The sequence below is a fragment of the Kitasatospora xanthocidica genome, assembly GCF_014656195.1.
GTDB lineage: Bacteria > Actinomycetota > Actinomycetes > Streptomycetales > Streptomycetaceae > Kitasatospora > Kitasatospora xanthocidica.
In genome coordinates, this window is the sequence record NZ_BNBY01000017.1 from 111,534 (window position 1) to 168,051 (window position 56,518).

Here is a 56,518-nt window from a genome sequence, read left to right on the forward strand (position 1 = left end):
TCTCAGGAGCCATCTGAGAGCGTAACCCGCCCCTACCTCCCCGCAGCAGCCCCCGTACCGGGAACGGCTTCGCCGTGCTACGGCGGCCGGCGCTACGCCCGGCCCGGCATCGCGTCCGCGAGGTCCTCCGCGGCCGAGGCCAGCGCCCGCGCCGCCGTGTCCACGCCCTTGGCCAGCGCCCGCACGTCCAGCCAGAGCCGGATCGCGAGGACCCCCAGGACCAGCAGGCCCGCGGTGGCGAGCAGGACGGCGGCGACGAGCATCCAGGACATGCGCCCCACCCTATACGGGCTCGGCGCCCGTCCCTCGGATCAGCCGAGGCCCGCCCCGCCCCACAGGACGAGGCGCTACCCCTCGGCCGGGACGAGCCGCATGGTGCGCACCCCCGCCCCGGTGAGCGCCTCGACGATCTTCTCCCCGGCCTGCTTGCGCACCGCCGCCCCGCACAGCGGGCAGCCGAAGCTGTAGTGCGCCTGGGCCGGGGTGCGACCGAGGGTCAGCCGGAACTCCTCGGCCGGGAGCTCCACCTTCTCCCGGCACTCCGAGCAGTACACCTTGAATCTGGTCCCGGGTTCCACCGCTCAGACCTGCCCCTCCCCGTAGGCGGCCAGCGCCTCCCGCGCGGCCGAGCGCGCCTGCTCGGCCAGTTCGGGCGGCGAGACGATCCGGCCGTCCCGGCCCAGCCGCAGCGCCAGCGGGCGCAGCTGGGAGGGGTCGGCGCTGCGCAGGGTGATCCGCAGCCCGCCGTCGGGCAGTTCCTCGGCCCGGTCGTGGGTGTAGTACTCGGCCACCCAGCGCCCGCCGGAGGAGACCTCGACGACCACCTCGGGGTCGTCCGCCGCCGGGTTGACCAGCCCGCCGCTGAGGTCGCGGGGCTCGCGCCGGGGCGGGTCGGCGGGGACGTCCAGCACGCGGATCTCGGCGACCCGGTCCAGCCGGAACATCCGGTGGTCCTCGGAGGTGCGGCACCAGGCCTCGAGGTAGGTGTGGCCCTCGGTGAGCAGCCGGATCGGGTCGACCTCGCGCTCGGTCATCCCGCCGCGCCCGTGCGAGTAGTAGCGCAGCCAGAGCCGGCGGCCCTCGCTGAGCGCGCGGTCGATGTCGGCGAACACGTGGCTCTCCGCCTCGAAGGTGACGCCGACCCGGGCGCTGCCCTCGGCGCTCTCCCCCGCGGCGTTCTCGATCTTGGCGACGGCCCGGGTGAGGGCCTCCCGGTCCCCGGCCCGCAGTCCGGGCAGCCCGGCCACCGCGCGGGCGGCCACCAGCAGCGCGGTCGCCTCGTCGGAGGCCAGCCGCAGCGGCTGGGCCACGTCGTCGACGTTGTGCCACCAGATCCGCTCGCCGTCGGTGTCGATGTCGAGCAGGTCACCGCCGCGGAAGCTGGTGCCGCACATCGGCAGCACGTTGAGGTCGCCGATCAGCTCGCGCTCGCTGATCCCGAAGGCCCTGGCCACCTCGGCGACCTCGGCCCCGGGCCGCTCGCGCAGGTAGGTGACCAGCGACAGCATCCGCCTGGTCTGGTCGATCGCATTACTCACGCCCGCACACCTTCCACGTCCAGCCCAGCGACCGCCCGCAGCCGGTCGACCACATCCGCCCGCAGCTCCTCCGGCCCGAGCACCAGCACGTCCGGCCCGAACTCCGCCAGGTCGGCGCCCAGCCCGTTGCCGTACGGGATCTCCAGCTCGTCCCAGACCTCGTCCACCCGGGTGGTGTTCAGCGCCTTGGTGCGCAGCGGGAAGCCGGCGCCCCGGCGGACCCGCACGGTCGCGGTGGCGGTGGCGCCCTCCCCCGCGAACTTCGCCACGGTGGCCCGGACGTCCACGTGCTCGGGGACGGTGCCGAGGAAGGCCCCGTTCTTGGCGCGCACCTTGCCGGTGATCCGGCTGAGCCGGAACACCCGGGCGTCGCCGCGGTCGCGGTCGTACCCGGCCAGGTACCAGTGCCCGCGCCAGCACTCCAGCGCCCACGGCTCGACGCTGCGCTGCTCGACGGCGGCGGCGCCGGCCTTGCGGTACTCGAAGGTGACCGGCCGGCGGTCCCGGGCGGCGGTGAGCAGCGGCTCGAACGCGGCCTCCCGGGCGGGGATGCGCGGCTCCAGGGCGGTGCGGCCCTCGGTCTCGGCGAACGGCACCCCGGCCGCGCGCAGCTTCTGCAGCGCGCCGCTGGCCGCGCCGGACATCTTGGCCTGCTGCCAGACCCGGGCGGCCAGGGTCAGCGCGGCCGCCTCCTCGGCGTCCAGCGCGATCTCGGGCAGCCGGTTGCGGTCGGCCCGGGCCAGGTAGCCGAGCTCGCCGTCCAGGGCGCTCTCGTCGACGTCGATCACCAGGCCGAGCTCGCGCAGGTCGTCCTTGTCCCGCTCGAACATCCGGTTGAAGGCGTCCTCGCTGGCGCCCTGCCAGGCCTCGCGGTACGCCTCGATGGATTCCCGCAGCTCCTTCTTGGAGAGCGGACGTCTGGTGTTCATCAGGCACAGGGCGAGATTCATCAGCCGCTCTGCCTTGGCGATCGCCATCGCTGACCCTTCCGGTGTGCCGCGCCGTGCGCGGGGTGCGCCAACCGGGCGATCACCACCCGGCGGGACCGACCGTACCGGTAGCGGTACGCACTGCAAAAGCGGCCTCCCGCACCCCGTCCCCGCGCGGTGCCGTCCCGGCCCGGGCAAGCCCGTGGACCGGGCCCGGACAAGCCCGTGGGCCGGGCCCCCGGAGGGGTCCGGCCCACGGTGCGAGCAGGCTCAGACGGCCAGCAGGTCGACCACGAAGATCAGGGTCGAGCCGGCCGGGATGGCCGGGGTCGGCGACTGGTTGCCGTACGCCAGGTGCGCCGGGATGGTCAGCTCGCGGCGGCCACCGACCTTCATGCCGACGACGCCCTGGTCCCAGCCCTTGATGACCCGGCCGCCGCCCAGCGGGAAGCGGAACTCGTTCGGGCTCCGGTTCCAGCTGGCGTCGAACTCCTCGCCGGTCTCGAAGGTCACGCCGACGTAGCGGACGCTGACGTTCTGGCCCTTCTTGGCCTCCGCGCCGTCGCCGACGACGATGTCGCGGATCTGCAGCTCCGCCGGGGCGTCCCCGATCGGGAAGTCGATCTCGGGCTTCTCGTTGAGGTTGACGCTCACAGTCCCTCTTCTCACGTTTCGCGTTGCATTCACGACCAAGCGGCGGGCGCCCGCACCCGGCCCACCCGCACGACGGTGCGGGCGGACCACGGTACCGGCGCCCGCCGCCCGTCCGGGTCCGGCCACGCGGCCGGACCCGGAGGTCACACGCACACCATTGTCACCCGAAAGTGGATCAGCCCTGACCGGCGTCCAGGATGTCCACCACGAAGACCAGCGTCGCGCCGGGCGGGATGTCGCCCTGGCCCTTGTCGCCGTAGCCCAGCGCGGCCGGGATCACCAGCTCGACCCGGCTGCCCACGGTCTGGCCCTCCAGCCCCTGGTCCCAGCCCGGGATGACCTGGCCGCCGCCGACCGGGAAGGTGAACGCCTGGCCCTTGCTGAGCGAGGAGTCGAAGACCTTGCCGTCCTTGAACAGCGCGCCGGTGTACTGGACGACGACCTTCTCGCCCTTCTCCACCTTCGGCCCGGTGCCCTTGATCAGGACGTGGGACTTCAGCTCGGTCGGGTCCTTGGCGCCGGCCACCGGGGTGATCTCGGCCGGCTTCTTGCCGTTGTCCTTGACCTGGGGGAAGTCGGCCGGCGGCGGGGTGACCGTGCCGCTGAGCACCGCGTCGGGCGCGTTGGCGTTGCGGATGTCGATCACGAAGATCAGGTTGTCCTTCGCCCCGATCGACATGTCGGCCTTGCCCTGGGGGCCGAAGGCGGCGGCCGGCGGGGCCACCACCAGCAGCCGGCTGCCGGCCTTCTTCCCGACCACGGCCTGGTCCAGGGCCGGGATCAGCGCGTCGGTGCCCGCCTGGAAGATCTGCGGCTTGCCGTTGGCGTCGTACGAGCTCGGGATGTCCTTGCCGGTGTTCCAGTCCTTGGCGGTGTAGTCCACCGAGGTCCAGGAGTTCTTCTCGACCTTGGCGCCGGAGCCCTCGGAGAGCACCTTGACCACGAAGGAGCCGTCGGAGGCCTCGCCCGGCACCTGGATCTCGGCCTTCTTGCCGAAGTCACCGGTGACGGTCGGCAGCACCTTGGCGCTGTCCTTGATCGGCGGCACCGGCTCGGCGCTCGGCGTGGGCGGCGCGGTCTTGGCCGCGTCCGGCTTGGCCGCGGTGGCGTCCTTGTCCCCGCCGTCCTTGTTGACCAGGTACAGCGTCACGGCGCTGCCGGCCAGCAGCACGGCCAGCACGGTGCCGAGGATCACACCGAGCCTGCCGACTCCCGGCGGGTTCTCGTCGTACCCGGCCTCGGAGGTGTCGGCCCGGCGCACCGTGGACGCGAAGATCTGCGGGGCCTCGTCCGTCTTCGTCCCGCCCTGGGCGCGCGGGGCCTCGCCGGGCTGCGCCCAGCCGGCCTGCTGCTTCAGGATCGACGGCGGGACGACGATCGACTCGCCGTCCCCCGGGAGCGGGCCGCCGGGACGAGAGGCCGCCGGGTCACCCGCAGCGCTGTCGTTGGCCGCGGTGCCGGCCCCGCCCGGGCTCGGCGTCTTCTCAGTCATGACTCCCCATCCATCTCGCCACAGGTCTTCCAGGTCTGCGTCCGGCGTGCTGAGCGCCGGCCTGCCGTCGCACCGCCCGCCCCGGACCTTGGCGCCGGGCGGCGCCTGCCACAGCGCGAGGGCAGTATGACAGCTAAGGATGAGGACGGACGCTTCGTTGTACGAGCGTCCGCCCAAGCGTACGGAATCCCCCCGGTGACTTCCTAGTGTTCCTAGTGTGTGCCTGACAATTCGCGCACCCGGCGGGAATCGTCAGGCACGCCCTACACCGCTTCCAGGATGTCGATCACGAAGACCAGCGTGGAGTTCGCGGGGACGGCGCCCTGCGCCTTGTCCTGGTAGCCGAGCGCGGGCGGCACCACGAGCAGCACCCGGCTGCCGACGTTCTGCCCGACCAGCCCCTTGTCCCAGCCCTCGATCACGCTGCCGGTTCCGATCTGCACGGCCTGCGCGCCGCCGTGCGTCCAGGAGGCGTCGAACTGCTGGCCGTTGCTCCACAGCACCCCGGTGTACTGCACCACCAGGGTCTGCCCGCTCTTGACCTGCTTGCCCTCGCCCTTGATCAGCACCGCCTGCTGCAGGTCGGTGGGCGCGGCCTGCCCGGCCGGGACGGTGATCGTCGCCGGCGCCTTGCCGTTGTCCTTGACCTGCGGCAGCGTCGCGGCGGGCTCGGTCATGTTCCCGGTCAGCGCGGAGTCCTGCGGCAGGCTCTCCACGATGTCCAGCACGAACACCACGGTGTCGTTCTTGTTGACCCCGAGCTGGCCGGAGCCCTGCTCGCCGAAGGCCGCCGCCGGCGGCGCCACCACCAGCAGCCGGCTGCCCACCTTCTTGCCGATCACGCTCTGGTCCAGCGCCGGCACCAGCTGCCCGCTGCCGGCCTGGTAGAGCTGCGGCTTGCCGTTGTCGTCGTACGAGCTGGGCAGGTCCTTGCCGGTGGTCCAGTCCTTCGCGGTGTAGTTGACCGTGACCCAGTCGCCCTTGTTGACGGTGGAACGCTCGCCCTCGGTGACCGTGTTCACCACGAACTGGCCGGTGGGCTGCCGGCCCTCCGGGATGGTGATGGTCGCCTTGCTGCCGAATCCGCCACCCGAAAGGGTGGGCATCGGCGAGGCCTCGCCGACCGGCGCCGGCACCGTCGGGGCGGCGCTCGCCGGGGACGGGGTCGCCGGGCCGGCCGCCTTGGGGGAACTGCTGCAGGCGACCGCCAGCAGTAGCGGCAGGGTGAGAAGCAAACCGGCGGTGCGGCGCACGGTGGTCCTAACTGTCGGTCGAAGTCGGCTCTCCTGACTCGACGGACAGCGTATGCCCGGCACGCGTCCGGCCCCGGTAGACACCACCGGGGCCGGTCACGACCTTGATCACGACGGCGGCGCGGGCTACATCCCCGCGATGAGCTTCTCCACCCTCTCGTCCACCGAACGGAACGGGTCCTTGCACAGCACCGTGCGCTGCGCCTGGTCGTTCAGCTTCAGGTGCACCCAGTCCACCGTGAAGTCCCGGCGCTGCTCCTGCGCCCGGCGGATGAAGTCCCCGCGCAGCCGGGCCCGGGTGGTCTGCGGCGGGATCGACTTGGCCTCGAAGGTCTTGAGGTCGGTGGTCACCCGCTGCGCCTGGTTCTTGGCCTGGAGCAGGTAGAACAGGCCGCGCCGGCGGTGGATGTCGTGGTACGCGAGGTCGATCTGCGCCACCCGCGGGTTGGACATGCTCATCTGGTGCTTCTCGCGGTAGCGCTCGATGAGCTTGTACTTCATGATCCAGTCGATCTCGGTGGCCACCCCGTCCAGCCGCTCGCTGCGGACGGCCTCCAGGGTGCGGCCCCACAGGTCGAGGATCCGGGCGACGGTGCCGGTGTTGATGCCCTTGCGGTCGGCGAACTCCAGGGCCTTGGTGTAGTACTCCTCCTGGATGTCCAGCGCGCTGGCCTCGCGGCCGTTGGCGAGCCGCACCTGGTGGGTCCCGGTGAGGTCGTGGCTGACCTCGCGGATCGCCCGGATCGGGTTCTCCAGGGTGAGGTCGCGCATCACCACGCCGGCCTCGATCAGCCGCAGCACCAGGTCGGTGGCGCCGACCTTGAGCAGCGTCGTGGTCTCGGACATGTTGGAGTCGCCGACGATCACGTGCAGCCGGCGGTAGCGCTCGGCGTCCGCGTGCGGCTCGTCCCTGGTGTTGATGATCGGCCGCGAGCGGGTGGTGGCGGAGCTGACGCCCTCCCAGATGTGCTCGGCCCGCTGGCTGACGCAGAAGACCGCGCCGCGCGGGGTCTGCAGCACCTTGCCGGCGCCGCAGATCAGCTGCCGGGTGACCAGGAAGGGGATCAGCACGTCGGCCAGCCGGGAGAACTCGCCGTGCCGGGCCACGCAGTAGTTCTCGTGGCAGCCGTACGAGTTCCCGGCCGAGTCGGTGTTGTTCTTGAAGAGGTAGACGTCGCCGGCGATGCCCTCCTCGTGCAGCCGCCGCTCGGCGTCCACCAGGAGGCCTTCGAGGATGCGCTCCCCGGCCTTGTCGTGGGTCACCAGCTCGACCACGTCGTCGCACTCGGGGGTGGCGTACTCGGGGTGAGAGCCGACGTCGAGGTAGAGCCGGGCGCCGTTGCGCAGGAAGACGTTGCTGCTGCGGCCCCAGGAGACGACCCGGCGGAACAGGTACCGCGCGACCTCGTCCGGCGACAGCCGCCGCTGCCCGCGGAACGTGCAGGTCACGCCGTACTCGTTCTCCAGCCCGAAAATCCGGCGGTCCATGAGCACTCCATTCTGGTCGGAGCTGTCCGAAACCGCCTCCACGACGACTGGGCCGCCGCAGGGGCATCGGAGTCCCGCACGGCGGGCTGCGCCGTCGTACGGGACTCCGCCGTACTACTCGTCCGACGGCGTGGCCGCCGCCGGCTTCTCGTCGTCGTCCGCCTCGGCGGACTGGTCCCCGTCGAGCAGCCGGCCGAGCTGGTTGCCGAGGATCCGCTTGAACTTGCGCTGCTGGAAGCGCTGGCGGTCGAGGACCGCCACCTCCAGCTGCTCCGGGGTGAGGCTGCGCGGGCTGCCGCCGTTGGGGTCCCGGGCGAGCGAGTCGACCGCGACCTTCACCGCCTCGGTGAGGCTCATGCCCACGCGGTGGCGCTGGCCCAGGTAGTTGCCGATCGAGTCGGCGTTGCCGCCGACCACCACGTAGTTCTTCTCGTCGACGACCGAGCCGTCCGGCGTGAGCCGGTAGATCTGGTCGTTGTCGGCGGTCTTGCCGACCTCGGCGACGATCAGCTCGACCTCGTACGGCTTCTCGCCGACCGAGGAGAAGATGGTGCCCAGGGTCTGGGCGTACACGTTGGCCAGGCCCCGGGCCGTGACGTCGGCCCGGTCGTAGGAGTAGCCGCGCAGGTCGGCGTAGCGGACGCCGCCGATGCGCAGGTTCTCGAACTCGTTGTAGCGCCCGACCGCCGCGAAGGCGATCTTGTCGTAGATCTCGGAGACCTTGTGGAGCGCCCTGGAGGTGTTCTCCGCGACGAAGACGATGCCCTCGGCGTAGGTGAGCACGACCACGCTGCGGCCGCGCGCGATGCCCTTGCGGGCGTACTCCGCGCGGTCCGCCATGGCCTGCTGGGGCGAGACGTAGAACGGTGTCGACACCGGCGGTCGTCCCTTTCCTGTGAGGTGATGGCTAGATCAGCGGGGCCTGCGGGCCGTTGGGGTGGGTCAGGCGCTCGTCGGTGATGGCGACGACGACTTCGGTGACCTCCGCCTCGGTGAGCCGGCGGAAGCCGTCCTCGGTGATCAGCGAGACGATCGGGAAGATCTTGCGGGCGAGGTCCGGGCCGCCGGTGGCGGAGTCGTCGTCCGCCGCGTCGTAGAGGGCCTGGACGACCAGGGTGACGGCCTGGTCCGCGGTCAGGCCGTCGCGGTAGAGCTTCTTCATCGAGCCGCGGGCGAAGACCGAGCCCGAACCGGTGGCGGCGAAGCCGCGCTCCTCGGAACGCCCGCCGGTGACGTCGTAGTTGAAGATCCGGCCGCGGCCGCGGTCCAGGTCGTAGCCCGCGAAGATCGGCACGACCGCGAGGCCCTGCATCGCCATGCCCAGGTTGCCCCGGATCATGGTGGTGAGGCGGTTGGCCTTGCCCTCCAGGGAGAGCGTGGCGCCCTCGATCTTCTCGTAGTGCTCCAGCTCCAGCTGGAACAGCCGGACCATCTCGACCGCGAGCCCGGCGGTGCCGGCGATGCCGACCGCGCTGTACTCGTCGGCCGGGAAGACCTTCTCGATGTCGCGCTGGGCGATCACGTTGCCCATCGTCGCGCGGCGGTCACCGGCGATCACGACACCGCCGTCGAAGACCGCGGCCACGATCGTGGTCCCGTGCGGCGCCTCGACCACCGAGCCCTCGGGCAGCCCCCGGCCGCCCGGGAGCAGCTCGGGCTTGTGCTCGGCGAGGAAGTCGAGGAACGAGGACGACCCCGGGGTCAGGAAGGCAGCCGGTAGACGCCCGGTGCCACGAGTGTTGGCTTCCACACGATTCCTTCCAGGTAGCTTGAAGCTCGCGTTGCCCGCACCCTACCCGCCCGACGATCACTGTCCACGGGTGGTGGGGAGGTGCCGGGCGGCCGGGCGGCGAGCGCCGCCCGACCGCCCTCGACGGTCGCGACCGTGAATTCCCGATGACCGGTACGGGCTATTGCCCGCCCTTCTGCACGAATCCACGCACGAAATCTTCCGCATTCGACTCGAGGACCTCGTCGATTTCGTCCAGCACCGCGTCGACGTCGTCGCTCAGCTTTTCCTGGCGCTCCTTGAGGTCGTCGGAATTCTGCGTTTCGGCAGCCTGCTCCTCGACCTCCTCGGAGGAACGGTTTGCCCGCTGCTGGCCGCCGCCGGTGTCCTTGCTCGCCATTTCCCTCACCCCGCTCGATTCGTCTGGCACGGTTTGGTCGGTTGGGTCGTTGCCGGTTGCACCGACCCTATACACAAGGTGCGACTGCCGCTCCCGGTTTGCCGGTGGCGCTTCCTGTCCAACACCCGCTGCCACCCCGGATGATTCCCATTCGGCGGACGTTCACCCGTGGTGATCGAAAAGTTACCCGCCGGAGAGCACCCGGAGCAGGTCCTCCGCCGTGCGGCAGCGGTCCAGCAGCTCCTTGACGTGGTTGCGCGTCCCGCGCAGCGGCTCCAGCGTGGGCACCCGCTGCAACGAGTCCCGGCCCGGCAGGTCGAAGATCACCGAGTCCCAGGAGGCCGCCGCGACGTGGTCCGCGTACTGCTCCAGGCAGCGCCCGCGGAAGTAGGCCCTGGTGTCCTCCGGGGGCTTGGAGACGGCCCGCTCGACCTCGTCCTCGGTCAGCAGCCGCTCGAAGCGTCCACGGGCCACCAGGCGGTTGTAGAGGCCCTTCTCAGGCCGCACGTCGCTGTACTGGAGGTCGACCAGCTGCAGCCGGGAGTTGGACCACTCCAGGGCGTCCCGGCTGCGGTAGCCCTCCAGGATCTCCCGCTTGGCGATCCAGTCCAGCTCCTTGGAGAGCGACATCGGGTCGCGCTCCAGCCGGCCCAGGACGTCCTCCCAGCGCGTCAGCACGTCCACCGTCTGCTCGTCCGCGTCGTTGCCGAAGCGGTCCTCGACGTACTTGCGGGCCAGCTCGAAGTACTCGAGCTGGAGCTGGACGGCGGTGAGCCTGCGCCCGTTCCGCAGGGTGATCAGGTGTTTGAGGGTCGGGTCGTGGGAGACCCGGTGCAGGGTCCGCACCGGCTGGTCGACGGCGAGGTCGGCGGCGATGAAGGAGTCCTCGATCATCGACAGGACCAGCGCGGTGGTGCCCAGCTTGAGGTAGGTGGAGATCTCGGAGAGGTTGGCGTCCCCGATGATCACGTGCAGCCGGCGGTACTTCTCCGCGTCGGCGTGCGGTTCGTCCCGGGTGTTGATGATCGGCCGCTTGAGCGTGGTCTCCAGGCCGACCTCGACCTCGAAGTAGTCCGCCCGCTGGCTGATCTGGAAGCCGTGCGCCGAGCCGTCCTGGCCGATGCCGACCCGGCCGGCGCCGGTCACCACCTGGCGGGAGACGAAGAACGGGGTCAGGTGGCGCACGATGTCGGCGAACGGCGTCGCCCGCTTCATCAGGTAGTTCTCGTGGGTGCCGTAGGAGGCGCCCTTGTTGTCGGTGTTGTTCTTGTACAGGTGGATGTTCTGCCCGTTGGGCAGCTCCAGCGCGCGCTGCGCCGCGGCCGCCATGATCCGCTCGCCCGCCTTGTCCCAGAGCACGGCGTCGCGCGGGTTGGTCACCTCGGGCGAGCTGTACTCGGGGTGCGCGTGGTCCACGTAGAACCGGGCCCCGTTGGTGAGGATGACGTTGGCCAGGCCGATGTCCTCGTCGGTCAGCTGGCTGGCGTCCGCCACCTCGCGCGCCAGGTCGAAGCCCCGCGCGTCGCGCAGCGGATTCTCCTCCTCGAAGTCCCAGCGGGCCCGCCGTGCCCGGTGCATCGCCGCCGCGTACGCGTTGACGATCTGGGACGAGGTGAGCATGGCGTTGGCGTTGGGGTGGCCGGGCACGGAGATTCCGTACTCGGTCTCGATGCCCATCACTCGCCGTACGGTCATGCGGCCCTCCTTGCCCGGTGCGCCGCCCCCGGCGGGCGGAGCACGCTGACGTACCGCTGAACAACACCGGCGCCGGCCATCTGACCGCGGACGGTGGGTCGAGCCTAGGTCCAGGCGCGGGACGGCGGCCCCCGAGACGCGCCGTCCGGCTGCGGGGCCGCGAGGCGCCACAGCCGGACGGTGTGCGTACAGCTCCGGGGACCGCTGCCGGCCCGGGTAACCGCGTGCTTACAGGTACTGCCCCGTGTTGGCGACGGTGTCGATCGAGCGGCCGGACTCGGCGCCCTGCTTGCCGGTGACCAGCGTGCGGATGAAGACGATCCGCTCGCCCTTCTTGCCGGAGATGCGGGCCCAGTCGTCCGGGTTGGTGGTGTTCGGGAGGTCCTCGTTCTCCTTGAACTCGTCCACGCAGGCGGCGAGCAGGTGGGAGACGCGCAGACCGCGCTGACCGTGGTCGAGGAAGTCCTTGATGGCCATCTTCTTCGCGCGGTCGACGATGTTCTGGATCATCGCGCCGGAGTTGAAGTCCTTGAAGTACAGGACCTCCTTGTCACCGTTGGCGTAGGTGACCTCCAGGAAGCGGTTCTCCTCCGTCTCGGAGTACATCCGCTCCACCACCGACTGGATCATCGCGGCCACCGTGGCCGCGACGGAGCTGTCGTGCTCCTTGAGGTCGTCCGGGTGGAACGGCAGCGAGTCCTTGAGGTACTTGGAGAAGATGTCCTTCGCGGCCTCGGCGTCCGGGCGCTCGATCTTGATCTTGACGTCCAGGCGGCCGGGCCGCAGGATCGCCGGGTCGATCATGTCCTCGCGGTTCGAGGCGCCGATGACGATGACGTTCTCCAGGCCCTCCACACCGTCGATCTCGGCGAGCAGCTGCGGGACGATGGTGTTCTCCACGTCCGAGCTGACACCGGAACCGCGGGTGCGGAACAGCGACTCCATCTCGTCGAAGAAGACGATGACGGGCGTGCCCTCGCTGGCCTTCTCCCGGGCCCGCTGGAAGACCAGGCGGATCTGCCGCTCGGTCTCGCCGACGTACTTGTTGAGCAGCTCCGGGCCCTTGATGTTGAGGAAGTAGCTCTTCCCCTGGGGCCGGCCGGTCACCTCGGCGACCTTCTTGGCCAGCGAGTTGGCGACCGCCTTGGCGATCAGCGTCTTGCCGCAGCCGGGCGGGCCGTAGAGCAGGACGCCCTTCGGCGGGCGCAGCTCGTACTCCTTGAAGAGGTCGGCGTGCAGGTACGGCAGCTCGACCGCGTCGCGGATCAGCTCGATCTGGTTGCTGAGGCCGCCGATCTGGCGGTAGTCGATGTCCGGGACCTCCTCGAGGACCAGCTCCTCGACCTCGGACTTCGGCACGACCTCGTACACGTAGCCGGAGCGGGGCTCCAGCAACAGGGCGTCCCCCGCCCGGATGGTGAGCTCGCGCAGCGGCTCCGCGAGGCGCACCACGCGCTCCTCGTCGGTGTGGCCGAGAACCAGGGCTCGCTCGCCGTCCTCCAGGACCTCCTTGAGGGTGACGATCTCGCCGATGCGCTCGAAGGCCATCGCGTCCACGATGTTGAGGGCCTCGTTGAGCATCACCTCCTGGCCGCGCCGCAGCTCGTCGAGGGCGACGTTGGGGCTGACGTTCACACGGAGCTTCCGCCCGCCGGTGAAGATGTCGGCGGTCCCGTCCTCGTTCGCGTCGAGGAAGGTGCCGAAGCCCGCCGGGGGCTGTGCCAGCCGGTCCACTTCCTCCTTGAGGGCCACGATCTGGTCGCGGGCCTCACGCAGGGTGGAGGCGAGCCGTTCGTTCTGGGCGGACACGCCGGCCAGGTTGGTCTGGAGCTCGACGATCCGCTCTTCGAGGATTCTCGAATTGCGCGGCGAGTCGGCGAGCTTGCGGCGCAGCACGGCGATTTCCTGCTCAAGGTACGAGACCTGAGCGGCCTCGTCGGAACCACGAGCGGGCCTGCCGGTGCTGCGGTTGTAGTCGTCATCGTGGGCTGCCACGGTCCTCACCTCCTCCGGGGAGCTGGACGCTTCCAGACCCTACCTGGGACCAGGGGTCCGTAAACCCCTAGATCAAGAAAGATGGAACGGGCGTGTCCGATCTTCGCCCCAGCGTGCTTCCCCTCTGCTAAGGGGATACCCACCGCGCACCGCCCAAAGCGGGCCAGATGTATCGTCGAGCGAAGTGATATCCGATCGCGACCACGACGCGAGGTCCGATCGTTGTACGAATGGCGGGATTGCTCCCAGAAATGGGCGACCCGGGACAGAAACGGCAGGGAACCATGTCGGTGACCGAGCAGACTGCGGCGACGACCGAGGCGCTGGAGGTGTGGATCGACCAGGATCTGTGCACCGGCGACGGCATCTGCGTCCAGTACGCACCGGAGGTCTTCGAGCTGGACATCGACGGCCTGGCGTACGTGAAGGGCGAGGACGACGAGCTGCGCCAGCAGCCCGGGGAGACCGCCCCGGTGCCGCTGACGCTCCTTCAGGACGTGGTGGACTCGGCGAAGGAGTGCCCCGGCGACTGCATCCACGTGCGCCGGGTCGCCGACCGGGTCGAGGTGTACGGCCCGGACGCGGAGTGAGGGTAGTGAGGGTGTAGGGCCGGGCCGCTCAGGCCTGGCCCGCCGGGGCGGCGGCCTGGGAGCGTTCCCAGCCGCCGCCCTTGCGCGTCCAGGTGAGGTCGAGTGAGATGTCGGGGCGGAAGCGCGGCACGTCCTCGCTCGAATACCCCTGCGCGTGGCCGGTGATGGCGCCGTCCGAACGCACCGCGAGCCGGCTCACGGTGAGGTTCTCGCGCTCGGTGAGCAGGGTGGCCAGGACCGTCGGGCGGTCGCCGGGGCCGAAGCCGAGCAGGAAGACGGAGTCCGGCGGGGTGCCGGTCTCGGCGCCGCAGTGCGCGGCGACCACCGTGCCGGGGCGTCCGTCGCCCAGCCGGGCGGGCACGCTGATCGCCGTCCTGACCGGGAACGGTCCGCAGTCGAGCGGGAGTTGGGCCAGGGCCGGATCGGGGGCCGCGGTCGCGGCGAGGGCCGCGGGGGCGCCGTGGGCGGGCACCGGGGTGCCGGTCGCCGGGGAGGCCGCGAGGGCCGCGCCCACCACCGCCCCGCAGCCGGCCAGGGCCACGGCCCAGTGCCAGGGCGCGGTCCGGGCGTGCCCGGACCGGGGGCCGCCCCGCGGTGTCTGCTGTCCAACCGTCGCCGTCGTCCCGACCGCGGTCTCCACCAGGCGTCCCCTCCAGAGTTCCAGGAGCTGGTCCGTTCGAGCGAGCATCGTCCCACACCGTGCCGGTGAACTCACGGCCGGGGAGCGCGTCATGGGGCAGGCCCACCCACGGCCCGCCGGGGAGCCCGTCATGGAACGGGCCTCCACCGAAGCCCGGCCGGCGAGCCGAAGGGGCGCGCCGGTGCCGAAAGGGAGAAGCGAGGAGGCCCGAGGGACGAGGGCCTTGGAGCGCCGACCGTCGGCACCGGGTCCGAGCGCCCCGGAGGCGAGCCGGCCACAAAAAAGGGGGCAGGGGCGGCACGAGATCGCTCGTGCCGCCCCTTGAGTCGGTACCGCGGAGGCTCAGCCCAGGTCGGGCTGGTCGTCCTCGCCGGCGCGGGCCGCCTTGCGGGCGGCGGCGCGCTCCTTGAGGGACGCCTCGGGCGACCCGTTGTCGTAGTCCTCGCCGTACGCGCCCTTGGCCGGGCGGCGGCGGCGCAGCGGCGGCTCCACGCCGTCCGCCAGGCGGCGGGCGGTGAGCAGGAAGCCGGTGTGGCCGATCATCCGGTGGTCCGGGCGGACCGCCAGGCCTTCCAGGTGCCAGGTGCGGACCATGGTCTCCCAGGCCTGCGGCTCGGTGTAGGTGCCGTGCTCGCGCAGCGCCTCGACGGTCTTCGACATCTGCGTGGTGGTGGCCACGTAGCAGCAGATGAGGCCGCCGGGGACGAGCGCCTTGGAGGCGACGTCCAGGCACTCCCAGGGGGCCAGCATGTCGAGGATGACGCGGTCGACGTCGGTCTCGACCAGGTTGTCCTGGAGGTCGCCGACGGTGAGCTTCCACGCCGGGTGCGGGCCGCCGAAGTAGCGCTCCACGTTGCCCTGGGCGATGTCGGCGAAGTCCTGCCGGCGCTCGTAGGAGGCCAGCATGCCCTGCTCGCCGACGGCGCGCAGCAGGTAGGTGCTGAGCGCGCCCGAGCCGACTCCGGCCTCGACCACGCGGGCACCGGCGAAGATGTCGGCCATCGCCAGGATCTGCCCCGCGTCCTTGGGGTAGATCACGGCGGCGCCGCGCGGCATGGACAGGACGTAGTCGGGGAGCAGGGGGCGCAGCGCGAGGTACGGGACGTTCCCCGTGGTGCGCACGACCGTGCCCTCGGGGGCGCCGATCAGCTCGTCATGCGGGAACGCACCCTTGTGGGTGTGGAACTGGTTCCCGGCCTGGAGCGTGAACGTGTAGTGGCGACCCTTGGGGTCGGTCAGCTGGACCTGGTCCCCGACCTGGAAGGGCCCGCGTCGGCGGGTGGCACCGGTCGGTTCGGACATACGCACAATCCTAAGGGAAGCGGACCGCCCCGCCTCACCAGCCCCTGGCGGCGGCCGTCGTCCCGGGCGTCACCGGCCGCTGACGGCCGAGGTCAGGCGCTGCTCGATGTCGCTGAGCGCGGCGACGCCGTACACCCGGCCGTCGGCCTCGACGACCAGGTACTCCCCCGCCGGGGTGGCCTGGACGGCCCGCAGCAGGTCCTCGCCGGCCAGGTCGGCGTCCAGCCGCAGGCCGGGCTCCAGGTCGCGGGCGTACGGGCCGACGGCGACCCAGGGGCGGCGGTGCTCCGGCACCTCCCGCGCCTTGGACTCCCGGAGGATGGCGATCGGCTCGCCCCGGCCGTCCACCACGACCACGGCGCCGGCCCGGGCCTCGCGGGCGCGGCGCATCGCCTCACCGAGCGAGGTGTCGGCGGTGACCTCGACGGTGCGGCGGGCCAGGTCGCGCAGCCGCAGGCCGGGCAGCGCCTCCTTGAGCCGGGCGTTGCGCACGCTGCCGGTGGCGCCGTTCCAGATGATCGCGGCGAGCACGGCGGCGAGCACCGCGTCCACCAGGGTGTCGGTGGTGGTGCGCTCGACCCCGCGGGCGGCGCTGATCAGCGGCAGGCCGATCAGGACGGCGACCGCCAGCACCCGGCCGACCCAGGCGGCGGCCACCGTGCCCGCCATCGGCCGGCCGGTGATCGCCCAGACGACGGCGCGCAGCATCCGCCCGCCGTCCAGCGGCAGGCCGGGCAGCAGGTTGAAGGCGGCGACCACCAGGTTGGACACCATCAGGCCCGTGAGCAGCACCCCGGGCACGCTGGACAGCTCCACGGCCCGCACCGCGAGGTAGAACACCCCGCCGAGCGCCAGCGAGAGCAGCGGGCCGACGAAGGCCAGCCAGAACTCCCGCCAGGGCGTGGTGGCCTCCTTCTCGATCTCGGAGACGCCGCCGAAGAACTGCAGCTGGATCCGGCGCACCCCGAGCCCGTAACGCAGCGCTACCAGGGTGTGGGCGAGCTCGTGGACCAGGACGGAGGCGTAGAAGGCGACGGCGAAGGAGAACGCGACCAGGTAGCGGGTGGCACCGAGGTCGGGCAGCACGTCGTTCAGCTGGCCGCCGAACACCCAGGTGATCAGCGCGGCGATGACGAACCAGGAAGGGGTGACGTAGATCGGCACGCCGAAGGGCCGGCCCATCAGGAGGCCGCTGCGGCGCTCCGGCGGCGGCCCGGCCGGGCGTTTGCGGTCGTCCTGCGGTGGCTGGTCGGAGGTCTGCTGCCCCCTGCTGTCGCTCACCGTGATCCCTTCGGTCGTCTCCCCCGTCGTGCCCCGGTGCGCCCACGCTACGTGATCGTGGCGCTCCGGCGCCGCGCGCCCCTCCCGGTGCTCTCATACCCACTGCGCGGGCCGTGGTGGCAGCACCGTGGCAGCGGGATGACAGCAAAGGGCAATAGGGTCGTAGCCATGCAGCAGACCGACACCACCAGCGCCACCGGGGCCCCGGTGCGCCCGGCGGCGCCGCCGACCGGCCTGTCCCCGTCCCGGGCGGGGGACTTCCTCACCTGTCCCCTGCTGTACCGGCTGCGGGTGATCGACCGGCTCCCCGAGCCGCCGAGCGCGGCGGCCACCCGGGGCACGCTGGTGCACGCGGTGCTGGAGCGGCTGTTCGACAGCCCGGCGGCCGAGCGCACGCCGGAGCGGGCGTTGGGCCTGCTGCGCCCGCAGTGGGAGCGGCTGCTCGGTGAACGGCCGGAGCTGGGCTCGTTGTTCCCGGAAGGCCCGGAGGACCCGGACGGCGCGGCGCTCACCCGCTGGCTGTCCGACGCCGAGAAGCTGGTCGGCCAGTGGTTCCGGCTGGAGGACCCGACCCGGCTGCACCCGGTGGAGCGGGAGCTGTACGTGGAGACGGCCCTGGAGTCGGGGCTGCTGCTGCGCGGCTACATCGACCGGGTCGACGTCGCCCCGACCGGCGAGGTCCGGCTGGTGGACTACAAGACCGGCCGGGCGCCCTCGCGGGACTTCGAGGGCAAGGCGATGTTCCAGATGAAGTTCTACGCGCTGGTCGTGTGGCGGTGGAAGGGCGTGATCCCCAAGCGCCTCCAGCTGGTCTACCTCGGCGGGGGCGGGGACGTGGTCAGCTACGACCCGGACCAGGCCGACCTGCTCGCGGTGGAGCGCAAGCTGCAGGCGCTGTGGGAGCGGATCGGCCACGCGGTGGCCACCGGGGACTTCCCGGCCACCCGCAACCGCCTCTGCGACTGGTGCGACCACCGGGCCAGCTGCCCGGAGTTCGGCGGCACCCCGCCGCCGTACCCGCTGCCGCTGTCCCGTACGCCTGACGAAGACGATCGATGAGGACGATCCCAACGGGGGATCCGATGAACGAGGAGTGTCCTAGGTGACGATCCGTGTGCTGCTGGTCGACGACCAGCCGCTGCTGCGCACCGGTTTCCGGATGATCCTGGAGGCCGAGTCCGACCTGGTGGTGGTCGGTGAGGCCGGCGACGGTCAGCAGGCGCTGGACCAGGTGCGGGCGCTGCAGCCCGACGTGGTGCTGATGGACATCCGGATGCCGCGGATGGACGGCGTCGAGGCGACCCGCCGGATCGCCGGCCCGGGTCGGGACGGCCCGGCGAAGGTCCTGGTGCTGACCACCTTCGACCTGGACGAGTACGTGGTGGAGGCGCTGCGCGCGGGCGCCAGCGGCTTCCTGCTGAAGGACGTCCCGGCCGAGGAGCTGGTGCAGGCGATCCGGGTGGTCGCGGACGGCGCGGCGATGCTGGCGCCGAGCATCACCCGCCGGCTGCTGGACATGTACGCCACCAAGCTGCCGTCGGGCGACGAGGCGCCGCCGCAGGCGCTGAGCGCGCTGACCGAGCGCGAGCTGGAGGTGCTGAAGCTGGTGGCGCGGGGGCTGTCGAACGCGGAGATCGCGGCCGAGCTGTTCGTCAGCGAGACCACCGTGAAGACCCATGTCGGCCACGTGCTGACCAAGCTGCAGCTGCGCGACCGGGTGCAGGCGGCCGTGTACGCGTACGAGAGCGGGCTGGTGCGCCCGGGCAGCCTGTAGCCGGCCTGTAGCGGCCTCCGCGGCCGGTGACGGCCCGCGGAAACGTCACGGCGGCCCGTCCGCCGCTCCCCGTGGTGAGGGGGCGGTGGACGGGCCGCCGTCCTGTGCGCGCTACTTGGCGCTGCGGCTGATCTCCCAGAAGCGGAAGAAGCCGGTGGTGTCGACGGTGGACTCGACGCCGGTGACGTACGAACGGGCCGCGTAGAAGGCCTTGTTCTGGTACAGCGGGATCAGCGGGACGCTCTCGGCCTCGATCTGCTGGATCTGGCCGTAACCGACCGCGGCCGCGCTGCGGTCGGCCTGCTTGAGGCCGTCCGGCACCAGCTTGCCGCTGATCCGCGGGTCGTCCCAGCCGTGGTGGTAGGCACCGCCGTTGACCAGCAGCGGGGCGATGTAGTTGTCCGGGTCCGGGTAGTCGGCGAACCAGCCGATGACGTAGGCCTGGTACTTGCCGTCCGCCCAGCCCTTCTTGTACGCCTCCCAGTCCGGCTCCTGCTGGACCGTGACCTGGAAGAGGCCGCCGGCCTCCAGCTGCTTCTTCAGCGTCTCGGCCTCGTTGGCGCCGGCCCGCGAGCGGGACCAGGTGAGGTTGAGCTTGACCGGGGTCGGGACCTTGGCGTCGGTGAGGATCTTCTTGGCCTTGGCCACGTCCTGCTCGCCGTAGCGGTCGAAGAAGGCGGTGGTGTGGCCGGTGACGCCGGCCGGGACCATCGCGTACAGCGGCTGGACGGTCCGGGCGAAGACGTCGCGGGCGAGCGCCTTGCGGTCCATCAGCTGCGCGGCGGCCTGGCGGACCGCGGGGTTGCCGCCGACCGCGTCCTTGGTGTTGAAGACCAGCGAACGGGTGTCGTTGCTGTCGCCCTCGGTCACCTGCAGGTCGGTCTTGCCGCCCTGCTGGTCGGAGCGGATCTGGGCGGCGGTGTTCGGCTCCAGGCTGTTGTCGGTGAGGTCGACGTCGCCCTTGTCCAGCGCGGCCTTCAGGTCGTCGGCCTTGTCGAAGTACCGGACGGTGAACTTGGTGTTCCGCAGCTTGGCCTCGCCGCCGTACTTGTCGTTGGGCGACAGCACGACCTTGCCGACCTGCTTGCCGCTGTTCTCGACCGAGTCGATGCGGTACGGGCCGGAGCCGACCTGCTTGTCGTTGGCCAGCGCCTTGTCGGCCGGGTAGACCTGGTGGTCCACGATGGCCCCGGCCGGGGTGGCCAGCTTGGCCGGCAGGGTGGCGTCCGGCGCGGAGAGGTGGAACAGCACCTCGTTGTCGCCCTTGGCCTCGACGGACTTGATCGAGGAGAGCAGCGAGACCGGCCCGTTGTCGTCGTTGATCTTCTTGGTGCGCTCGATCGAGAACACCACGTCCGCGGCGGTCAGCGGGTGGCCGTTGGAGAACTTCTGCCCGGGCCGCAGGGTGCAGTGGTACTCGGTGGCCTCGCCGCCGGTGAACTCGCAGGACTGCGCGGCGTCCGGGCTCGGGTTGCTGGCGGCCGCCGGGAAGGTCAGCAGCGACTGGAAGGTGTTGCGCATGACCAGCCAGGAGCCGGAGTCGTAGGAGGTCGCCGGGTCCAGGGTGCCGGTCAGCTGGGCGGTGCCCATGGTGATCGACTTGCCGCTGTCCCCCTTCACGGCGTCGGTCACCGATCCGCAGCCGGCCACCGTCACGGCGACCAGACCGGCACAGCCGAGTACTGCGAGGCGTTCAGCTGAAGTCTTCACGGGGCGCGTCCTTATCGGTGGCACGAAACCCGAGTAGCGTGCCATATCGAACACGCACGACCGATACCCGCGCAGATGACGTTTGGGACACGGCGGTTCAGGGCAGCACCTCGCGCTCGACGAGATGTCAGCCAATGCCCCATTTCTCCCTCGATCACCTCGGACCGGGGCCCCGTCCTGCCGTGTACCGGCCGGTAGGGCCGGGCCGCAATGAGAGGACAATCACACTCGCAGGGGTGGGTGACTCAGACCCGCGAGGCGACCAGCGAGCGCAACAGGTCGAGGTCGACCTGCTCCAGCGAGGGCAGCACCAGGCGCCCCGGGGCCGGCTCGATCGCCGCCACCGAGGGCACCGCGATCACCGGGCAGCCGGCCGCCTCGCCCGCGCTCACCCCGGTCGGGGTGTCCTCGACCACCACGCAGCGGGCCGGCTCCGCACCCAGCCGGCGGGCCGCCTCCAGGTACGGGTCGGGGAACGGCTTGGTGCGCGGCACCTCGTCCCCGCCGATGGTGAAGGCGAAGTGGTGGGCGCCCAGCGAGCGCAGCACGATGTCGATCACGTGCCGGTGCGAGGCGGACACCATGGCGGCCGGGATCCCGTGCGCGGCAAGGGTGTTGAGGAGGCGCTCGGCGCCCGGCATCAGCGGCACGCCGCCGCCCAGCAGGTCCACGAAGCGCTGGTTCACCAGCACGCCCAGGTCGGCCGGGGCGATGTCCACGCCGGTCCGGGCGACCAGGTAGTCCATCACCCGGGTCATCGGGCCGCCGACCACGTGCGCGCGGTCCGCCTCGTCCAGCTGGTGGCCCAGCTCGGCGAAGAGCGAGACCTCGGCCTGCCACCAGAAGTCCTCGGTGTCCACCAGCGTGCCGTCCATGTCCAGCAGCACCGCCTGCAGACCGCGGTCGTCCCCGTGGTCCAGCACGCGGGTGGCGGTGGGACTGGTGGTCATGGCGGGTTCCTTCCGGCAGGCCCCGGACCGTGCCCGGGGATGGCACAGGCCGGCCCGCTGGTGAGCGGACCGGCCCGTTCAGGATCATCAAGGATACGCCCGCTTCGTCCGGAAAGCGCGAACGGAGCGGAACGCCCTGGGGGTCCCCCCGGCCGGAGGCTGGGGGCGTTACCGGGCGTTGAAGTACTTCGCCTCCGGGTGGTGGATCACGATCGCGTCGGTGGACTGCTCCGGGTGCAGCTGGAACTCCTCGGAGAGCACCACGCCGATCCGCTCGGGCTTCAGCAGCTCGGCGATCTTGGCGCGGTCCTCCAGCTCGGGGCAGGCCCCGTAGCCGAGCGAGAAGCGGGCGCCCCGGTACTTGAGCGCGAACATGTCCTTGACGTCCTGCGGATCCTCGCCGGAGAAGCCCAGCTCGTAGCGGACCCGGGCGTGCCAGAACTCGGCCAGCGCCTCGGCCAGCTGCACCGACAGGCCGTGCAGCTCCAGGTAGTCGCGGTAGGAGTTCCCGGCGAACAGCTCGTTGGCCGCCTCCGAGATCCGGTTGCCCATCGTCACCACCTGCAGGCCGACCACGTCCCGCACGCCGGCCTCCTCCGGGCGGAAGAAGTCGGCCAGGCAGAGCCGGCGGCCGCGGCGCTGGCGCGGGAAGGTGAAGCGGGTGCGCTCGGTGCCGTCCTCGTGGAAGACGATCAGGTCGTCGCCCTTGGAGTTGGCCGGGTAGTAGCCGTAGACCACGGCCGCCTCCAGCCAGCCCTCGGTCTGCAGCCGGTCCAGCCAGGCCCGCAGCCGCGGCCGGCCCTCGGTCTCCACCAGCTCCTCGTAGGACGGCCCCTCGCCGGTGCGCGCCGCCTTCAGGCCCCACTGGCCCTTGAACAGCGCATCCTCGTCCAGCCAGGAGGCGTAGTCGGCGAACGGGATGCCCTTGACGATCCGGTCGCCCCAGAACGGCGGGGTGGGCACGGCGTTGTCCACGGCGACGTCGGAGCGGATCTGGCCGAGGTTGACCTCCGGCTCCGGCTCCTCCACCTCGACCCGGGCGTGCCGGCGCTGCTTGAGCTCCGGCAGGGTCGCGCCGGGCACCCCGCGCTTGACCGCGATCAGCGCGTCCATCAGCCGCAGGCCCTCGAAGGCGTCCCGGGCGTAGCGGACCTCGCCCTCGTAGATCTCGTGCAGGTCCTGCTCGACGTAGGCCCGGGTGAGGGCGGCGCCGCCGAGGATCACCGGGAAGCTGGCGGCCAGCTTGCGCTGGTTGAGCTCCTCCAGGTTCTCCTTCATGATCACGGTCGACTTGACCAGCAGGCCGGACATCCCGATCACGTCCGCGTTGTGCTCCTGCGCGGCGTCCAGGATCGCCGAGACCGGCTGCTTGATGCCCAGGTTGACCACGGTGTAGCCGTTGTTGGACAGGATGATGTCGACCAGGTTCTTGCCGATGTCGTGGACGTCGCCCTTGACGGTGGCCAGCACGATGGTGCCCTTGCCCTCGTCGTCGGACTTCTCCATGTGCGGCTCCAGGTGGGCCACCGCGGTCTTCATCACCTCGGCGGACTGGAGCACGAACGGCAGCTGCATCTGGCCGGAGCCGAACAGCTCGCCGACCACCTTCATGCCGGCCAGCAGCGTGCTGTTGACGATCTCCAGCGCCGGACGCTCCGTCAGCGCCTCGTCCAGGTCGGCCTCCAGGCCGTTGCGCTCGCCGTCGATGATCCGGCGCTGCAGCCGCTCGTCCAGCGGGAGCGCGGCCAGCTCCTCGGCCTTGGAGGCCCTGACCGACGCCGAGGAGACGCCCTCGAAGAGCTGGAGCAGCTTCTGCAGCGGGTCGTAGCCCTCGCCGCGGCGGTCGTAGACCAGGTCGAGCGCGACCTCGCGCTGGTCCTCGGGGATCCGGGCCATCGGCAGGATCTTGGAGGCGTGCACGATCGCCGAGTCCAGGCCGGCCTCGACGCACTCGTTCAGGAAGACCGAGTTGATCACCATGCGGGCGGCCGGGCTGAGGCCGAAGGAGATGTTGGACAGGCCCAGGGTGGTCTGCACCTTCGGGTGGCGGCGCTTGAGCTCGCGGATCGCCTCGATGGTCTCGATGCCGTCCCGGCGGGACTCCTCCTGGCCGGTGCCCAGGGTGAAGGCCAGGCAGTCGACCAGGATCGAGCCCTCGTCGATGCCGTACTCGGTGGTGAGCTGCGCGATCAGCCGCTCGGCGATGGCCACCTTGGTCTCGGCGGTGCGGGCCTGGCCCTGCTCGTCGATGGTCAGCGCGATCAGGCCGGCGCCGTGCTCGCGGGCCAGCGAGGCGATCCGGCCGAAGCGGGTGTCCGGGCCGTCGCCGTCCTCGTAGTTGACCGAGTTGAGCACCGCGCGGCCGCCGAGGGCCTCCAGGCCGGCCCGCAGCACGTCCGGCTCGGTGGAGTCCAGCACGATCGGCAGGGTGGAGGCGGTGGCCAGCCGGCCGGCGACCTCCTTCATGTCGGCGACGCCGTCGCGGCCGACGTAGTCCACGCAGAGGTCGAGCAGGTGGGAGCCGTCCCGGATCTGGTCGCGGGCGATCTCCACGCAGGCCTGCCAGTCGCCGGCCAGCATCGACTCACGGAACTTCTTCGAGCCGTTGGCGTTGGTGCGCTCGCCGATCGCCAGGTACGAGGTGTCCTGGCGGAACGGCACCGCCTGGTACAGCGAGGAGGCCGAGGGCTCGGGCTGCGGCTCGCGCGCGGCGACCGGGCGGCCCTGGACCCGCTCGACCACCTGGCGCAGGTGCTCGGGCGTGGTGCCGCAGCAGCCGCCGACCAGCGAGAGGCCGTACTCGCGGGTGAACACGTCGTGCGCGTCGGCCAGTTCGGCCGGGGAGAGCGGGTAGTGGGCGCCGTCCTTGCCGAGCACCGGCAGGCCCGCGTTCGGCATGCAGGACAGGCCGATCCGGGCGTTCTTGGCCAGGTAGCGCAGGTGCTCGCTCATCTCGGCCGGGCCGGTGGCGCAGTTCAGGCCGATGTAGTCCACGCCGAGCGGCTCCAGCGCGGTGAGCGCGGCGCCGATCTCGGAGCCCAGCAGCATGGTGCCGGTGGTCTCCACCGTCACCTGCACCAGCACCGGCAGGTCGAGCCCGGCCTCGGCCAGGGCGCGCTTGGAGCCGAGGATGGCGGCCTTGGTCTGCAGCAGGTCCTGGCTGGTCTCGACCAGCAGCGCGTCGGCACCGCCCGCGATCAGGCCGGCCGCGTTCTCCTGGAAGCCGTCGCGCAGCGTCTCGTACGGGGCGTGGCCGAGGGTGGGCAGCTTGGTGCCGGGGCCGATCGAGCCGAGCACCCAGCGGACGCGGCCGTCGGCGGCGGTGTGGGCGTCGGCGGTCTCCCGGGCGATCCGGGCGCCCGACTCGGACAGCTCGAAGATCCGCTCGGCGATCTCGTACTCGCCGAGCGCCGAGAAGTTGGCGCCGAAGGTGTTGGTCTCCACGCAGTCCACGCCCACGCCGAAGTAGGCCTCGTGGACGGAGCGGACGATGTCGGGCCGGGTGATGTTGAGGACCTCGTTGCAGCCTTCGAGGTTCTGGAAGTCCTCCAGCGTCGGGTCCTGCGCCTGGAGCATGGTGCCCATCGCACCATCGGCCACCACCACCCGGGTGGCAAGCGCTTCACGCAACGCGTTCGCGCGACTCTGCTGAGTGATGGACGGGTCGGCTGCAGTGGCCATGGGGCTTCTCCCTGGTGCGACGGCTGTCGGCTTTGCGCCCCGCTTGGTCGGGGACGCACGTGGTCAGCGTATCCGGCCGACGGGTCGGCTTGCGGACCCATTCCGTATCCTGAGCGCTTTACCGCAAGGGGGGAGCAAGTGCGTGAGTCGATTCCGGACCGTGGTGCGGCAAACCGGCAAGGCCCTGGGGGCCCCGTTCCGGGCCCTGCGCGAGCGCTGGCGCCGGTGGTCCTGGTGGCGCCGGTCGCTGCTGGTCCTGGCGCTGGTGGTGGCGGTGCCCGTGACCGCGCTCGGCTCGGTGTTCGTCTCGATCCGGTTGCACTACACGGGTGAGCCGGCCGCCGAGGCCCGCACCCGCGGGCGGGACGCGGTCTGGCTCGGCCACGCCTGGGTGGACGGGCGCAAGACCGAGGCCGACGTCGAGGCGCTGACCCGGCAACTTTCCGGTACCGGCATTCGCGACCTGTACGTGCACACCGGACCGCTGGAGCACGACGGCTCGCTGCCGCCGGCCGTCCACCCGCGGGCCCGCTGGTTCACCGACACCGTGCACCGGGCGCTGCCCGGCGTACGGCTGCAGGGCTGGCTGGGTGACGAGGTCAAGCCCGAGAAGGACGCCCTGGACCTGGAGGACGCCCCCACCCGGGACCGGGTGACCGCCTCCGCCCGCCAGGTGCTGGACCAGGGCTTCGACGGCGTGCACTTCGACATGGAGCCGATCCGCCCCGGTTCGGCCGGCTGGCTGGACCTGCTCGACCGGGTCCGCCCGGTCACCGCGGCGCGCGGCGCCGTGCTCTCGGTGGCCGCCCCGCAGATCGACCCCGTCCCGGGCCTGCACACGGCCGGCATCCTGCTCACCGACCACGGCAAGTGGTGGGACCGGGCGTACTTCACCGAGACCGCGCGCCGGGTCGACCAGGTCGCCGTGATGACCTACGACACCTCGATGCCGACCGAGCCGCTGTACGGCGGCTACGTCGCCCAGCAGACCGAACTGGCCCTGCGGTCCACCCCGGCCGACGTGGACCTGCTGATCGGCCTGCCCTTCTACTGGGACGACAAGTGGGGCCACTGGGGTGACGCCGAGACCGTCGACGCGGCCGTCCGCGGCGTCCGGCTCGGCCTGGGCCGGGAGGACCTGAGCCGCGCCCACTTCGGCGTCGCGCTGTACGTGGACTTCGCCTCGACACCGGAGAACTGGGCGGCCTACCGGCGCGGCTGGGTGGACGTCCGGTAGCGCGGCCGGGTCGGTGGGGAAGGTCAGGCTCTACGCGGCCAGCCGGTGGGCCAGGGCGCCCAGGTAGCGGTGGACGGTCGCGTCCTCGCCGACCACGTAGTGCGAGACCGCCCGGTACAGCGGCTTGCGGACCTCGCCGCGCTCGGTGACGGTCAGCGAGCAGCCCGGCCCGGCCGGGGTGAGCACGTACGTCCAGGTGCCGCCGTACGGCAGGTCCGGGTCGGCGATGCCGGTGACCAGGCGGTGCGGCGCCTCGCTGGCCACCACCTCGTACGTGACGTGCCCGTGCCGGTCGTACTCGCGCCAGCGCACCCGGCCGCCGGCCGCGGCGGGCAGCCGCTCGACGTGGGTGAGGCCGGGCCGCCAGGCCGGGTAGAGGTCGATGTCGGTCAGCACGTCCCAGACCGCGCCGGGCGGCTGGGCGAGCTCCAGCCCGCCCTCGGTGACGTGCTCCACCGGCAGCCGGCGCCCGGCCCGGTCCGCCGCCAGCAGCGCGGCGCCGGCCAGCGCGGCCGCACCCGTGCCCGCGCCGATCCACAGCCATCCGTTCATCGGTGTGGCCCCTTCCGCCCGGCCCCCGCCCGTTCATCATCGCGCCACTGGGCCGAGGAGGCACGTGCGTCGCCCTGCGCCACCGGTCGGACGCGGTGCGCGCCCGACCGGCGATCTGACGGCCCGTCAGTCCGCGGGGCCGCGATATCCGCTGGATCGGGGCGGCCGGCTCCCCCAGACTGTCCCGGTGCCCGGCCGCGGTGCGCATCAAAGCCCGTAGGCTGGGCAGGTAGGGACCATGGAGCGAGGCGTTCCATGGGAGACGAGAGGTTCGACAGTCGGCAGCCGGCCCGTCGGCGCCCCGGCAAACCAGCCGGGGCGGTGCCGGCCCAGCCGCCGACCGGAGGGAGACGCTGGGTGATCGAGCTGGAAGATGTTCCCGAGTTGATCGACCCGGTGATGGTCTGCGCCTTCGAGGGCTGGAACGACGCGGGCGACGCCGCCTCCGCCGCTCTGGCGCATCTGGACGAGACCTGGGGCGGCAAGGTGATCGCCGCCCTGGACGCGGAGGACTACTACGACTTCCAGGTCAACCGGCCCACGGTCTGGCTGGACGGCGGCATCCGCCGGATCACCTGGCCGACGACCAGGATCTCGGTGATCCGGGTGACGGAGCCGACGACCAGGGACCTCGTGCTGGTCCGCGGCATCGAGCCGAGCATGCGCTGGCGCTCGTTCTGCAACGAGCTGCTGGGCTTCGCGCACGAGCTGGGCATCGAGCTGGTGGTGATCCTGGGCGCGCTGCTCGGCGACACCCCGCACAGCCGCCCGGTGCCGGTCAGCGGGGTCACCTCCGACCCGGAGCTGGCCCGTCGGCTGGACCTGGAGGAGAGCCGCTACGAGGGCCCGACCGGCATCGTCGGCGTGCTCCAGGAGGCCTGCACCCACGCCGGGGTCCCGGCCGTGACGCTGTGGGCCGCGGTGCCGCACTACGTCTCGCAGCCGCCGAACCCGAAGGCCACGCTGGCCCTCCTCAACAAGCTGGAGGACCTGCTGGACCTGCGCATCCCGCCGGGCGAGCTCGGCGAGGACGCCCGGGCCTGGCAGCTCGGCGTGGACCAGCTGGCCGCCGAGGACAGCGAGGTGGCCGAGTACGTCCAGCAGCTGGAGGAGGCGCAGGACACCGCGGAGCTTCCGGAGGCCTCCGGGGACGCCATCGCCCGCGAGTTCGAGCGCTACCTGCGCCGCCGGGAGAACGTCGGGCCGACCGGCGAGAAGCCGGTGTCCGGGCACGCCACGGCGGAGCGGCCGGCCGAGCCGGAGGCGCCGGGCGGCGCCCGGGAGAGCCAGGACGGCGCCGAGGACGAGTAGTGGTCGACGGGTACGCCGAAGGGGCGTCAGGACCTCGGTCCTGACGCCCCTTCGGCGTTGTGGTGCGGGGTGCTGTCCCGCCGGGAGTTGTCGGACGCGCCCTAGAGCGCGACGCCGAGCAGGGCGTCCACGGTGCGGGTCACCAGGCCGGGCGCGCCGATGTCGGTGCCGCCCCCGGTCTCCTGCCGCTCGGCCCAGCGGTCGACGGCGGCCAGCGCGGCGGGCGCGTCCAGGTCGTTCGCGAGCGCCGTGCGGACCTCGGCGAGCAGGTCCTCGGCGGCCGGGCCGTCCGGCCGGGAGACCGCGGCGCGCCAGCGGGCGAGGCGCTCGACGGCCTCGTCCAGGACGTCCTTGGTCCACTCCCAGTCGGCGCGGTAGTGGTGCGAGAGCAGCGCCAGGCGGATCGCCGCCGGGTCGACGCCCTCGCGGCGCAGCGCCGAGACGAAGACCAGGTTGCCGCGGGACTTGGACATCTTGTGGCCGTCCAGGGCGACCATGCCGGCGTGCACGTACGCCTGGGCGTACGGGTGGGCGCCGGTGGCGACCTGGGCGTGCGCGGCGCCCATCTCGTGGTGCGGGAAGGAGAGGTCGCTGCCGCCGCCCTGGATGTCGAAGGACATGCCGAGGTACCGCAGCGCGATGGCGACGCACTCGATGTGCCAGCCGGGGCGGCCGTGGCCGAGCTCGGTGTCCCAGGCGGGCTCGCCGGGGCGGGCGGCCATCCAGAGCAGGGCGTCCAGCGGGTTGCGCTTGCCGGGGCGGTCCGGGTCGCCGCCGCGCTCGGCGAAGACCGGGCGCATGGCCTCGCGGGTGAGGCCGGAGACCTCGCCGAAGCGCGGGTCGGCGTCGACCGAGAAGTAGATGTCGCCGTCCACGTCGTAGGCGGCGCCGGAGGCCAGCAGCTTCTGGACGATCGGGACGATCCACGGGATCGACTCGACGGCGCCGATGTAGTGCGCCGGCGGGAGCATGCGCAGCGCGGTCATGTCCTCGCGGAACAGGGCCGTCTCGCGCTCGGCCAGGGCGGTCCAGTCCTGACCGGTCTCGACGGCGCGCTGCAGCAGCGGGTCGTCCACGTCGGTCACGTTCTGGACGTACAGGACGTCGTGGCCGGCGTCCTTCCAGACGCGCTGGACCAGGTCGAACGCGTTGTAGGTGGCGGCGTGGCCCAGGTGGGTCGCGTCGTAGGGGGTGATGCCGCAGACGTAGATCCGGGCGGTGCCGTCCTGCGGCACCACCTCTCGGACCGTACCCGCTGCGGTGTCGTGGATACGGAGGGGGAGCCCCTGACCAGGCAGGGCGGGAACCTCGGAGGCGGGCCAGGCATGCATGGAAACAACTTTAACCTTGCGAACATTTGAAAGCCTAACCAGTGCGCAAGATCGACTGGAATCGCTTCCTGGCGTTGCCTGACCGCTTCCCGACTGGTATTGCACGGAAACTCCGGTGGAACGTGACGGAACGGGAGCACCCCGCCCGGCCCCCGGACAGGGGTGAGCGCCCGGCCGGCCCTGCCGCTGACCGGGCGCCCGGCTCCCCGGGGAACGCGGCCGGAGCCGCTACGACCGCTGCCAGAGGGCCGGCACGTTCGGCGGCTCCCAGCCGGCCATGGCGGTGTGCGCCTGGAGGCAGACGTAGGAGACGCCGGAGTAGGCGACGCGGTCGCCCGCGCGGTAGGAGGCGCCCGGGGCCCAGGTGCCGCCCGGCGGCGCGGTGGGCGTCCCGGTCGGGGTGGGCGTGGTCGGGGTGGGCGTGGGCGAGCTGGGCGTCGGGCTCGGCGTGCCGGGGCTCTGCGGCACGTTCAGCACGAAGTCGTAGCTGCCCTCGCGGACGTTGCCGTTCTGCCGGACGTTCATCAGCAGCCGGGCGTCGTAGATGGTGTCGGTGCTGTTGCGCGGCTCACCCGGGAAGTACAGCTGGGTGGTGACGATCTGGCGGCCGGGGGCCTGGAGCTTCACGTGGATGTGCCGGGTACGGCCCGGGTAGAGGCCGGGCACGATGGTGTCCAGCTTGTACGCGCCGTTGGCGTCGGTGAACTGGTGGCCGCGGAAGGTGTAGCCGACGTTGTCGTACTCGCCGTTGTCGTCGGCCTGCCAGAAGTCCAGCAGGACGCCGGAGACGGGCCGGCAGGCCCGCCCGAACACGTAGCCGCTGACGACCAGCCGGGTGCCGGGGCCGTCGTTCACCAGGGATCCGCGCAGCGGGGAGTTCGGCTTGAAGTAGGGGCCCTCGGTCTGCTCGATCGTGGGGGCGTCGCCGTCGTGGCACTCGGGCGTGAACTCCGGGGTCCGGCCGCTGCCGGCCTGCTCCCGGGCCAGTGCGACCCCGCCGCCGACCAGCAGCGGGGCGGCCCCGAGTGCGGCGGCGGCTTTCAGGACGGTCTTGCGGCTGATCATGCCGTCGGGCTCGGGCATGCGCCGTCTCCTTCTCGTGAGGCGGGGGTGGGGGTGGGGGGTGGCCCTTGCCATGGTGGGGGCATGACAAGGGCCGGACCGGCGGCCCGCCCGTGCGCCGGACCGGACACCGGCGCGGCCTTCGGCTCCCGAGGCGGGCCAGCAGCAAAGTTACGGGCCGTCCGGCGCGACCGCGATGGACATGATCCGGGGATCGTGGTGCTTTCCGTCGACCCGGGCCCGGAACTCCCCCGGCGTCATCCCGGTCTCCCGGCGGAAGAAGCGGCAGAAGTACGCCGGGTCCGCGAATCCCGCGTCCTTGGCGACCTGACGGATCGTCAGATCGGTGCAGGCGAGCAGCCGCTTGGCCTCCAGGGTCTGCTGGCGGCGGATCAGCCCGCCCGGCGTGCGGCCGGTGGCCCGCTTCACCAGGGTCTGCAAGTGCCCCGGGGAGACACCCAGTCGTCGGGCGATGGAGGCCACCGAATGCCGCACCCCGCCCGGCTCGGCGATCAACCGGGTGAAGGCGGCAGCCAGTTCGGTCGACCGGCCGGCCACCGCCGGGCGGTCGTCCGGGACCCGGGCGCGCAGCGCCCGGACGATCAGGATGTGCAGGCTGGCCCGCAGCACGCCCTGGTAGCCGGGCGCCCTGGCCAGGAACTCGTGCTCCATGTCGGCGAACAGGGCGCCGATCGCGTCGGCCTGTTCACCGAGCGCGAGGGCCGGCCGGGTGGCCAGCGCCCGCAGGGCGGCGAGGTCCTGGGGACTGCCGAGCAGGAAGTCCTCGTTGAACAGCAGGACCCGGCCGGTGAGCTCCTCGGCGTCCGCCCAGTAGTGCACCTGGCCGGGGGTGATCACGCACAACTGCGGTGGCGCCAGCGTCCGGTGGACCAGGTCCAGGACGTGGGCGCCGCGGCCGCCGGTGACGTGGACGATCTCGTGGAACGAGTGCCGGTGGGGGAAGCCCGCCCGGGAGAGCGGGCCGATCGCGTCGAAGCTGCCGATGGCGAAGGGGAGCAGCTGGGGCAGCGGGACCTGCAGGCGGTGCAACGGCAGGTCCGGCGTGCCTCGGGGAGTGGGGGTGGTCCGTCGCGCGTCCATCGGAGCAGTCTGCGACCCGCCCCGGGGACAGGTCCAGACCATCGACGGAGGCGGTGACGGAGGTGGTTCAGACCGGCGGCCAGGGGATCGCGGGCCAGTCCTCGGGAGGCAGCGGATGACGGCCGGAACCGCGCAGTTCGGCCACCCGGGCCCGGGTGGCGTCCAGCTCGGCCCCGGTCAGGTGCGGGGCGAGGCGCTCGGCGAGCTCGCCGTCCAGCTGCTCGGCCAGCCGGGCCAGTACCTCCAGCGCCTCGGCGGGCAGCGGGTCGCCCGCCCAGCCCCAGAGCAGGGTGCGCAGCTTGCCCTCGGTGTTGAAGGTGACGCCGTGGTCGATGCCGTACACCCGGCCGTCCGCCGCCGGGATCAGGTGGCCGCCCTTGCGGTCCGCGTTGTTGAGCACCGCGTCCAGCACCGCGAGCCGGCGCAGCCGCCGGTCGTCGTGGTGCACCAGCAGCGCGGTGCGCCCGCCCTCCACCTCGGCCCGGACGATCGGCAGCCAGCCCTCCTCCGGGCCGCGCGGGTCCTGCAGCGCCAGCAGCGGTTCGGCCGCCGGGTCCGGCTCGACCCACAGCTGCACCATGCCCGGCCCGTGCGGGCCGTCGCGCAGCACCGTCGGCGGGATCAGCGCCCAGCCGGTCGCGGCGGACAGCTCGTACGCGGCGACCTCGCGGCCGGCCAGCGTGCCGTCCGGGAAGTCCCAGAGCGGGCGCTCCCCCGCCACCGGCTTGTAGACGGCCTGGGCGCTCAGCGAACCGTGCGCGACGGTGCAGTACAGCGCGGCGTTGGAGGCCTCGGTGAGCCGGCCGTGCACCGTCAGCTCGCCCTGGCGCAGCAGCGCGAGGGCGGTGGGCACGTCGGCGGCCAGCGCGGCGGCGGCCGCCGGGTCGGCCTGCGGCGGGGTGTCGGTGTTCAGCGCCGGTAGCCGTTCGCGCGCGGGCACAGGTGGCCCTCCGGGTCGAGCGGCAGGTTGCAGAACGGGCAGGGCTTGCGGCCGGCCGCGACCAGGTCCAGGGCGCGCTTGGCGAACACCCGGGCCATCGCGCCGGACAGCCGCACCCGCAGCATGTCCGGGCCGGCGTCGTCGTCGGTGAAGACCTCGGCGGCCTCCTCCTCTTCCTCCTCCTCGACCAGCGCCTGCGCCTCGACGACCAGGCAGCCGTCCGCGCTGTCCCAGGCCAGGGCCATCGTGCCGACCCGGAACTCCTGCTCCAGCGGCAGGTCCAGCGGAGCGGTGTCCAGCAGGTCCTTGGGGGCGGCGGCCGGGATGGCGGAGTCGCCGCCGCTGCGCCGCAGCGCCTCGTCCAGGACCTCCTCGATCCGCTCGGCGAGCGCCGCGACCTGGGTCTTCTCCAGCAGCACACTGGTGATCCGGCCCCGGGCGCTGGCCTGCAGGTAGAAGGCCCTGGCGCCGGGCTGGCCGACGGTGCCGGCCACGAACCGTTCGGGCTGGTCGTAGAAGAAGACCTGACGGGTCACGCTCTCGCTCCGGATCGTGTCGGTCGGCGCGGATCCGCCGTGGGGGATCGTGGCCATTCGGACTCGTTAGTCACCCTACGACCTCCGGGCTCCGGCCGGGGAGCCGAGCCGACGGCCGCGGGCCGGGTGGCACCCGCGGGCCCGGGCGGTGCCGCTCGGACGGGGGACTGCCTGGGCGGTGCCGTTCAAGGAGTGCGGCTCGGGTGGTGCCGCTCGGGTGGTACGGCTCGGGTGCTGCCGCTCAGGTGGTGCCGCCGACCACCGCGTCACCGGCCGGGGTGACCGGCGCCGGCCCGCTCTTCGGCGCCAGCGACCCGAGGTCGCCGGTGTCGCCCGTCCTCAGCACGAAGGGCCGCTGCGGGGTGTAGCGGATCGCGGTGACCGAGCAGGGCTCGACGCTGATCCGCTGGAAGTGGTCCAGGTGCAGGCCGAGCGCGTCGGCCACCACGGCCTTGATCACGTCACCGTGCGAGCAGGCGATCCAGACCGCGTCCTCGCCGTGCTCGGCGGCGATCCTGCCGTTCCACTCGCGGACCGCGCTCACCGTACGGTGGCTCAGCTCGCGCAGCGACTCCCCGCCGGGGAAGGCCGCGGCGGCCGCGTGGTCCTGCACGGTGCGCCAGAGCGGCTCCTTCGCCAGCTCCGCCAGCGGACGGCCGGTCCACTCGCCGTAGTGGCACTCCCCCAGCCGCTCGTCCTCGGTCGGCGCGCCCAGCTCGGGCCGGGCGGCCAGCAGCGGCTCCAGCGTCTGGCGGCAGCGCTCCAGCGGACTGCTGACGACCCGCGCCAGCGGGATGCCGGCCAGCCGGTCGGCCAGCGCGGCGGCCTGCGCGCGTCCGGTGTCGTCGAGGTCCACGCCGGGGGTCCAACCGGCCAGGATCCCGGCGGTGTTCGCGGTGGAGCGGCCGTGACGGACGAGCAGCAGGGTGGGCATGGGGCTCAGCCTACGGCCTCCCGGCCCCGCCGCGGCGGCGGGTTACCGACCGGTTATCCGACCGGCACGCCGTCCGGCGGCCCCGGGCAGCCGGCCCTGCGGCCAACCCGGCGGCCCCCGGCCGGTGAACGCGTTCCGCCCGGGTCCGTGCCCGACGGCCGCGATCGGGTGACAATGGCCCGCATGATCGTCCACTGCGCCGCCTACAGCGACGGCCGCCGGATCGAGGCCCCCGACGACCTGGCCGGCGCGCTCGCCGCCGCCCGCGCGGCCGGTCCGGACGGCTTCGTCTGGATAGGCCTCTTCGAACCGACCGTCGAGGAACTCGACCACGTCGGCAAGGAGTTCGCGCTGCACCCGCTGGCCGTCGAGGACGCCGTCAGCGCCCACCAGCGCCCCAAGGTCGAGGCCTACCAGGGCTCGCTGTTCATCGCCCTGAAGACCCTCGGCTACGCCCCGGGCGCCCACGTCGTCACGGTCGGCGAGGTGATGGTCTTCCTCGGCCACGACTTCGTGATGACCGTCCGGCACGGCGAGGACTCCCCGCTCGGCGGCCTGCGGTCCCGGCTGGAGCAGGAGCCCGAACTGCTGCGCTACGGGCCCAGCTCGGTGCTGCACTCGGTCGCCGACACCATCGTGGACGGCTACGTGGAGGTGGCCACCGGCCTCCAGGCCGACCTGGACGAGCTGGAGGCCGACATCTTCGCCCCCGGCCGGGTCGGCCGCGACACCGCCGGACGGATCTACGGCTACAAGCGCCAGGTGATGTCCGTACGCCGTGCCACCGGCCCGCTGCTGGAGCCGATGCTGACGCTGGAGCGCGGCGCCCGCTTCGTCCGCCCCGAGACGGCGCCCTACCTGCGGGACGTCGCCGACCACCTGGCCCGGGTGAACGACCAGGTGGACGGCATGGACCGGCTGCTGTCCGACATCCTCAGCGCCAACCTGGCGCAGGTCAGCGTCCAGCAGAACAACGACATGCGGAAGATCTCCGCCTGGGCGGCGCTGGCCGCCGTGCCGACGATGATCGCGGGCGTCTACGGGATGAACTTCGACGACATGCCCGAGCTGCACCAGCCCTGGGGCTACCCGGCGGTCCTGGTGCTGATGGCGGTGGTCTGCGTGGGCCTGCACCGGGTGTTCAAGCGGCACGACTGGCTGTAGGGCCCATGCTGCCCTGACAGCGCCTGTCGTGCCGCCCGCCGCCCGCCCCGGCGTCCGGTCACGCCGGTCCGCCAGTCCGGTCACGCCAGTCCGGCACGCTCCAGCGCCTCGACGCCCGTGCGCAGGGCGTGGATCCGCTCGTCCAGGGAGAACCCGGACGGAGCCAGCGTGAGCGTGGTGACGCCCGCGTCCGCGTAGGCCTGCATCCGGTCGGCGATCCGGGCCGTGTCGCCGATCAGCGAGGTGGCGTCGATCAGGTCGTGCGGGACGGCGGCCGCGGCGCCCGCGTAGTCCTTGGCCAGGTACTTCTCCTGGATCTCGTCGGCGGCCTGCTCGTAGCCCATCCGCCGGGTCAGCTGGTTGTAGAAGTTCTTCTCCTTGCTGCCCATGCCGCCGATGTAGAGCGCGGCGTACGAGCGCAGGCCGTCGACCCCGGCCTTGATGTCCTCGCCGACCGCCAGGTTCACGGTCGGGCAGAGGTCGAAGTCCTCCAGCGACTTCCCGGCCTTGGCGCGGCCGGCCGCCAGCGGGTCCAGGGACATCGCGGCGTGCTCGGGCGAGAAGAAGATGCCCAGCCAGCCGTCGGCGATCTCGCCGGTCAGCTCCAGGTTCTTCGGACCGATCGCGGCGATGTACAGCGGGATCCGCTCGCGCACCGGGTGCACCGTGAGCTTGATCGGCTTGCCGGGCCCGCCGGGCAGCGGCAGCGTCCAGTGCGCGCCCTCGTGCACCAGGCGCTCGCGGGACATCGCCTTGCGGACGATCTCCACGTACTCGCGGGTGCGGGCCAGCGGCTTGTCGAACTTCACGCCGTACCAGCCCTCGGACACCTGCGGGCCGGAGACGCCCAGGCCGAGCCGGAACCGGCCGCCGGAGAGGGTGTCCAGGGTGGCGGCGGTCATCGCCGTCATGGCCGGGGTCCGGGCCGGGATCTGGAAGATGGCCGAGCCGACGTCGATCCGCTCGGTCTTCGCGGCGACGTAGCTGAGCACCGTCGCGGCGTCCGAACCGTACGCCTCCGCCGCCCAGCAGACGGCGTAACCGAGCCGGTCCGCCTCCTGGGCCACGGCGATGTTGTCGGCGTCCATGCCGAGTCCCCAGTAGCCGAGGTTGATCCCGAGTCGCATCTGCCGCACCTTCCAGTGGGTTGGGGGTCGGGCCGAGGGTAGCCGCGCCCGCGCCCGCCATGCTACTGACGAGTAGTGGTGGGCTGGGTCACATCCGGTCCGTTCCCGGTCCTCGCCCGGCCCCGGGCCGCCCCCACACTCTCGCCCCCACGCACTCGCCGCTCACCCGCCGTCGACGTCCTGCGGGTCTTCGCACCTGTGCGCGCCACCGGCCGCTACGCTCAGCCGACGTGGGGAGCACTCTCCCCACCTGCGCGTTCACAGGGCCGCCGGGGGCTCCCGGGGCCACGGCCAGTGGAGGGCCCGTCCGATGGAACAGCGTCACCTCGGCCGTACCGGACTGCAGGTCTCCCGGCTCGGCCTCGGCACCATGACCTGGGGCCGCGACACCGACGAGCACGAGGCCGCCGAGCAGCTCAAGGAGTTCGTCGACGCGGGCGGCAACCTGGTCGACACCGCCGACGTGTACGCCGACGGCGGCGCCGAGTACCTGATCTCCCGGCTCACCGACAACCTGATCCCGCGCTCCGAACTCGTCATCGCCACCAAGGCGGGCAGCGTCCCCGGCTCCGCCCGCCGCTTCGACGGCTCGCGCGGCCACCTGCTCGCCGCCCTCGACGCCTCGCTGCGCCGCCTCGGCACCGACTACGTCGACCTCTGGCAACTGCACGCCTTCGACCCGGCGACCCCGGTCGAGGAGACGCTCAGCGCCCTCGACATCGCCGTCTCCTCCGGGCGCGCCCGCTACGTCGGGGTCTGCGACTTCAGCGGCTGGCAGCTCGCCCGGGCCGCCACCTGGCAGCGTGCCCACCACGGGCGGGTACCCCTGGCCGGGGCCCAGCTGGAGTACTCGCTGCTGCAGCGCGGGATCGAACGGGAGGCGCTCCCCGCCGCGCAGGACGCCGGGGCCGGGGTGCTGGCCGGCTCGCCGCTCGGCCGCGGGGTGCTCACCGGCAAGTACCGGCACGGCGTCCCGCAGGACTCCCGGGGGGCCTCGCCGTACCTGTCCGGGTTCGTCCAGCCGTACCTCGGGGACCGCTCCCGGCGGATCGTGGACGCCCTCGCCACCGCCGCCGACGGGCTCGCCAGCAGCCCGCTGGCGGTCGCCCTGGCCTGGGTCCGGGACCGGCCGGGGGTCGCGAGCGCACTGATCGGGGCACGGACGGTGGCACAGCTGCAGGCGGCACTGTCGGTGGAGGCGCTTACGCTTCCGGATGAGATCCGCGGTGCGCTGGACGACATCTCGTCGCCGGTGCACCGCTACCCGGACCAGGGCTGGAGCGAGCTCTAGGTCCTGTCTTTCAAGCACGTGGAGTGACCTTTGGAGCGGACGACGATGACTGAGACGGGCGGCGGCGCTCCGGGGGACGCCGAGAAGGCGGCGAAGTTCGCGCAGCTGGCGGAGCAGATCCGGGGGATGGCGCCGTTCAAGTCGCCGGGCACGCCGCCGCCGGTCGAACTCGCGGAGCCGGAGGCCGCGGAGGCTCCCGAGGCCGACGGGACCGACGGGACCCGGGAGGCCGTCGACCCCCAGGCGTCGGCCCAGGTGCCCACCCAGGCGGCCACCCCGACCTCGCCCCGGTCGGCCGCATCCGCTCCCGCCAGGGCCGCCTCGCCCGCTCCGGCGGACGCCGACGCGCTGCGGGCCGTCGCCGAGGTGCTGGCCGCCGGCGGCGCCCCCGCCGACCTCGCGGCGCCCGCCGTGGCCGCCCTCGGTGGCGACGCCGCCGACCGCCTGCGCGAGGACCCGTGGGCGGTGCTGGGCCTGCCCGGCGTACGCCCCGAGCACGCGGACGGCTTCGCCCGCGGGCTGCTCGGCGCCGAGGCCCGGCCCGAGGACCCTCGCCGCGCCCACGCCCTGGTGCTCTGGCTGCTGGCCCAGGCGTCCCTGCGCGGGGACTCGGCCCTGGAGCTCAACGAGGTGGCGGCCGGGCTCGACCGGCTCCGCGTGCCCGACCCGGCCGCCGCGATCGGGGCCGCCGTGGAGGACGGGCAGGTCCTGCCCTTCCAGGAGGCACTGACCGGCGCCGACGGGCGCGGCGTGCAGAGCGAGGACGAGGAGGAGCCGCCGACCCGGACCCTGCTCGCGCTGGAGGGGCTGGCGATGGCGGAGGACAGCCTCGCCGAGAAGCTGCTCCAGCTGATGGCCACCTTCGTCCCGGGCGAGGACCCGGCCCCGGGCGAGGCCGGGCCCGCGGATGCCGACGCGACGGACGACGCCGCGGACGGCGACGCGGAGAGCAGCGCGGAGCGCGACGCGGAGGAGCCCGAGTCCGCCGCCATCCCCGCCGCCCCGGTCGCCCCGGGCCCGGCCGCCTGGGAGGCCGCCGCCGAGGCCGCCGCGTCCTCCTCCTCGACGGCCCTGATCCGTGCCGTCGCCGACAGCGCCCTGGTGCTGCACACCGGCGGCGAGGCGGCCCGCGCCGAACCGGCCGCGCTGGTCACCGCCGCCCGGGGGCTCGGGCTGCGTGCCTGGGCCGCCACCTGGACCGACCAGGGCCGGGACTCCTTCGCCGCACTCGTCGAGGGCGGGACGGCCGGGGCGGACACCCCCGTGGCCACCCTCGCCGAGCTGCTCTCCGGCGCCGCCGGCCCCGGCCGCGCCCCGGACGGCACGCTCGCCCTGGACCTGCTGGTCGTCCTGGACGCGCCGCTGCTGGACGTCGACCTGGCCGCGACCGTCCTGGAGTCGCTCGCCGACGGCACCCGGCTGGTGCTCAGCGGCGACCCGGGCCAGCTCTGGTCGGCCGGTCCCGGCCGGTTCTTCGCCGACCTGCTGGCCGCCAAGGTCTGCCCGGCGGTCGCCTCCCGCACCCCGGACTTCGGCCCGATCGGCGAGCTGGTCTCCGGCGTCGGCATCGGCGAGCTCCAGCCGGTCGAGGCGCCGGACAAGGAGGTGGTCATCCTGACCGCCAAGGACGCCGGCGAGGCCGTCCACCGCGCCATCCAGCTGCTCACCGATTCCATTCCGCGCGCCCTCGGCATCCCGGCCGAGCAGGTGGTGCTGCTCACCCCGGGCCACGGCGGCGTGGCGGGCACCCGGGCGCTGAACGCCGCCGCCAAGGCGCGGCTCAACCCCGGCCCGGGCCGGTTCGGCGGCTTCGACCCGGGCGACCGGGTGGTCGACTCCCCGGCGCCCGGCGTGACCCACCCGGCCCGGGTGCTGGACGGCGACGCCACCGGTCTGCACCTGGAGTACGCGGACGGCTCCCGCCGGACGGTCCGGCCCGCCGAGGCCGCCCGGCTGCGGCACGGCTGGGCGCTGACGGTCCACCAGGCGCTGGGCCGCCGCTGGCCGGGCGCGGTGGTGGTGCTCCCGGAGGACGCCGCTCCCGGGCTCACCCGGCAGTGGGTCTACACCGCCTTCGGGCGCGGTGAGCGGCACCTGTCCGTGGTCCACGCGGCGGGTCCGGCGCTCGTCCAGGCCGTCGCCGAGCGCCCGGCGCAGCCGCGTACCACCCGGCTGCGGGCGGTCCTGGCCGAGAACGCCGCCTCGGCGTACTGAGGCACTGAGTCGGCTGACGACGGGCGGTCGGCGGACCGCCGACGGACCGCGAACGCGCGACGGGCGGGCCCCCGGCCAGGGGCCCGCCCGTCGTCCGTCCCGGACGCCGTCCGTCAGTCGTCCGGGTCCTCGTCGTCGTAGACCTCGCTCACGTCGAAGCGGCAGATCAGCAGCTGCGGATCGGCGTGTTCGAAGGGCTCGGGCAGCCACTCCCCCGGCTCGGTCGGCTCGGCCGCCGCGACCCAGAGCGTCGAGTCCGCCTCCTCCAGGCCGAACTCCTCGCTGCGGGCGGCGATCTCGTCCGGCTCGTACTCGCCGAACAGCACGCCGATCGCGGCGTTGACCCCGCTCGCACCGGCGCCGCCCGGGGTCAGCGACTCGTCCAGGCGCTCGGCCTGGGCGCGCAGCCTCTCGGGGTCGACGACGTGGTAGTCGCGGCGGATCAACACGCTGATCGCCTCGGGCTGTTCGGGGCCGTGGTACCCGCCGGGCCCTTCGTCCCCGGGGATCTCGAAGGGCGTGACCTCGTCGTAGGCCTCGTACAGGAGCTGGTCGTAGGCGATGGCCGCCGTCGCGAGCTGCTCGTAGGCGGCGGACACGTCGGGATCATCGGTTGCGTTGGGGCTTGACACCGCTTCCAGATGACGGTCGATGGCGGCCTTGACCGCCTCAGCGGCGGCGCGTACCTCGGCAATGGTGGGCTGCGCGGCATCAGACATGGTGCAGACGCTATCTCCCCGCGGTGTCGGTACGCACAGCGGTTGTCACCTACACCCGCGATTTCACCGCAACTTCCGCCCTGATGTCCGGTCTGTACGGGAACGTCCCCCTGCGGTACCGGCGTGGAACCGGCGCAGAGGGCGCGCGGCGGGGCCGCCGGGGCCGTTCGGGCACCGCTTCGCGCGCCGGGATCGGGGTATCCCCTCCACAGGAGCAACAGAACTGATCCACTGTCAGTCGGCGGCCCTGGTCGCGACCCTCCCGGGGTGCCGTTCCCGTGCGGGAGGACGGCCGGAAATACCCGGGCCGACTGTCCGGGGCAGGCCGTAGGCTTGCCCGTAGGTGATCCCCAGGAGGAGCGTCTTGATCCCACGCAAACCGGTCCGGCAGCCGGAGTACGAGTACCAGTCGCTGCGCATGCCGCGCGGCACCTCGCGCAACGCGGCCCGCCAACTGCTCACCGAGCACGCCGAGTACGGGCACTGGGAGCTCGACCGGCTGAGGCTGTTCCCCGACGGCAGCCGGACCGTCCGGCTCAAGCGGAGGATCATCCGCCAGGTCCGGAACTGGTGACGGGCGGCCCGCTCCCCGTCGAGCGGGCACCGGCGCCACACCTGTCGTACGCGGCCTTCCGGCACACGGCCTTCACGGACCCGCGGCCGCCCGTTCCTCGGGCGGCCGCGGGTCCGTCGTTTCCCCGGCGGGGGCGCGCGGCCGCGGGTGGGGGCGCCCGGGCCGCCGGCCTACCCGGTCAGCGGGCCCCGGCGCGGGCGCGGCGGTAGAGCACGCCGCCGCCGAGCAGCAGCGCCAGCCCGGCCGCGCCGAGCAACTCGACGCCGCCGGCGCCGGTCGAGGCCAGCTGGCTGCCGGCGGGGGCACCCTGAGCGGTGGCGCCCGGCGCGGCGGCGGCCGGGGCCGAGGTACGGGCGGCGGCCGGGACGACCGCCGGGGCGCTCGGGCCGCCGTTGGCGGTGGGCGCGGCCGGGCTCGCGGTGGACGGGCCGCCGTTGCGCGGGTTGCCCGGGGCGTTCTCGCCGCCGGTCTGCGGCGGGGTCGGGTGGCTGCTCTCGGGGCAGTCGTCGCCCGGCTTCGGCTTCGGGGCCGGGGCGGGGTGCGCCACGTTGCCGCACTCGTTGCCGAAGGCCGGGTTGCCGACGCCGACCACGTTGACGGAGTTGCCGCAGGCGTTGACCGGGATGTGCACGGGGGCCTGGATGCTGTTGCCGGAGGCGACGCCGGGCGAGCCCGCGGCGGTGCCGGAGGCGGAGGAGCCCGCAGCGGTGGTGCCCCGGTTCCCGCCGGTGCCGGAGCTCGCGGTGCCGCCGCCGGTCTGACCGGAGTGGCCGGCCTGACCGCCCTGGGGCGCCGCGTGGCGACCGCCGCCGGCGTTGGCGCACCGGTTGCCGAACGACGGGTTCAGCGCGCCGATCACGTCGACGGTGTTCCCGCAGGCGTTGATCGGCACCTCGACCGGCACCTGCACCGAGTTGCCCGAGGCGACACCCGGCGACCCGACGGCACCCCCCTGCGCCTCGGCGCCCGCGTAGGCGTAGCCGGCGGTCGAGGCCAGCACGCCGCCGGCGGCCACGGCCGTGAGGATCCCCTTCTTGGCTACATTCCTCATGTTTTCCCCTGACGTTTCGAGACGAGATGTCGACGTTGACATGAACCTTATGAAAGTCGGAATTTTGATATATCCGTAAATCACGCAAGGTCTTCGGCTGCACAGGAGTTAACGAGAAGCCAACGGCGAGGTTGGGCCGAACGCGGCAGCTTCACCCGATCGAGCGATCGTGTCGTGCCTTTTGTATCCGGCGGGTGTATCCGCCCGGCCGACCCGTCCGGCTCACCCGCTCCGCACACGTGTCCGGCGCTCCGGACGCGCGAATGCCCCCGGTGCGGCGCGTCCGCCGCCCGGGGGCCGGGTCGAGTCCTCTCAACGGGCCTCAGCAGCCCGGGGTCGACTCAGAAGTTGGCGCAGTGGTTGCCGAACGCCGGGTTCAGCACACCGATCACGCTGACGGTGTTGCCACAGGCGTTCACCGGGATGTGCACCGGGACCTGGACCAGGTTGCCGGACACGATGCCCGGGGAACCGGCGGCCACACCCTCGGCACCGGCACCGCCGTGAGCGGATGCCACGCCGGCGGCGGCGAGAACCAGACCACCGGTGGCGGCGGCGACGGCGGCGATCTTCTTGACCTTCATCATTCCTCCTGTATGGACAACGCAACCCGTTCGGCGGGCTACACAGGAATGAACGACGCTGCGGCAAACGGGGTACGGAACAGATTTGCCATTCACCCGCAACGGTGATGACTCGCACACATGATCAGCCTGGATTTCCGGGGAGAATCGTTTCTGTTGATCTCCCTGAGCCCATCCCACAATCATCAGCTCCGACAATGCGGTCGGCCCGCCCCCGGCACCCCTGGAGCGGGCCGACCCAGTCGCCTGATCAGCAGGCGTCGATGAACCGGTCCAGCACCCGGACGCCGAACTTCAGGCCGTCCACCGGCACCCGCTCGTCCACGCCGTGGAACATCCCGGCGAAGTCCAGCTCCGGCGGCAGCTGCAGCGGGGCGAAGCCGAAGCAGCGGATCCCCAGGTCCTGGAAGGACTTGGCGTCCGTCCCGCCGGACAGGCAGTACGGCACCGCGCGGGCGATCGGGTCCTCGGCCCGCAGCGCCGTCTGCATCGCCTCGACCAGCGCCCCGTCGAAGCCGGTCTCGATCGCCTTGTCCGAGTGCAGGCTCTCGCGCTTCACACGCGGGCCGAGCACGCTGTCCAGCTCGGCCAGGAACTCCTCCTCGTAGCCGGGCAGGAAGCGGCCGTCCACGTGCGCGGTGGCCTGACCGGGGATCACGTTCACCTTGTACCCGGCGCCGAGCATGGTCGGCTGGGCGGTGTTGCGCAGCGTGGTGCCGATCATCTTGGCGATGCCGCCGAGGACGCGCAGCGTCTCGTCCATGTTCTCCGGGTCCAGCTCGACCCCGAGTGCGTCCGACAGCTCGTCCAGGAAGGCCCGGACGGTCTTGGTGATCCGCAGCGGGAACTGGTGCCGGCCGAGCCGGGCGACCGCCTCGCACAGCTCCGTGATCGCGTTGTCGTCGTTCTCCATCGAACCGTGCCCGGCCCGGCCCTCGACCGTCAGGCGCATCCAGTGCATGCCCTTCTCGGCCGTCTCCACCAGGTAGAGGCGGACCTGGTCGTTGACCGTGAAGGAGAAGCCGCCGACCTCGCCGATCGCCTCGGTCACGCCCTCGAACAGCCCCGGGTGCTTGTCCACCAGGTAGCGCGCGCCGTACGTGCCGCCGGCCTCCTCGTCGGCGAGGAAGGCCAGCACGATGTCGCGCGGGGGCTTGCGCCCGGTGCGCAGCCGGTCCCGGACGACCGCCAGGGTCATCGCGTCCATGTCCTTCATGTCGACCGCGCCGCGGCCCCAGACGCAGCCGTCGGCGATCTCGCCGCCGAACGGGTCGTACGTCCAGTCCGCGGCGTTGGCCGGCACCACGTCGGTGTGGCCATGGATCAGCAGGCCCGGGCGGGAGCGGTCCTCGCCCTCGATCCGCACCACCGTCGAGGCCCGGCCCTTGGCCGACTCGAAGATCTGCGGCTCCAGCCCGAACTCGGCGAGCTGCTCGGCCACGTACTCGGCCGCCTTGCGCTCGCCCGGGCCGGAGCCGTCACCGTAGTTGCTGGTGTCGATCCGGATCAGATCGCGACAGATCCCGGCGACCTCCGACTCAGCCGTCACCTTCGGCGCCGCCGACTCGCTCCGCTCGCTCACGGTCACTCCTCGTCTTTGGCCCGCACCGACGCACCAGCGCGCCACCCCCGGGACCTGCACCCGGGCCGTACGAGCACGTCCGTCCATCCTCCCCCAGCCCCCGACCCGGATCCAGCCCCCGCACGCCCCCGAAACCCGCTGGTCACGACCCCGCCACACGCCGGCCCTTGCTCCCGCCACCCGCACCGCACCCCGGCCGGAAACCGTTTTGGGAGCCCAAGCCGATCTTTGCTACAGTTACATCTGTCAGCGCGACGGACGAGAGATCGGAAGCCGCGAGGACGACACCTGGTCCGGGTGGCGGAATGGCAGACGCGCTAGCTTGAGGTGCTAGTGCCCTTTATCGGGCGTGGGGGTTCAAGTCCCCCCTCGGACACCGGCAGGAACCCCAGATTCGTCTGGGGTTCTTTTCGTTTCCGGGGTTCCTTCCGGCTCAGGCCCGGGCGGGCTCGGCGGGCTTGGCGGGCTTGATGTTCTGGTTGACCCGGAAGACGTTGTTGGGGTCGTACTTCGCCTTCAGCTCGGAGAGCCGGCGGTAGTGGCCCTCGCCGTAGGCGGACAGGATGCGGCGCTCGCCCTCGTCGACCAGCTCGTTGACGTAGACGCCGCCCGAGGTGAACCGCTGCAGGGTGTCGTAGACCGAGCGGCACCAGTCGGTGTTGGCCCGGTCGTCCTTTTCCTCGGTCCAGCCGCCGAGCAGGGTGACCAGGAAGCCGGGGTCGCGGTGCGGGAAGGCGGTGGCCTCCGGGGCGACCCGGGCGACCTGGCCGCCGAGGAGCATCAGGCCGATCTGGGACAGCTCCGACTTCCGGCTGCGGTAGCCCTCGATCAGGGTGGCGAGGGCCTCCTCGGTCACGGTGTCGACCATGAAGGAGCGGGTGTAGTAGCGGCGGTGGTGGGCCATGTCCGCGTCGGCCAGCTGCTGGACCTTCGGGTACGGCAGGGTCTCGGTGGTCCGCAGCACCGGCTCGGGGCCGAACGCGGCCAGGCCGTCGACCAGCGCGTCGGTGTCCTCGGCCGGCGCGGTGTCGACGTAGCGGACGGCGATGCCGGTCGAGCCGTCCTCCAGGTCGAAGAACCCGGCGGCCAGGGCCAGCCGGTCCGGGGCGGCGGCGGCGAAGGCGGACAGGCCGCGGGCCACCGCCGCGTGGTCGGCGGCGCGGTAGGCCACGACGCCGGTGCGGCAGGCGCCCTGCGGGTGCAGCCGGTACTCGAAGGAGGTGACGATGCCGAAGTTGCCGCCACCGCCGCGGATCGCCCAGAACAGGTCGGCGTCGTCCTCCGCGCTCGCCCGCCGTACCTCGCCGTCGGCCAGCACGACGTCCGCCGCGACCAGGTTGTCCACGGTGAGCCCCTGGGCCCGGCACAGCCAGCCGATCCCGCCGCCGACCGTCAGTCCGGCGATGCCGGTGTGGGACACCTGGCCGCCGGTGACGGCGAGCCCGAACCGGTAGGTCTCGTCGTCGAGTTCGGCGAGCAGCAGGCCCGGCTCGCAGATCGCGACGCCGCGCTGCAGGTCGACCCGGATGCCCTTCAGCCGGCTCAGGTCGACGACCAGGCCGTCGTCGATGGTCGAGTGCCCGGGGTAGCTGTGGCCGCCGCTGCGCACGGCCAGCAGGATGTCGTGCTCGGTGGCGAAGCGGACCGCGTCGACCACGTCGGCGGCGCCCGCGCAGCGCACGATCAGGCCCGGGCGGCGGTTGAAGTAGCCGTTCCACACCAGCCGCGCCTGGGCGTACCCCTCGTCGTCCTGGGCGAACACCTCGCCGCGGACCGCGGCGCGGAGGGCGTCGATGTGGGCCTGCTCGACGGGCTGACCCGAGCGGTTCTTCAGCGTCATCGGTGACTCCTGTTGATCGGAAAAGTCGGAGGGGTGTCGGAAGGGGCGGGGCGGGGCGGGGCGGGGCGGGAGTCAGACCGCGGCGGTGCGGGCGGAGATCAGGGCGGCGAGGCCCGCCACGCTGCCCGCCTCGGCCATCTCGTCCTCGGGGACGCGGGCCCCGAACTCGCGCTCCAGGATCACCGACAGCTCCAGCAGCACGAGGGAGTCGAGGTCGAGGTCGGAGAAGGCGGTGGTGGCGGTGAGCTCGCCGTCCAGGGAGAACTTGTCCTGCAGGATGGTCAGGATGCGCTCGGTGATGCGGTCCATCGTCGGTCCTTTCACACAGCTCGGGAGGGAGGTAGCAGGGGAAGGGGAAGGCCCGGATCAGGCGGTCTCGATGCCGGTCACCTTGATGTCGGGCCAGCTGAGGGCGACCGAGCCCCAGCTCAGGCCACCGCCGAACGCGGTCAGCAGGATCTTCTGGCCGGGCTCCAGCCGGCCCTCGGCGGCCGCGTCGGTGAGGGCGAGCGGGATCGAGGCGGCCGAGGTGTTCCCGACCTTGTCGAGGTGGACCACCACCTGGTCGCGCGGCACGTCCATCACGTCGGCCACGGTGTGCAGGATGCGGACGTTCGCCTGGTGGCCGACGAACCAGTCGAGGTCCTCGGCGGTCCAGCCGATCCGCTTCAGCAGCGCCTCCGAGGAGCCCGCCATCCGTGAGACCGCGTGCGTGAAGATCTCCTTCCCGCGCATGGCGAGGTAGTTGTCCTCCTCGCGCAGCGGCGCCCGCTCGGAGCGCTGCCGGGACCCGCCCGCGGGCAGGAAGGCCAGGTCGCGGTTGGCACCGTCGCTGCCGAGGTCGAAGCCGGTCAGGGCGCCCGGCTCGGTGGCGTCCCCGGCGCGCAGCACCGCCGCGCCGGCGCCGTCGCCGAAGATGATCGCGGTGGCCCGGTCCCCCGGGTCCAGCCGGGTCGACCAGATGTCCGCGCCGATCACCAGGACGCGTTCGGCGAACCCGGCGGCGATCGCGCCCGCCGCGGAGTGGAGGCCGTAGATGAAGCCGGCGCAGGCGGCCGACAGGTCGAAGCCGGGCACCCCGGCGAGTCCCAGTGCGGCCGCGACCTCCGGGGCGGTCGCGGGCATCGGCCGGTTGGGCGTGCTCGTCGCCAGGATCACCTGGTCGACGGTGTCGACCCCGGCGGACTCCAGCGCCCGCCGGCCGGCGACCACGGCGAGGTCGCCGGTGGCGGTGCCGGGGGCTGCCCAGTAGCGGCGGCTGATGCCCGTCCTGGTCCGGATCCACTCGTCGCTGGTGTCGACCAGCCGGGAGATCTCCTCGTTGTCCACGGCCCGCTCCGGCACCATGGCGCCGAGGCCGGCGAGGACGGCGGCCCGGCTCATGACCGGCCTCCGGGGGTGGCGCGGCGGAGTCGATCGGTCATGTTCGGGGTCCTTTCCACGGTCGGCGTCCGAAGGAGGTGGTGGGGGCAGCGGGAGGCGGCGTCGTCACGGCAGCCGGTGGGCGGCCGAGCAGCGGACCGACATGTGGCGGAAGCCGCCGACGATGTCGACCAGCCGCCAGGTCTCGCCGTCGCGCGAGGTGAGCAGTTCGGTCTCGTCGAGGCGCACGGTGAGCCGGTCGGGCACGGTGACCGGCTGCCGCGGGTCGCCGATGTCGAGCACGGTCTGCCGCATCCAGAGGGTGTTGCTCTCCGAGCGCGGGACGCCGTCGATCTCGTAGAGCAGGATCTGGCCGAGCTGGATGGCGGCGACGAAGACGTCGAGGATCGAGGTCGCCCGGTGGCTGTAGCCCTCCAGCCCGCGCACCGGGAGGTCCTGGTCCGACCGGAACCGGGAACTGACCGTGGCGGCGGCCGAGTTCGCCGGGAAGTCGACCGAGAGTCCTTCGATCACCTGGTACTTGCTCCGGTGCGCCGCCCCGTACGGGCGCAGCGCGGCGCTGCCGAGCAGTTCGTCGGGGTCGGCGTACGAGCCGGGCTCGGTGCGGGCGGCGCCGGCCGGGTGCTCGATCTCCAGGCGTGCCCGCAGGGCGCCGACCTGGCAGTCGACGGCGGACACCCGTCGGCTCGGGTCGGGGCTCGCGCCGGGGAGTTCGGTGACGGTCGCCGCCACCGGGAACTCGTCGAGTTCCTCCTCCACCGGGCTGGTGCCGGCCTTCATCCGGACCCGGCGCAGCCGCGCGGTGCCGCGCTGCTCGGCGTCCAGGCCCAGGACGTGGGCGAGGTGGACCTCGGCGGCTTCGCCGGCCAGCAGCAGGACGTCGATGCTGCTGAGGTGCGGGCGCTGGTTGTGCTTGCCCTTCTTCGACCAGTCGTCCGGGTAGCGGACGGAGGCGAGGGCGCGGACGGAGCCGGTGCCGTCCGGGCCGCCACTGACCCGGATGTCCGTCAGTCGCTGGTGGGCGCGCTTGTAGCCCTCACCGAAGAAACGTTTCTCTCCCGGCCCCAGGTAGTCGTCGACGGTGACGCGACGGGGGCGGGTCTGCGCTGCGGTGTCAGTCATGGCTTCCCTCGGAGAGTCGGCCGGGCCGGTACGGCTAGGCCCAGGTGAGCAGGCGCTTCGGGTGTTCCAGGACGGCGGCGGTGTCGGCCAGCACCTTCGACCCCAGCTCGCCGTCGACCAGCCGGTGGTCGAAGGAGAGCGCCAGGGTGGTGACCTGCCGGGGCCGGACCTCGCCCTTGTGGACCCACGGCCGCTCCCGGACGGCACCGAAGGCGAGGATCGCCGACTCGCCGGGGTTGAGGATCGGCGTCCCGGTGTCCACCCCGAAGACGCCGATGTTGGTGAGGGTCACCGTGCCGCCCGCCAGCGCGGCCGGGGTCGTCCTGCCCTCGCGGGCGGTGGTGACCAACTCCCCCAGCGCCCGGGCGAGTCGCGGCAGCGTCAGACTGCCCGCGTCCTTGACGTTGGGAACCAGCAGACCGCGCTCGGTGGCGGCGGCGATGCCCAGGTTGATGCGGTCCGTCCGGACGATCTCCTGGTTCTCCTCGTCCCAGCGGGCGTTCACCTCCGGGTGCCGCCGGATCGCGAGCAGGAACGCCCTGGCCACCAGCAGCAGCGGGCTCACCCGCAGGCCGGCCAGCTCCGGGTCCTGCTTCAGCTCCCGGACCAGGGTCATGGTGCGGGTCACGTCCACGGTGACGAACTCGGTGACGTGCGGGGCGGTGAAGGCGCTCGCGACCATCGCCCGGGCGGTGGCCCGGCGCACGCCCTTCACCGGGATGCGGGTCTCGCCCGCGCTCGGGGAGGGTGCGGCGGCCACGGGGGGTGCGGGAACGGGAGCGGGCGGTGCGTCGTGGGCCGCGTGCACGTCCGCCCTGGTCACCACGCCGTCGGCGCCGGTGGGGACGACCGCGGCCAGGTCCACGCCGAGGTCCTTGGCCAGTTTGCGGACGGGCGGCTTGGCGGCGGGCCGCTCGGTGCGCGCGGCCGGAGCGGTCGGTGCGGGCGGGGTGGACGGTGCCGCCGGGGCGGCCGGTGCCGCCGGGGTGGGCGCCGGCGCCCCGTTCCGCCGGCGGGGCCGGTGGCCGGACCGCCCGGGAGCAGCGCCGTAGCCGACCAGGACCGGCTGCCGGGCCTCGGGCGCCTCGGCGTCCGGGGTTCCGGCCGCGGGCGCGGCAGGGGTGGCGGACGTACCGGGGCCGTCGGGGGTGTCGGCCGCTCCGGCGCCTTCCGGGCCGTCCGCCCCGGTGTCGACGGAGATGATGACGGCGCCCACCGCGACCGTCGTCCCCGCCTCGACGTGGATCCGGTGCACCACGCCGTCGTACGGGATCGGCAGTTCGACGCTGGCCTTGGCCGTCTCCACCTCGCAGACGACCTGGCCGTCCGTCACCCGGTCGCCCTGCCGGACGTGCCAGGTGAGGATCTCCGCGTCCACGAGCCCCTCGCCCACGTCGGGCAGGGGGAACTCGCGGACGCGTTGCGCGGTTGTGGTCACGGTTCCTCTCCTCTAGTACGCCAGGGCGCGGTCGACGGCGTCCAGGACGCGGTCCACGTCCGGCAGGTACGACTCCTCGAAGGCGGCCGGCGGGTACGGCATGTGGTAGCCGCCGACCCGCAGGACCGGGGCCTCCAGGTGGTGGAAGCACCGCTCGGTGATCCGGCCCGCGATCTCGGCGCCGGCGCCGAAGAACACCGGCGCCTCGTGCACGACCACCAGCCGCCCGGTGCGCCGCACCGAGGCCTCGATGGTGTCGAAGTCCATCGGGGACACCGAGCGCAGGTCGACCACCTCCAGGCTGTCGCCGTCCTCGGCGGCGACCGCCGCCGCCTCCAGGCAGGTCGCCACGGTCGGTCCGTAGCCGAGCAGCGTCAGGTCCCGGCCGGGCCGGACCACCCGGGCGGCGTGCAGGGGCAGTTCGGCGGCGGGCGGCACCGGCGCGCGGTCGTAGTAGCGGCGCTTGGGCTCGAAGTAGACGACCGGGTCGTTCCCGGCGATGGCCTGCCGGAGCATCCAGTGCGCGTCGGCCGCGTTGGACGGCGAGACCACCTTCACTCCCCCGACGTGGGCGAACAGCGCCTCGGGGGACTCGCTGTGGTGCTCGACCGCACCGATGCCGCCGCCGTACGGGATGCGGATGACCACCGGCAGGGTGAGCCGGCCGTTCGAGCGGGCGTGCAGCTTCGCCAGCTGGGTGACGATCTGGTCGAAGGCGGGGAAGACGAAGCCGTCGAACTGGATCTCCACCACCGGTCGGTAGCCCCGCAGGGCCAGGCCGATCGCGGTGCCGACGATGCCGGACTCGGCCAGCGGGGTGTCGATCACCCGGCCGTCGCCGAAGTCCTTCTGCAGGCCGTCGGTCACCCGGAAGACGCCGCCGAGCCTGCCGACGTCCTCGCCCATCACCAGGACCTTGGGATCCTCCTCCAGCGCGGCGCGCAGGGCCGAGTTGACCGCCTGGGCGAGGGTGCGGGCGGGCCCTGCGGCCGGATCGCGGTTCGTCGCCACCATCTCAGACCCCTTCCGCGGTCGCGAGGGCGGCGGTGTAGGCCGCGAACTGCGCGGCCTCCTCCGCCACCAGGGCGTGGCCGTCCGCGTAGACGTGGCCGAACATCGCCTCCGCCGGGGGCGCGGCCATCGACCGGACGGCCGCGCGGACGGCCCGGGCCGCCTCCTCGCTCTCCCGGTCGACCCGGGCGAGGTACTCCTCGTCCGCCCGGCCGTCGGCCAGCAGGTGCGCCCGGAGGCGGGTGATCGGGTCCTTCAGCTCCCAGGCGCGCACCTCCTCGGCGTCGCGGTAGCGGGAGGGGTCGTCGGAGGTGGTGTGGGCGCCCATGCGGTAGGTGAACGCCTCGATCAGCGTCGGGCCCTGCCCGCTGCGGGCGCGCCGCAGTGCCTGCCGGGTGACGGCCAGACAGGCCAGCACGTCGTTGCCGTCCACCAGGATCCCGGGGAAGCCGAAGCCGGCCGCCCGCCGGTGGATCGGCACCCGGCTCTGCTTCTCGGTGGGCTCGGAGATCGCCCACTGGTTGTTCTGGCAGAAGAAGACGACCGGGGCGTCGTTGAGGGCGGCGAAGTTGAAGGCCTCGCTGACGTCGCCCTGGCTGGTCGCGCCGTCGCCGAAGTACACGATGACGGCGGTGTCGGCGCCGTCCTTGGCAACGCCCATCGCGTAGCCGGTGGCGTGCAGCGTCTGGGCGCCGATGACGAGGGTGTAGAGGTGGAAGTTGTGCTCCCTCGGGTCCCAGCCGCCGTTGGTGGTGCCCCGGAACAGTGCGAAGAGGTCGAGGGGGTCGACCTGCCGGGCGAGCGCCACGCCGTGGTCGCGGTAGCTGGGGAAGACGTGGTCCTCGTCGTCGAGCGCCAGGGCGGAGCCGATCTGGGCCGCCTCCTGGCCGAGCAGCGAGGGCCAGAGGGCGAGTTCGCCCTGGCGCTGGAGCAGCACCCCCTCGGCGTCGATCCGGCGGGCGCGGACCATGGACTCGTAGAGGCCGAGGAGTTGATCGTCCGTCAGATCGAGCGGGTAGTCGGGGTGGTGCTTCCGCTCGCCGTCCGGGGTGAGCAGTTGGACGGCGTCGGCCGGGGTGTGCGCGTGCGGCATGGCGACCTCCTTCCTCATGGGTGGGGCATGACGGGCGGGGCGTGACGGGCCGTGCGTGACGGTGCGGGGCGTGACGGGCGGGGCGTGACGGGCGGCGTCGGGCGGACCGGGCGGAGGGGCCTCGGTGCCGACGGCGCGGGCACGGGGAGAGCGGCGCGCCCGGAACGGTGCCGGGCGGCGGGGCGGGACGGGAGGCACGGCCGGCGGCGGGCTTCTCGCCCCGACCCCCTCGGCATCCGAACTCCCGTTGTTTCCCGTGGAGTTCGACCCGGTACGGAGAACTCTGCCCGCCGCCCACGCCGTCACGCAAGCAGTGGATTCCACTCGGTGGAAAACCCGCGCCGGGTGGGGGAGCCGGTTCCGAGGCGCATACCGGAACCACCCAGGAACCCTGCTCGGAACCCAGCCCGGAATGCCCCCCGGATCACGCCCGGAACGCACCCGGAACGCACCCGGGACGCACCGGGCTTTCCCGCCGGAAAGGCTCGTTCAGACCGCGGCCAAGGGCGCGATCAGGCCGCCGAGACGGCCGAAGAAGGCGTCCTTGGATTCCCTCGGAAAGAAATGCCCGCCCGGGACCGGATGCAACGCGAAACCCCCGTCGGCGTGTTCGGCCCAGGCGGCCGCGTCCGCGGCCGAGACCAGCGGGTCGTCCCGCCCGGCGAACACCTCGACCGGGCACGGCAGCGGCCGGTGCGTGAAGCCCTCGGAATCGCCCGCGCAGAGGCCGATCTCCGCCCGCACCAGGGCGATCCGCTCGCTCAGCCAGCTGGTGTCCGCGCGCAGCGCGGCCGGGAGCGAACCGAAGTCGACGAGCCAGGAGACGAGTTCGGCGTCGGTGAGCCGCGTCGCCCGGCGCAGCGGGTGCGGCAGGTGGGGCGCCGGGTAGGCGCCGACCAGCAGCCGCTCGGGCAGCCTGCGCCCGTGCTCGGCCCTGCGGCGGGTGAGCCGGTAGGCGAGCAGGGCGCCCATGCTGTGCCCGTACAGGAGGTAGGGCCGTTCCAGGAGCGGGCCGAGGTCGCGTTCCAGCTCGGCGACGAGCCGGGGCAGCCCCTGCCGGCAGTGGCCGCCGGCCGGGTCCCGCCCGGGGATCCGGACCGGGACGAGGTTCACCCGCTCTCCCAGCGCCCGTTGCCAGCCGGAGAAGAACGCCGTACTGCCGCCGGCCGGGTGCAGTCCGAGCAGGGTGACCGGGCCGCCGTCCGCTCCCCCGCCCGCGCCCTCGTCGAAGCCGCCCTCGTCGAAACCGCCACCCGGGCCGCCGACCGGGGCTAGCGGCTGTGCGACTGCGGACCGTCCCTGGTTGCACGCCCCGGCCGGGGGCGGTGCGCCGCCGACCGGGCGGCGGCGCACCGGGTCAGATGGCTGCCGGAACACCGGCCCTCCCCACCGTGCTCTGCGGGGCCGACGGCCGCTCGGCACCGAGATCGGCGCCGGGACCAGGGCCAGGGCCGGGACCTAGGTCGAGGTCCGGCTCCGGCCGGGCGGTCTCCACCTGGTGCGCGAACTCCCGCCAGGCCGCCGCGCATTCGAGCGCGAGCTGGGAGACCCGGCCGGCGCAGTGCGGCGGGATGCTGCGCGCCAGCTGGTCGCGCTGATCGGCCGGGAGGAGGCTGCTGGTGAGCATCCGCAGCAGATGGCGGCCGCTCTCGGTGAGCCGGAGCGCCGGGTCGCTCATCAGCCGTTCCATGACGCGGGCGAGGTCCTGGCCGGGCTGCTGCGGGCCGGGGCCGGTGCGCCGGCCGCCGGCGGCCTGGCCCGGCGGGGACGCGGGGCGGGTCTGGGAGGCGGGCCGGGCCGTGCGGCGCCCGGTGGGCACCGGGTCCTCGCCGCGCCGCAGCCGCTCCCGGACGTCGCGGACCGTCCCCGGGGAGATGCCCGCCTCGTCGGCGATCGCGCGCAGCGACGCCCGGGGGTTGGCGCTGATCAGTTCGACGGCGCGCCGCCGGCCCAGCGTGCCGTCCAGCGGCCGGACCCGCCCGTCCCGGCCGACCCGGGCCGCGGCGTGCGGGATGGTGCCGCTCTCGCTGCGCCGCAGCTCGCGCACCGCCTTGGTGGAGAGCCCGGCGACGGAGGCGACCATCCGGTCCGACCACTCGGGGTGCGAGGTGAGGATCCGCCTGGCGGCGCCCGTGCGGTCGTCCCGAGACAGCGGGAGGCCGTGGCGGGTGTTGCTCTGGACGGAGAGGACGAAGGCGTCGCGTTCGGAGCCTTCGAAGAAGCGGGCGGGGATGACGGACCGGCCCCGGGCGGCGGCCACCCGCAGCCGGTGCATGCCGTCGATCACCCGCATGCTGGGGCGGTGGACGATGATCGGCGGGAGGTCCCGGTCGAGTTCGGCCAACGCCCTGAGGTGCTCCGGGTCCTCTCCGCCGGTGCGCGGCGAGTCGGCGGGCAGCAGTGCCGCGACCGGGACCGGCACCACCTCGGACAGGGCCGGCGCCCACTCCTGGGACGGCGGCGGTCCGGGTTCCGGGGCCACCGGGCCGGGCTCCCGGGTCACGGCACCGACCTCCCGGGCCACCGAACCGGCTACCTGGCCGGTCGCCGGACTGGCCACCGGACCGGCCGCCGGACCGGCCGCCGGGGACGGTAAACCGGGCCGGGACGTGAAGGGCGGTTCGGCGCTGTCGCTGACGGTCTCTTTCTTCACGGCGAGTCCTCTGGCGTGCGTCGCGGGAGGGCGGTCGGACAGGCGGTGCGTCGTACCGGCACCACCCGCCTTGGGGAAGTACCGCCCCGTTTTCCCTGGGTCTGCTGGGTCGTCTCCTCGTCGAGACAGGCCAAAGGCGCACCGGCGCGGGCCGCCGAGGACCCGGCCGGCCGACGACGCCCGTGGGGGCGGGTTCGTCGGCACGGACCTCCGGGTGGCTCCACGACGGCCGCTGCCGAATGCTCCATCGTGATCGTGACACACGAACATACCTCTGGGAAGGTATTTTAACGAGCGCGTAACGTACGGCAGCAATACCGTCACACGACGGCCACCGCGCCCACCCGTTTCAGCCTCCGGCGGGGGCTCCGTCGAGCAGCAACAGCCGGGCACCGGGCAGCAGTTCGGCCAGCCCCGGGTCGCCGACGACCACCGGGTGCCCGACCTCGGTGAGCATCGGCAGGTCGGAGGCGTGGTCCCCGTAGCCGTAGCAGTCCGCCGGATCGACCTGCGGGTGGGCCTCGTACAGGGCGCGCACGGCCCGGCGCTTCTCCTCCCCGATGACCGGCTCGCCGACGAGCCCGCCGGTGAGCACTCCCCCGCGCACCTCGGGGCGGCTGCACACCAGGTGCGCCGCGCCGATGTCCGCCGCGATGGGGTCGAGGATCGCCGGGAACGAGCCGGAGACCAGCACGATCGCACCGCCCGCCGCCCGATGGTCCGTCAGGGCATCCCGGACGGCGGCGATGTAGAAGCCCGGCTCCGCGGCCCGTTCGGCGAACCACGCGCGGCCGGCCGCGGCGACGGACTCGGCCGGCTCCCCGGCCCATTCCCGGTAGTACGCGCGGTTGTTCTCCTCGCGCGGGCTCCCGGCGGCGGCCCGGGCGGTCAGCTCCTCCCGCACCCGGCGGCCGCGCCGGACGCCCTCGCTGCCGTACCGGGCGCCGAGGTAGTGGTCGAGGAAGTCGAACATGCTCTTGCAGTCGATCAGCGTCTCGTCGACGTCGCTGAACGCCAGACGGGTGGGCAGGGCCACGGGGGGCTCCTCGGGGGCTCGGGTCACCTGGGGGTGACGCTTCGGGCGGTACGGGTGCCGGCCGCGGCGCGGCCACCCGCCGGGCCACGGGCGCCGGTCGTGCCGCGGGTGGCGGCCGGCCGGGCGCGCAGCGCCGGGAACAGGGTGTCCCGCACCTCGCGCCAGCGTTCCGCGAAGTCGGCGCGGGCGTACAGGTTGTCGGAGATGTGCTGGGACCCGAAGAAGGCCGCGACGGCCACCCGGGCGGCCACGTCCGGGTCCACGTGCTCCGCCAACTGCCCCTGCGCGGCGGCCTCGCGCAGCAGCATCGAGATCAGGTTCGTCCAGTCCACGTACGGCAGCGGGAGCTCGACGTCGATGGCGGCGCGCTCGTTCTGCAGCCGGGTCCCGGCCTGCATGATCGGGTCCTCGAGGAACGCGGTGGTGGCCGCGTTGAACATCTCGATCACCGTGTCCAGCGGGGAGAGGCCCTTGCCCCGCACCGCCTCCAGCGTCACCGGCCAGCGCGAGTACAGCTCCTCGACCACGGCG

51 protein-coding genes and 1 tRNA gene (1 of these 52 running past the window's edge) are annotated in these 56,518 nt (G+C 72.9%); 10 read left to right on the forward strand and 42 right to left on the reverse strand.

Annotation, left to right across the window (positions count from 1 at the left end; all coding sequences use genetic code 11):
• Positions 1–92: 92 nt before the first annotated feature.
• The 13 genes from IE332_RS26375 to arc form a co-directional block, all read right to left on the reverse strand.
• Complete coding sequence (locus IE332_RS26375) at positions 93–272, reverse strand: hypothetical protein (protein ID WP_229928918.1); 180 nt, start codon at positions 270–272, stop codon at positions 93–95.
• Positions 273–347: 75 nt separating this feature from the next.
• The gene (locus IE332_RS26380) at positions 348–578 is read right to left on the reverse strand and encodes a hypothetical protein (RefSeq protein ID WP_189920968.1); all 231 of its coding nucleotides are present in this window, start codon (positions 576–578) and stop codon (positions 348–350) included.
• A gap of 3 nt (positions 579–581) precedes the next feature.
• Positions 582–1,508 carry a helix-turn-helix transcriptional regulator gene (locus tag IE332_RS26385; RefSeq protein ID WP_189921098.1) on the reverse strand — a complete coding sequence of 309 codons (927 nt, stop codon included), beginning with the start codon at positions 1,506–1,508 and terminating at the stop codon, positions 582–584.
• A gap of 26 nt (positions 1,509–1,534) precedes the next feature.
• A complete protein-coding gene (locus IE332_RS26390) occupies positions 1,535–2,515 on the reverse strand; it encodes a helix-turn-helix transcriptional regulator (protein WP_189920970.1) in 981 nt (326 codons plus the stop codon).
• 222 nt (positions 2,516–2,737) lie between these two features.
• Entirely contained in the window at positions 2,738–3,121 is a 384-nt protein-coding gene (locus IE332_RS26395) for an FKBP-type peptidyl-prolyl cis-trans isomerase (protein WP_189920972.1), read from the reverse strand.
• 175 nt (positions 3,122–3,296) lie between these two features.
• Positions 3,297–4,613 (reverse strand): FKBP-type peptidyl-prolyl cis-trans isomerase, encoded by a 1,317-nt coding sequence (locus IE332_RS26400; RefSeq protein ID WP_189920974.1) that lies wholly within the window; start codon positions 4,611–4,613, stop codon positions 3,297–3,299.
• A gap of 263 nt (positions 4,614–4,876) precedes the next feature.
• Positions 4,877–5,866 (reverse strand): FKBP-type peptidyl-prolyl cis-trans isomerase, encoded by a 990-nt coding sequence (locus IE332_RS26405; protein ID WP_189920976.1) that lies wholly within the window; start codon positions 5,864–5,866, stop codon positions 4,877–4,879.
• 126 nt (positions 5,867–5,992) lie between these two features.
• Positions 5,993–7,354, reverse strand: a complete 1,362-nt coding sequence (pafA, locus tag IE332_RS26410) for a Pup--protein ligase (protein ID WP_189920978.1) — start codon at positions 7,352–7,354, stop codon at positions 5,993–5,995.
• Between the two features lie 114 nt (positions 7,355–7,468).
• Positions 7,469–8,230: a proteasome subunit alpha gene (prcA, locus tag IE332_RS26415; protein WP_189920980.1), complete on the reverse strand. Its 762-nt coding sequence runs from the start codon at positions 8,228–8,230 to the stop codon at positions 7,469–7,471.
• 31 nt (positions 8,231–8,261) lie between these two features.
• Positions 8,262–9,104, reverse strand: a complete 843-nt coding sequence (gene prcB / locus IE332_RS26420) for a proteasome subunit beta (RefSeq protein WP_189920982.1) — start codon at positions 9,102–9,104, stop codon at positions 8,262–8,264.
• Between the two features lie 160 nt (positions 9,105–9,264).
• On the reverse strand, positions 9,265–9,483 hold the full coding sequence (locus IE332_RS26425) for a ubiquitin-like protein Pup (protein ID WP_031069167.1): 219 nt from the start codon (positions 9,481–9,483) through the stop codon (positions 9,265–9,267).
• Between the two features lie 183 nt (positions 9,484–9,666).
• The gene (gene dop / locus IE332_RS26430; protein WP_189920984.1) at positions 9,667–11,178 is read right to left on the reverse strand and encodes a depupylase/deamidase Dop; all 1,512 of its coding nucleotides are present in this window, start codon (positions 11,176–11,178) and stop codon (positions 9,667–9,669) included.
• Between the two features lie 228 nt (positions 11,179–11,406).
• Positions 11,407–13,173 carry a proteasome ATPase gene (gene arc / locus IE332_RS26435; RefSeq protein WP_189920986.1) on the reverse strand — a complete coding sequence of 589 codons (1,767 nt, stop codon included), beginning with the start codon at positions 13,171–13,173 and terminating at the stop codon, positions 11,407–11,409.
• A gap of 284 nt (positions 13,174–13,457) precedes the next feature.
• On the opposite strand from arc, the gene IE332_RS26440 reads away from it, so the two are divergent.
• Positions 13,458–13,763, forward strand: coding sequence for a ferredoxin (locus IE332_RS26440; RefSeq protein WP_189920988.1), 306 nt, complete (start codon positions 13,458–13,460; stop codon positions 13,761–13,763).
• A 28-nt stretch (positions 13,764–13,791) separates the two neighbouring features.
• Here the strand turns inward: IE332_RS26440 and IE332_RS26445 are convergent, their stop codons facing one another.
• The 3 genes from IE332_RS26445 to IE332_RS26455 form a co-directional block, all read right to left on the reverse strand.
• Positions 13,792–14,451 (reverse strand): hypothetical protein, encoded by a 660-nt coding sequence (locus IE332_RS26445; protein ID WP_189920990.1) that lies wholly within the window; start codon positions 14,449–14,451, stop codon positions 13,792–13,794.
• Between the two features lie 294 nt (positions 14,452–14,745).
• Positions 14,746–15,705 (reverse strand): tRNA (adenine-N1)-methyltransferase, encoded by a 960-nt coding sequence (locus tag IE332_RS26450; RefSeq protein WP_189920992.1) that lies wholly within the window; start codon positions 15,703–15,705, stop codon positions 14,746–14,748.
• Between the two features lie 69 nt (positions 15,706–15,774).
• Positions 15,775–16,986, reverse strand: a complete 1,212-nt coding sequence (locus IE332_RS26455; RefSeq protein WP_229928919.1) for a site-2 protease family protein — start codon at positions 16,984–16,986, stop codon at positions 15,775–15,777.
• Between the two features lie 168 nt (positions 16,987–17,154).
• On the opposite strand from IE332_RS26455, the gene IE332_RS26460 reads away from it, so the two are divergent.
• Both IE332_RS26460 and IE332_RS26465 read left to right on the forward strand, forming a co-directional pair.
• Entirely contained in the window at positions 17,155–18,045 is an 891-nt protein-coding gene (locus IE332_RS26460) for a RecB family exonuclease (protein WP_189920993.1), read from the forward strand.
• Positions 18,046–18,088: 43 nt separating this feature from the next.
• On the forward strand, positions 18,089–18,760 hold the full coding sequence (locus tag IE332_RS26465) for a response regulator (protein WP_189920995.1): 672 nt from the start codon (positions 18,089–18,091) through the stop codon (positions 18,758–18,760).
• 111 nt (positions 18,761–18,871) lie between these two features.
• Here the strand turns inward: IE332_RS26465 and IE332_RS26470 are convergent, their stop codons facing one another.
• The 3 genes from IE332_RS26470 to metH all read right to left on the reverse strand — a co-directional run bounded on the left by IE332_RS26470 (position 18,872) and on the right by metH (position 25,101).
• On the reverse strand, positions 18,872–20,470 hold the full coding sequence (locus tag IE332_RS26470; protein ID WP_189920997.1) for an ABC transporter substrate-binding protein: 1,599 nt from the start codon (positions 20,468–20,470) through the stop codon (positions 18,872–18,874).
• Positions 20,471–20,715: 245 nt separating this feature from the next.
• Entirely contained in the window at positions 20,716–21,420 is a 705-nt protein-coding gene (locus IE332_RS26475; protein WP_189921000.1) for an HAD family hydrolase, read from the reverse strand.
• A 168-nt stretch (positions 21,421–21,588) separates the two neighbouring features.
• Positions 21,589–25,101, reverse strand: coding sequence for a methionine synthase (metH, locus tag IE332_RS26480; protein WP_189921002.1), 3,513 nt, complete (start codon positions 25,099–25,101; stop codon positions 21,589–21,591).
• Positions 25,102–25,243: 142 nt separating this feature from the next.
• Between metH and IE332_RS26485 the strand changes: the two genes are divergently transcribed.
• Positions 25,244–26,338 carry a glycoside hydrolase family 18 protein gene (locus tag IE332_RS26485; protein WP_229928920.1) on the forward strand — a complete coding sequence of 365 codons (1,095 nt, stop codon included), beginning with the start codon at positions 25,244–25,246 and terminating at the stop codon, positions 26,336–26,338.
• A gap of 30 nt (positions 26,339–26,368) precedes the next feature.
• Here the strand turns inward: IE332_RS26485 and IE332_RS26490 are convergent, their stop codons facing one another.
• Entirely contained in the window at positions 26,369–26,890 is a 522-nt protein-coding gene (locus IE332_RS26490) for an SRPBCC family protein (protein ID WP_189921004.1), read from the reverse strand.
• Positions 26,891–27,247: 357 nt separating this feature from the next.
• On the opposite strand from IE332_RS26490, the gene IE332_RS26495 reads away from it, so the two are divergent.
• Positions 27,248–28,201, forward strand: a complete 954-nt coding sequence (locus IE332_RS26495; protein WP_189921006.1) for a PAC2 family protein — start codon at positions 27,248–27,250, stop codon at positions 28,199–28,201.
• A gap of 101 nt (positions 28,202–28,302) precedes the next feature.
• Here the strand turns inward: IE332_RS26495 and mshC are convergent, their stop codons facing one another.
• The 6 genes from mshC to IE332_RS26525 form a co-directional block, all read right to left on the reverse strand.
• A complete protein-coding gene (mshC, locus tag IE332_RS26500; RefSeq protein WP_189921008.1) occupies positions 28,303–29,532 on the reverse strand; it encodes a cysteine--1-D-myo-inosityl 2-amino-2-deoxy-alpha-D-glucopyranoside ligase in 1,230 nt (409 codons plus the stop codon).
• A gap of 228 nt (positions 29,533–29,760) precedes the next feature.
• The gene (locus IE332_RS26505; RefSeq protein WP_189921010.1) at positions 29,761–30,615 is read right to left on the reverse strand and encodes a dioxygenase family protein; all 855 of its coding nucleotides are present in this window, start codon (positions 30,613–30,615) and stop codon (positions 29,761–29,763) included.
• 150 nt (positions 30,616–30,765) lie between these two features.
• Positions 30,766–31,695 carry an AraC family transcriptional regulator gene (locus IE332_RS26510; protein ID WP_189921012.1) on the reverse strand — a complete coding sequence of 310 codons (930 nt, stop codon included), beginning with the start codon at positions 31,693–31,695 and terminating at the stop codon, positions 30,766–30,768.
• A 67-nt stretch (positions 31,696–31,762) separates the two neighbouring features.
• Positions 31,763–32,560: an SCO1664 family protein gene (locus tag IE332_RS26515; protein ID WP_229928931.1), complete on the reverse strand. Its 798-nt coding sequence runs from the start codon at positions 32,558–32,560 to the stop codon at positions 31,763–31,765.
• 44 nt (positions 32,561–32,604) lie between these two features.
• Positions 32,605–33,171: a DUF3090 family protein gene (locus tag IE332_RS26520; RefSeq protein ID WP_189921104.1), complete on the reverse strand. Its 567-nt coding sequence runs from the start codon at positions 33,169–33,171 to the stop codon at positions 32,605–32,607.
• 241 nt (positions 33,172–33,412) lie between these two features.
• On the reverse strand, positions 33,413–34,105 hold the full coding sequence (locus tag IE332_RS26525; RefSeq protein ID WP_189921017.1) for a histidine phosphatase family protein: 693 nt from the start codon (positions 34,103–34,105) through the stop codon (positions 33,413–33,415).
• Positions 34,106–34,288: 183 nt separating this feature from the next.
• Here IE332_RS26525 and IE332_RS26530 point away from each other — a divergent pair, with 183 nt between their 5' ends.
• Positions 34,289–35,269, forward strand: coding sequence for a magnesium and cobalt transport protein CorA (locus tag IE332_RS26530; protein ID WP_189921019.1), 981 nt, complete (start codon positions 34,289–34,291; stop codon positions 35,267–35,269).
• Between the two features lie 80 nt (positions 35,270–35,349).
• On the opposite strand, the gene IE332_RS26535 is transcribed toward IE332_RS26530, so the two are convergent.
• Complete coding sequence (locus IE332_RS26535; RefSeq protein WP_189921021.1) at positions 35,350–36,396, reverse strand: LLM class F420-dependent oxidoreductase; 1,047 nt, start codon at positions 36,394–36,396, stop codon at positions 35,350–35,352.
• A gap of 310 nt (positions 36,397–36,706) precedes the next feature.
• On the opposite strand from IE332_RS26535, the gene IE332_RS26540 reads away from it, so the two are divergent.
• Positions 36,707–37,687: an aldo/keto reductase gene (locus IE332_RS26540; protein WP_189921023.1), complete on the forward strand. Its 981-nt coding sequence runs from the start codon at positions 36,707–36,709 to the stop codon at positions 37,685–37,687.
• Positions 37,688–37,732: 45 nt separating this feature from the next.
• Positions 37,733–39,901: a helix-hairpin-helix domain-containing protein gene (locus IE332_RS26545; protein ID WP_189921025.1), complete on the forward strand. Its 2,169-nt coding sequence runs from the start codon at positions 37,733–37,735 to the stop codon at positions 39,899–39,901.
• 113 nt (positions 39,902–40,014) lie between these two features.
• On the opposite strand, the gene IE332_RS26550 is transcribed toward IE332_RS26545, so the two are convergent.
• On the reverse strand, positions 40,015–40,620 hold the full coding sequence (locus tag IE332_RS26550) for a hypothetical protein (RefSeq protein ID WP_189921027.1): 606 nt from the start codon (positions 40,618–40,620) through the stop codon (positions 40,015–40,017).
• A 367-nt stretch (positions 40,621–40,987) separates the two neighbouring features.
• On the opposite strand from IE332_RS26550, the gene IE332_RS26555 reads away from it, so the two are divergent.
• Positions 40,988–41,194 (forward strand): DUF5703 family protein, encoded by a 207-nt coding sequence (locus IE332_RS26555; protein WP_268256616.1) that lies wholly within the window; start codon positions 40,988–40,990, stop codon positions 41,192–41,194.
• 178 nt (positions 41,195–41,372) lie between these two features.
• Here the strand turns inward: IE332_RS26555 and IE332_RS42260 are convergent, their stop codons facing one another.
• The 3 genes from IE332_RS42260 to IE332_RS26570 form a co-directional block, all read right to left on the reverse strand.
• On the reverse strand, positions 41,373–42,245 hold the full coding sequence (locus IE332_RS42260; RefSeq protein ID WP_189921029.1) for a chaplin family protein: 873 nt from the start codon (positions 42,243–42,245) through the stop codon (positions 41,373–41,375).
• A gap of 341 nt (positions 42,246–42,586) precedes the next feature.
• Entirely contained in the window at positions 42,587–42,832 is a 246-nt protein-coding gene (locus IE332_RS26565) for a chaplin (RefSeq protein ID WP_189921030.1), read from the reverse strand.
• Positions 42,833–43,079: 247 nt separating this feature from the next.
• Positions 43,080–44,411 (reverse strand): M20/M25/M40 family metallo-hydrolase, encoded by a 1,332-nt coding sequence (locus IE332_RS26570; RefSeq protein ID WP_189921032.1) that lies wholly within the window; start codon positions 44,409–44,411, stop codon positions 43,080–43,082.
• A gap of 291 nt (positions 44,412–44,702) precedes the next feature.
• On the opposite strand from IE332_RS26570, the gene IE332_RS26575 reads away from it, so the two are divergent.
• A tRNA-Leu gene (locus IE332_RS26575) sits at positions 44,703–44,787 on the forward strand.
• 57 nt (positions 44,788–44,844) lie between these two features.
• On the opposite strand, the gene IE332_RS26580 is transcribed toward IE332_RS26575, so the two are convergent.
• The 11 genes from IE332_RS26580 to IE332_RS26630 form a co-directional block, all read right to left on the reverse strand.
• Positions 44,845–46,251 (reverse strand): FAD-binding oxidoreductase, encoded by a 1,407-nt coding sequence (locus IE332_RS26580; RefSeq protein WP_189921034.1) that lies wholly within the window; start codon positions 46,249–46,251, stop codon positions 44,845–44,847.
• Between the two features lie 72 nt (positions 46,252–46,323).
• Positions 46,324–46,560 carry a phosphopantetheine-binding protein gene (locus IE332_RS26585; RefSeq protein WP_189921036.1) on the reverse strand — a complete coding sequence of 79 codons (237 nt, stop codon included), beginning with the start codon at positions 46,558–46,560 and terminating at the stop codon, positions 46,324–46,326.
• Positions 46,561–46,617: 57 nt separating this feature from the next.
• Positions 46,618–47,634, reverse strand: a complete 1,017-nt coding sequence (locus IE332_RS26590; RefSeq protein ID WP_189921038.1) for a beta-ketoacyl-ACP synthase III — start codon at positions 47,632–47,634, stop codon at positions 46,618–46,620.
• A gap of 105 nt (positions 47,635–47,739) precedes the next feature.
• Complete coding sequence (locus IE332_RS26595) at positions 47,740–48,756, reverse strand: AvrD family protein (RefSeq protein WP_189921040.1); 1,017 nt, start codon at positions 48,754–48,756, stop codon at positions 47,740–47,742.
• 34 nt (positions 48,757–48,790) lie between these two features.
• Entirely contained in the window at positions 48,791–50,194 is a 1,404-nt protein-coding gene (locus tag IE332_RS26600; RefSeq protein ID WP_189921042.1) for a dihydrolipoamide acetyltransferase family protein, read from the reverse strand.
• Between the two features lie 12 nt (positions 50,195–50,206).
• Positions 50,207–51,208, reverse strand: coding sequence for an alpha-ketoacid dehydrogenase subunit beta (locus IE332_RS26605; RefSeq protein WP_189921044.1), 1,002 nt, complete (start codon positions 51,206–51,208; stop codon positions 50,207–50,209).
• A gap of 1 nt (position 51,209) precedes the next feature.
• Positions 51,210–52,316 (reverse strand): pyruvate dehydrogenase (acetyl-transferring) E1 component subunit alpha, encoded by a 1,107-nt coding sequence (gene pdhA, locus IE332_RS26610; protein ID WP_189921046.1) that lies wholly within the window; start codon positions 52,314–52,316, stop codon positions 51,210–51,212.
• A gap of 471 nt (positions 52,317–52,787) precedes the next feature.
• Positions 52,788–53,675 carry a thioesterase II family protein gene (locus IE332_RS26615; RefSeq protein ID WP_229928922.1) on the reverse strand — a complete coding sequence of 296 codons (888 nt, stop codon included), beginning with the start codon at positions 53,673–53,675 and terminating at the stop codon, positions 52,788–52,790.
• Complete coding sequence (locus tag IE332_RS26620) at positions 53,656–54,951, reverse strand: winged helix-turn-helix transcriptional regulator (protein ID WP_229928923.1); 1,296 nt, start codon at positions 54,949–54,951, stop codon at positions 53,656–53,658. Before IE332_RS26620 ends, IE332_RS26615 begins: the two co-directional genes overlap by 20 nt.
• A gap of 349 nt (positions 54,952–55,300) precedes the next feature.
• Positions 55,301–55,987, reverse strand: coding sequence for an HAD family hydrolase (locus IE332_RS26625; protein WP_189921051.1), 687 nt, complete (start codon positions 55,985–55,987; stop codon positions 55,301–55,303).
• A 23-nt stretch (positions 55,988–56,010) separates the two neighbouring features.
• Positions 56,011–56,518, reverse strand: the 3' portion of a protein-coding gene (locus IE332_RS26630) for a ScbR family autoregulator-binding transcription factor (RefSeq protein WP_189921053.1). It continues 242 nt past the right edge of the window; 508 of the gene's 750 nt are visible here — the last part of the coding sequence; its start codon lies beyond the right edge, outside the window — the gene reads right to left on this strand; the stop codon is at positions 56,011–56,013.

What these genes read in the sequence shown, in the direction of transcription:
- IE332_RS26375 (WP_229928918.1), bottom strand. Translation starts at nt 272, where the DNA reads ATGTCCTGGATGCTCGTCGCCGCCGTCCTGCTCGCCACCGCGGGCCTG.
- IE332_RS26385 (WP_189921098.1), bottom strand. Translation starts at nt 1,508, where the DNA reads ATGCTGTCGCTGGTCACCTACCTGCGCGAGCGGCCCGGGGCCGAGGTC.
- IE332_RS26390 (WP_189920970.1), bottom strand. Translation starts at nt 2,515, where the DNA reads ATGGCGATCGCCAAGGCAGAGCGGCTGATGAATCTCGCCCTGTGCCTG.
- IE332_RS26400 (WP_189920974.1), bottom strand. Translation starts at nt 4,613, where the DNA reads ATGACTGAGAAGACGCCGAGCCCGGGCGGGGCCGGCACCGCGGCCAAC.
- pafA (WP_189920978.1), bottom strand. Translation starts at nt 7,354, where the DNA reads ATGGACCGCCGGATTTTCGGGCTGGAGAACGAGTACGGCGTGACCTGC.
- IE332_RS26425 (WP_031069167.1), bottom strand. Translation starts at nt 9,483, where the DNA reads ATGGCGAGCAAGGACACCGGCGGCGGCCAGCAGCGGGCAAACCGTTCC.
- dop (WP_189920984.1), bottom strand. Translation starts at nt 11,178, where the DNA reads ATGACCGTACGGCGAGTGATGGGCATCGAGACCGAGTACGGAATCTCC.
- IE332_RS26440 (WP_189920988.1), top strand. Translation starts at nt 13,458, where the DNA reads ATGTCGGTGACCGAGCAGACTGCGGCGACGACCGAGGCGCTGGAGGTG.
- IE332_RS26445 (WP_189920990.1), bottom strand. Translation starts at nt 14,451, where the DNA reads ATGCTCGCTCGAACGGACCAGCTCCTGGAACTCTGGAGGGGACGCCTG.
- IE332_RS26450 (WP_189920992.1), bottom strand. Translation starts at nt 15,705, where the DNA reads ATGTCCGAACCGACCGGTGCCACCCGCCGACGCGGGCCCTTCCAGGTC.
- IE332_RS26460 (WP_189920993.1), top strand. Translation starts at nt 17,155, where the DNA reads ATGCAGCAGACCGACACCACCAGCGCCACCGGGGCCCCGGTGCGCCCG.
- IE332_RS26475 (WP_189921000.1), bottom strand. Translation starts at nt 21,420, where the DNA reads ATGACCACCAGTCCCACCGCCACCCGCGTGCTGGACCACGGGGACGAC.
- metH (WP_189921002.1), bottom strand. Translation starts at nt 25,101, where the DNA reads ATGGCCACTGCAGCCGACCCGTCCATCACTCAGCAGAGTCGCGCGAAC.
- IE332_RS26490 (WP_189921004.1), bottom strand. Translation starts at nt 26,890, where the DNA reads ATGAACGGATGGCTGTGGATCGGCGCGGGCACGGGTGCGGCCGCGCTG.
- mshC (WP_189921008.1), bottom strand. Translation starts at nt 29,532, where the DNA reads ATGCATGCCTGGCCCGCCTCCGAGGTTCCCGCCCTGCCTGGTCAGGGG.
- IE332_RS26505 (WP_189921010.1), bottom strand. Translation starts at nt 30,615, where the DNA reads ATGCCCGAGCCCGACGGCATGATCAGCCGCAAGACCGTCCTGAAAGCC.
- IE332_RS26510 (WP_189921012.1), bottom strand. Translation starts at nt 31,695, where the DNA reads ATGGACGCGCGACGGACCACCCCCACTCCCCGAGGCACGCCGGACCTG.
- IE332_RS26525 (WP_189921017.1), bottom strand. Translation starts at nt 34,105, where the DNA reads ATGCCCACCCTGCTGCTCGTCCGTCACGGCCGCTCCACCGCGAACACC.
- IE332_RS26530 (WP_189921019.1), top strand. Translation starts at nt 34,289, where the DNA reads ATGATCGTCCACTGCGCCGCCTACAGCGACGGCCGCCGGATCGAGGCC.
- IE332_RS26535 (WP_189921021.1), bottom strand. Translation starts at nt 36,396, where the DNA reads ATGCGACTCGGGATCAACCTCGGCTACTGGGGACTCGGCATGGACGCC.
- IE332_RS26540 (WP_189921023.1), top strand. Translation starts at nt 36,707, where the DNA reads ATGGAACAGCGTCACCTCGGCCGTACCGGACTGCAGGTCTCCCGGCTC.
- IE332_RS26545 (WP_189921025.1), top strand. Translation starts at nt 37,733, where the DNA reads ATGACTGAGACGGGCGGCGGCGCTCCGGGGGACGCCGAGAAGGCGGCG.
- IE332_RS26550 (WP_189921027.1), bottom strand. Translation starts at nt 40,620, where the DNA reads ATGTCTGATGCCGCGCAGCCCACCATTGCCGAGGTACGCGCCGCCGCT.
- IE332_RS42260 (WP_189921029.1), bottom strand. Translation starts at nt 42,245, where the DNA reads ATGAGGAATGTAGCCAAGAAGGGGATCCTCACGGCCGTGGCCGCCGGC.
- IE332_RS26565 (WP_189921030.1), bottom strand. Translation starts at nt 42,832, where the DNA reads ATGATGAAGGTCAAGAAGATCGCCGCCGTCGCCGCCGCCACCGGTGGT.
- IE332_RS26580 (WP_189921034.1), bottom strand. Translation starts at nt 46,251, where the DNA reads ATGACGCTGAAGAACCGCTCGGGTCAGCCCGTCGAGCAGGCCCACATC.
- IE332_RS26585 (WP_189921036.1), bottom strand. Translation starts at nt 46,560, where the DNA reads ATGGACCGCATCACCGAGCGCATCCTGACCATCCTGCAGGACAAGTTC.
- IE332_RS26590 (WP_189921038.1), bottom strand. Translation starts at nt 47,634, where the DNA reads ATGAGCCGGGCCGCCGTCCTCGCCGGCCTCGGCGCCATGGTGCCGGAG.
- IE332_RS26595 (WP_189921040.1), bottom strand. Translation starts at nt 48,756, where the DNA reads ATGACTGACACCGCAGCGCAGACCCGCCCCCGTCGCGTCACCGTCGAC.
- IE332_RS26605 (WP_189921044.1), bottom strand. Translation starts at nt 51,208, where the DNA reads ATGGTGGCGACGAACCGCGATCCGGCCGCAGGGCCCGCCCGCACCCTC.
- pdhA (WP_189921046.1), bottom strand. Translation starts at nt 52,316, where the DNA reads ATGAGGAAGGAGGTCGCCATGCCGCACGCGCACACCCCGGCCGACGCC.